The following is a 57,671-nucleotide window of genomic DNA, read 5'->3' on the forward strand; positions in this document are numbered from 1 at the left end:
AAAAAAGTGCAAAAGCCAATGCAAATGCGATTTGGGTAATTTTTTTCATAAATTATTGGTTTTATAGTTATTTTTTAACTCAAACATAACTAATTTACAACATAAAAACAACATTGAATTACGAAAAATCACTATATAATTATTTGAATACAAATCATTTATACTCAAAAAACATATTTTTTTGTAGGAATAGAAAAGTAAATTTCACACTTAACTTTCAACCATAAATACAAAAAAGTCTCTCTAAATTAAAACTTAAAGAGACTTTCAATATGTAAGAATTAAACTGGTTTATTTTTTAAATAAATCTCATACTTTATTTCAAAAAATCTTTAAGAGATTCTCCTGTTAGTACTTCCTTATCAAAAACAGTATTGTCATCTGCTAAAAAATAAACATCAAATTGTACACCTTCTTCAATTAATTGTCTTGGAATCTCATCTTTTTCAATCATCAATTTGATTAATTTAGGAAAAGAAACAACCGCAGCTGCTTTATTCGTTTCGTTTTGTTCTAAATTGGTTTCAAATCGCAACTCAATTTTATCATCATTGATATAACCTCTTGCTGTTGTAAGCGTTACATCATCTGCTCTAAAACTTGGTGCAATCGTTTTATTATATGTCACAACATATTCCTGAAGTTTCTGTTTGGTATTTTTACAGCTAGCAAGCAGCAATACCATCATTATTGCAAATGCAAATTGGCTTATTTTCTTGATCATAACTTTTCTATTTTAATTTTTGAAGTCTTAATAATGCCTCAAGATAGTAATAATCTGCGTAATTTATAGAACAATCGATCTCACTATTTGCAGGTTTATGTCCTGTGGAGTGCAATAAAAATGCTGAATTCACATTGTGGCTTTGGTAATCATTTGAAAGTGATGCAATCATTTTTTTAGCTTTCGCTAAATATTCAGCTTTCAAATTCTTGTCTTTGGCATAAGAACTTAACTCTAAAAGTGCTGAAGAAACAATTGCAGCAGCCGAAGCATCTCTTGGTTCATTTGGAATATTTGGCGCATTAAAATCCCAATACGGAATTAAATCTTCTGTCGTTAATTTATCCAAATAAACACGAGCTACTTTATGTGCAAAATCTAAAAACTTAACATCCTTAGTTTCTCTGTAAGTCATTGTAAAACCATAAATAGCCCAAGCTTGACCGCGTGCCCACATACTGTCGTCACTGTATCCTTGAGCCGTTCTTCCTTTAATCTTTTTTCCAGTTTCATAATCATAAATGATAACGTGATACGAAGTATTATCTGGTCTAAAATGATTGGCCATTGTCGTCTCGGCATGCTTTACAGCAATATTGTATAATTTTTTACTTCCTCCGTTTTTAGAAGCCCAAAACAACAATTCCAAATTCATCATGTTGTCAATAATAGTATTATGACCGCCCATTTTATTATGAGGCCATGATTGAATTGTTCCCACTTTAGGATTAAAAAGTGTCGCCAATATGTCAGCAGTTTTTAGAATGATTTCTTTGTATTCTGGATTTTTAGTCAATCGATATCCGTTTCCGAAACTATTAAAAATCTGAAACCCCAAATCGTGATCTCCTGCTTTGCTGACAGATAAAGGCGTTAAAAAACGACTGAATTTATCGGCTTCTTTTTCCCATTTTTTATCTTTGGTTGCTTCGTATAAAAACCATAGCTCTCCAGGCCAGAATCCGCTTGTCCAATCTTTGTAGCCAACAAATTTCCAATCTTTACTTCCGTTCGGAACTGTTCGCGGAGAAGTTCCGTCATTCGGAATCACTTTTAGCGTTTTTGAAGCTTGTTCAGCGCAATAATCCAATTGCTTTTTAATATTAAATGAATTCTCTTTTTGAGAATATCCCTGATTTCCTAAGAGAAATAAAGTGGTTAAAATGATAAAAAACTTTGACTTCATGTGGTTATTTTGATAGATAGTTAATTGAATTGATAAATTTATAAAATAAAGTAAATGCTTTTAGATCTTTGTATTTTTGTCTTACTAAATCTATACAATTAATATCATAAATTCGTTTTGAAAAAAGCCAGAACCTACTACTTTCTCACTTTTCTAAGTATTATTGCTCTCGGAATTCTTTCTAGAAAAATTGCATTTATCCCGTTATGGATTGGCGACTTTCTTTATGCAGTAATGATTTATTTTCTGGTTCGAATATTTCTTCCATTCAAAAAAGCATTTTCAATTTTTCTTCTTTCCTTATTTATTTGTTACTGCATTGAATTTCTTCAGCTCTATCAAGCAGAATGGATGATTGAATTAAGGAAAACTCTTTTTGGAAGATATGTTTTAGGTCAGGGATTTTTATGGTCCGATATTTTGGCTTACACTTTTGGAGCTTCTTTTGCTTTTATTCTAGAAAAAAGTATTCTAAATGTTTTCAATCAAAAGTCTGAGTGATTTTTTCAATATTTAAACTATTTGCCATTGCCATAAAAATTTGGTAATAAGTTCCCTTATTATCGTACAATTCATCGTGAGTTCCTTTTTCGACGCATTTCCCTTTTTCTAAAACAATAATATTAGAAGCATCAATAATTTGAGAAATACTGTGCGATATTATAATCACTGTTCGATCTTTTTTGATTGCATCCAGAGATTTTTTAATCTGTTCGGTTGCAATGGCATCTAAACTTGCTGTTGGCTCGTCCAGAAATATAATTGGAGGATTTTTAAGAAAAAGCCTTGCAATCGCAATTCGCTGCTGCTGACCACCCGAAAGCAAATGTGCATCAGAATCGTAACCTTTTGGGAGCTGTATCACCTGTTCGTGAATATAAGCTTGTTTTGCTGCTTCAACAACCTCTTCTTGAGAAGCTTCGGGATTTCCGTATAAAATATTCTCAGCAATTGTTCCTTTAAAAATATGATTCTTCTGCAAAACCAAACCAATGTTTTTACGTAGGAAATCGGTATTGTAATCTGTTAAATCAATTCCGTCTAAAAAGATTTGCCCTGATGATGGTAGATAAAATTTATCCAATAAATTGATAATCGTACTTTTTCCCGCACCGCTTAATCCTACCAATGCAGAGGTTTCGTTAGGTTTTACGGTAAAATTAATATCATAAAGCGCTTGCGTTCCGTTTGGATAAATAAAATCTACGTTTTTAACTTCAATTAACCCAACAATTTTTTCCGGAATATAATTGCCACTGGTTTCTACTTCCTGTTCTGATTCTAAAATATCGAAAAATCCTTCTGAATAAATCAAAGCATCGTTTACTTCATCATAAATTCTGTGCAACTGTCGAATTGGAGACGAAACATTATTAAAAAGCATGATATGAAACATAATCGCTCCAATGGTCATTTGATTATTCAAAACAAAATAAGCCGTCAAAATGATAATAATTACGACTCCAATTTGTTCTACAAAACTTTTAATACTTTCAAAAATAAAGCTGGTTTTTCTGGTTTCCAGCTGATTTTCGGTCATTTCAAACTGAATCTTTTCATGACGATCAGCTTCTGTTGATTCGCGGACAAAAGATTTAATCACCGTTATAGATTCGATTAAACTGATGATTCCGTTATTTTTAGTTTCGCGATAATTACGCATTCTTCTTCTAAAACCGCTTAGTTTTGTTGCCTGCAATTGACTGATATAAAAGTAAATCGGAATAATACATAAACTCACCAAACCAACATAAACATTAGCATAAAACATGATGACTAAAGCGACAAAGGCATTAGCAAACAAAGGCAGAATGTCTATAAAAAAGTTCTGAACCAATCTGGTTAAACTGCTAATTCCGGCATCAATTCTGGTTTGAAGTTTTCCGCTTTCATTTTCATCAGAGGTATAAAATTCCATTCTATAGCTCAGAATTTTTTCTACAATAGTTTGAGAAATATCGCGAGTAATGAAAATACGAAGTTTTTCTCCGTAAAATTTTTGTCCAAACTGCACAACTGAATTCACCAATTCTTTCGTTAACAACACTATACTAATGATTCCCAACAAATGAAATCCTTTAGACAATGGTTCGTGGGCTACCATTAGATTATTTATGGTATCTACAGTATATTTTAAGATTACAGCATTTACTTGTGCCGCAAAAGAACCTAAAAAAGTGAGCAGTAGAGTTGCAATTACCATTTTTCTATACGGTTTTACAAAAGGCAGAATCTTTTTATATAGTACCGATAATTGCATTTATTTTTAATTTTAAGCTTTATATCAAATATAAGAATTCTAAATTTGTGTTGAAAATCATTTAAAAACTTTACTTCTATGAAACTCGTTTTCGCTTCAAACAACAAAAATAAAATTGCCGAAATACAAAGCATGCTCCCAGAAAGCATTGAAATATTAAGTTTAGAAGATATTAATTGTTTAGAAGATATTCCTGAAACAGCCGACACCATTGAAGGAAATGCTATTTTGAAAGCAGATTATGTAACTCAAAAATATGGTTATGATTGTTTTGCAGATGATACTGGCTTAGAAGTACAGGCCCTAAATGGCGAACCAGGAGTTTATTCTGCCCGTTACGCTGGCGAACAGAAAAATGCCGATGACAACATGAATAAGCTTTTGAATGCATTAGAAAATAATGAAAATAGAAGCGCTCAGTTCAAGACCGTGATCACTTTAAATCTTGAAGGCAAACAATATTTATTTACAGGAATCGTTAAAGGAAATATCACTTCAGAAAAATTGGGAACAAATGGTTTTGGATATGATCCAATTTTTCAACCTGAAAATTATGATGAAACCTTTGCCCAACTGCCATTAGATACTAAAAACACTATTGGTCACCGCGGAAAAGCAGTCAAGCAACTGATTGATTTTCTGAACACCACAAAATAATTGTTTAAAATACAACATTTTAAGGCCTAAATTTTACATTTCACGACGTGTTTTTTAGGCAATTTCTCATTTTTGCTTAAAAAATAATTTTAATAAAAGTGTAACTTTTTGATAATCAATTCTTAACAAATACATAATTCTTAAAATTGCATTAGTTTATCTGAATAATTAACAGTAATTTTGCACCCTATTTTAAAACACATATGAATAAATTTGAACAATTAGGATTGAATGAATCGTTACTGAAGGCGATTTTAGATCTAGGATTTGAAAATCCGTCAGAGGTACAGGAAAAGGCGATTCCCCTATTATTGGAAAAAGACACGGATATGGTTGCGTTGGCTCAAACAGGGACAGGGAAAACGGCAGCTTTCGGTTTTCCGCTAATTCAAAAAATTGATGCTGACAACAGAAATACACAGGCATTAGTTTTATCGCCAACACGCGAGTTATGTTTACAGATTACTAACGAACTTAAAAACTACTCTAAATACGAAAAAGGTATTAATGTGGTAGCAGTTTACGGAGGAGCTAGTATAACAGAGCAAGCAAGAGAAGTAAAAAGAGGAGCACAAATCATTGTGGCTACTCCAGGTAGAATGCAAGACATGATTAACAGAGGTTTAGTAAACATTAAAAACATAGATTACTGCGTTTTGGATGAGGCTGACGAAATGTTAAACATGGGATTCTATGATGACATCGTATCTATTTTATCAGATACTCCAGATGAAAAAAGCACATGGTTGTTTTCTGCAACTATGCCACAAGAGGTTGCTAGAATTGCAAAACAATTTATGAGCGAACCTTTAGAAATTACTGTAGGAACTAAAAACTCTGGTTCATCTACAGTTTCTCACGAATTTTATTTAGTTAATGCTCGTGACCGTTACGAAGCTTTAAAACGTTTAGCTGATGCTAATCCAGATATTTTCTCTGTAGTTTTCTGTCGTACAAAAAGAGATACTCAGGCTATTGCTGAGAAGTTAATTGAGGATGGATATAGCGCTGCTGCGTTACACGGAGATTTATCTCAAGCACAACGTGATGGTGTAATGAAATCTTTCCGTGGAAGACAAATTCAGATGCTTGTTGCTACTGACGTTGCTGCACGTGGTATTGACGTTGACAACGTAACTCACGTTGTAAACTACCAATTACCTGATGAAATTGAAACTTACAACCACCGTTCTGGTCGTACAGGTAGAGCTGGAAAATTAGGTACTTCTATTGTAATTGTTACAAAAAGTGAATTACGTAAAATTTCTTCTATCGAGAGAATCATTAAACAAAAATTCGAAGAGAAATCTATTCCATCTGGAATTGAAATCTGCGAAATTCAATTATTACACTTAGCAAACAAGATTAAAGATACTGAGGTTGATCACGAAATTGACAACTATTTACCAGCAATCAACAATGTTCTTGAAGATTTATCTAAAGAAGAATTGATTAAGAAAATGGTTTCAGTAGAATTTAACCGTTTCATTGCTTACTACAAAAAGAACAGAGATATTTCTGTATCTGGTGGTGAAAGACGTGAAAGAGGTGATTCTGAGCCAAGAGAATTCAACAATAACGGAGCAGTTCGTTATTTCGTGAATATCGGTTCAAGAGACAACTTCGACTGGATGTCATTAAAAGATTACTTAAAAGAAACTTTAGACTTAGGTCGTGATGATATCTTTAAAGTAGATGTAAAAGAAGGATTCTCTTTCTTTAATACAGATCCACAGCATACTGACAAAGTAATGGACGTTTTAAACAACGTACAATTAGAAGGTCGTCGTATCAATGTTGAGATTTCTAAAAACGATGGTGGCGGAAGACGTGACCACAACAACCGTGGTGGAAGACGTGATTCTAACAGAAGAGATGGAAACTTCGCTCCAAGACGTGAAGGCGGATTCAGAAGTGATAGAAATTCTTCTAGAGACGGTGGATCTCGTGACGGAGGTTTCAGAAGCGACAGAAATTCATCTTCAAGAAGAGAAGGTGGTTTTAGAAGTTCTGCTCCAAGAAGCGAAAATGGCGGTTCAGACAGAACTCCAAGACGTTCAGAAAACTTCGGAGACAACTCAAGACCAAGAAGATCAAGAAAAGACTAATCATTTAAGATCTTAAAATACAAATCCCAAATTCCAATTTTGCATGGAATTTGGGATTTTTTCTTATATCTAATAATCTTCTCAGTGTCTTTGTTAATTTTCTTATAATTAAATTCCAAGACTATGAGATATTTAATCCCGATTTACTACTTTTAGTGCTTTAAATCAGGATATGAAATATTTCGCAGTTTTCTTTTTTACACTCCTAGCTAACTTTGGTTTTGCGCAAGATACGCAGTCAACAGTTCCTCAAAGAGTTTCAGGTTACATTCTTAACGACAACAGCAAACAACCTCTTGCAGGTGTAAACGTTATCAATACCAACAAAGTTCGTGGTGCAAAATCTGATGAAAAAGGGTATTTTGAAATTGACGTTCAAGTTAATGATACTTTGCACTTTTCTATTCTTGGTTTTCAATCTTTACGAATCAGAGTTACAAATGACTGGATTAAAAACAAAGTAACAAGAATTCAACTTACTGAAAAAGCAATCGCTTTGGAAGAAGTAGTTATTGCTCCGTTTACTTTAACAGGATACCTGGAAATTGACTCCAAATTAATTCCAACAAAAGAAAACTACCGTTATAGCATTTCCGGACTTACACAAGGTTACGAAGCGGGAGAATATGCACCAAACGCTTTCGGAAAGGTTTTAGGATCGATCTTTAACCCCGCCGATATGCTTTATAATTTCTTCGGAAAAAATGGTAAAGAGCTCAAGAAATTGAAAGAAATGAAGAAAGACGACACCGTTCGAACGCTTTTAGAATCTAAATACGATCGCGAAACAGTTGCCGTATTACTCGGAATAAGCAAAGACGAAATCCCAGAAATTATGCATCGTTGCAACTATTCTGATTCTTTCATTCAAACCGCAAATGATTTGCAAATTATGGATGCCATCAGTGCTTGTTACGAACAGTATAAAGTTTTAAAACGAAATTAATTTTACGATATACAAAAATCCCCAATTTTACACAAATTGGGGATTTTTTTTAGCATCAGTTTATGGTCACAGTTTTCAGTCTGTTAAAACTGAAAACTGTGACTGAAAACTATTTAACCGGTATATTAGAAAGAATTTCCAATACAAATTTCCAATATTTTTGAGCAGAAGAAATACTTGCTCTTTCGTCAGGAGAGTGTGCTCCATGAATTGTTGGACCAAAAGAAATCATATCCATATCTGGGTAATTTGTTCCTAAAATCCCACATTCCAGACCTGCGTGGCAAGCTACAACTTTTGGCTGTTCACCATTTTGTTTTTCGTAGATTTCTTTTAAAATTTCCAAAATTTCAGAATTTACATTTGGCGTCCATCCTGGATAAGAACCAGAAAGTTCTACCTCACAACCTACTAATTCAAAAGCAGAACGTAAAGAATTAGCCAAATCAAATTTAGAAGATTCTACAGAAGAACGCGTCAAGCATCCAACTAAGATTTCTCCGTCTTTAATTACAACACGAGCAATATTATTAGAAGTTTCAACCAAATCAGCCATGTCTGCACTCATTTTGTAAACTCCATTTTGAGCGGCGTAAATAGCTCTGATAATACCTTCTTGAACTCCTAAATCCATCACTTTTTCAGGCAAATCACCTTTTACAATTTCAATAGTTAAATTCGGCTCAGTTGTTTTGTATTCTGCTTTGATATCAGCAATGATTTCCTGCATATCATAAACATAAGCTTCATCAAACATTTGAGAAATAATTACTTTCGCAACACTTTCTCTCGGAATTGCATTTCTCAAACTTCCTCCATTTACTTCAACAATTTGTAAACCAAAGTTTTCAAATGCATCAAACAATAAACGGTTCATGATTTTATTAGCATTTCCTAAACCTTTATGAATATCCATTCCAGAATGCCCTCCATTTAAGCCTTTTACTGTAATCGTATATCCAACAGAACCTTCTGGAACTTCTTCTTCATGATACGTTCTAGTTGCTGTTACATCAATTCCACCAGCACATCCAATATCAATTTCGTCGTCTTCTTCCGTATCTAGATTCAATAAAATCTGACCTTGTAAAATTCCTCCTTTAAGGTTTAAAGCTCCAGTCATTCCCGTTTCTTCATCAACAGTGAACAAAGCCTCAATTGCTGGATGCGGAATATCTTTGCTTTCTAAAACAGCCATAATTGTAGCTACTCCTAAACCGTTATCAGCTCCAAGTGTCGTACCACGAGCACGAACCCAGTCGCCATCTACATACATATCGATTCCTTGCGAATCAAAATCAAAAACAGTATCTGCATTTTTTTGGTGCACCATATCTAAATGCCCTTGCATTACGATTGGTTTACGATTTTCCATCCCTGGAGTGGCAGGCTTTCTGATGATTACGTTTCTGATTTCGTCTTCAAAAGTCTCTAAACCTAAGCTGTTTCCAAAGTTTTTCATAAACTCAATTACACGCTCTTCTTTCTTAGACGGACGCGGCACTTCATTTAAATCTGCGAATTTATTCCAAAGTGCTTTTGGCTCCAGATTTCTTATTTCTTGACTCATTATATTTTGTTTGAATTATTTCGGATATTTTGAAGGATTTAATGATGTATTGAAAACAGATAATATGTAAATGGTTTTCAAGTTTTCATCAATAAAATAAAAAATGATAAAAGGAAATTTTTTAATAGGTAAGCCGTGATAATCCTTATATCTGATTTGGAAGAAAGGATTTTTAGTTAACCTTTCTATATTTTCATCGATTGTCTGATAAAAATATTCACCTAATCCAGTTTGCTTAGATTCATAATAATCAATAGCATCCTGAATATCACGAATTGCTCTCGGCTCAATAACAAGATCAAAAATCATTTTTCAGTTTTAAAAGAAAACTGTTTTTTTGCCTCATTCCAAGGAACAAAATTTTCTACTTTTGAAGTCAATCTTCTTTCGTCTAATAAATTTTTCATTTCGTCAGACACAGAAAAATCATTAATTACCGTTTCGTAATTAAATTTCTCTATAAGCTTCATAAAGAATGTTAATTCTTCATCTGGAATATTTAAAGTAATTTGTGTCATTTTCTCCCTATTCATGAACAACAAATTTACAAAAAATAACACAAAATAGTATTTAATTATTATTTTTATAAAAAACACATCATCAGTGAAAAAAAAATACATTTTACCTTTATTTCTTATAGTTCAAATTATTTTTTATAAAACCCTACCCTACTTTCCAGATTTTGTAGAAGGCTTTTACAGCAAAAATTTGTTCGTTCGGATTTCTAATTTTTCAAGAACGGTTTTGGGTAAAATTCCGTTTTCTATTGGGGATATTATTTATGCACTTTTACTGATTTCTATAATCAGCTGGTTTTGGAAAATCAGAAAAACATGGAAAACAGAATGGAAAGATCACCTCTTGACTATCTTAGGAAAAATCTCTGTTTTTTATTTTTTCTTCCATCTGCTTTGGGCTTTCAACTATTATCGCAAACCTCTTTTTGAAAAAATGGAAATCAAAAGAGAATATACCGATGCCGATCTTTTGGCTTTTACTAAAAGATTAATCGATAAAACGAATGAAGTTCAGTTTCAAATTACAAAAAATGATAGTGCTAAAGTTGTTTTTCCATATTCGCAAAAAGAATCGTTTCAAATGATTTTAAATGGTTATGATAATTTAGCCAAAGAACATCCTTATTTCAAATACAAAACGTTAAGCGTAAAAAATTCACTATTCAGCCTTCCTCTTACTTATATGGGTTTTGGAGGTTATTTGAATCCATTTACAAATGAAGCTCAGCTTAACGATTTGTTGCCAATGTATAATTTCCCTCTGACTACATCGCATGAAATGGCACATCAGATTGGCTTTGCAAGTGAAAGTGAATGTAATTTTATTGGCGTATTGGCTTCTGTTAAAAACGAAAACCTTTATTATCAATATTCCGGATATAGTTTTACTTTACGCTATTGTTTAGGAATCTGGAAATTTAAAAACGAAAAGATATTTGACCAGTTAAACAAAACTGTTCATGTTGGCATTCTGAAAAACTATCAGGAAAGTGAGAATTTCCGGAAAAAATATGACACTTTTATAGATGAAGGTTTTCATTTTCTGTGGGACAATTTCTTAAAAACAAACAATCAAAAAGACGGAATGGAAAGTTACAGTAAGTTCATCGATTTGATGATTAATTATTATAAAACGAGAAAATTTTGATCCAACTGTAACAAAAATGATTTCATAACTACTAACACTTATATGAGCGAAAATCTAGAACAGTCATTTGTTGCGCAATTGCAGGCAAATCAGAATATAATCCACAAAATTTGTAGATTATATACTGCTGGCGAAGATGCTCATAAAGATTTATTTCAAGAAATTACTATTCAACTTTGGAAAGCTTATCCAAAATTTAGAGGAGACAGTAAATTTTCTACCTGGACGTATCGCGTGGCTTTAAATACCGCAATTACGTTATACCGCAAAACCAAAAGGACTATTTCTACCGTAGATTATGAAAACCATCAGCATTTTGTAAAGGATGTCGATTACAATTACGAAGAAGAAGAACAGATAAAATTGATGTACAAAGCCGTTTACCAACTCAATGACATCGAAAAAGCATTAGTTTTTATGTATTTAGAAGACAAAGATTATCAAGAAATAGCTGAAACCCTAGGAATCAGCGAAGTGAATGCGCGCGTGAAAATGAACAGAATTAAGGGGAAACTTAAAAAAATACTAAATCCTTAAAAATTATTATGAAAGAACTGGATTTACTAAAAAAAGACTGGCAAAAGAACTCAGGTTCTTTTCAACAAATTTCTGAAACTGAAATCTATAAGATGATTCACAGAAAATCATCTTCTATTGTAAAATGGATTTTAATTATCAGTATTTTGGAGATTTCGTTTTGGACTTTTTCAAATATATTTATTAATACCGATGATGTGTTACGAAAAATGAATCATCCGGAAATCGTAACGGCTTTAAACTTTTTAACCTATTTCAATTACATTGTAGTTTTAATATTTGTTTTCATTTTCTATAAAAATTACAAAACAATTTCGACCACGATAGCAACCAAATCTTTAATGAGCGCTATTTTAAAGACGAGAAAAACTGTACAATATTATGTTTGGTACAATTTAGGAATGATTGTAATAACAGCCATTTTGAGCTTCTTTATCGCTTTTGTTTACAATCCAGATATGGAATTTCTTAGAGATAAATTAGCTATGAACGGAAAAGCCATGTTTGTTACTATAGGCATTTTATTTCTGGTAATTTTAGGCTTCTTTGGATTGTTCTGGTGTTTCTACAGAGTGATTTACGGAACTCTTTTAAGAAGATTGTATGCGAATTATAAAGAGCTGAAAAAGATAGATTTTTAGTTAAGGTGCTTTTTTTGAGACACAAAGGTACAGAGACTCAAAGGCTCAAAGGTTTTCAACTTGAAACAAAAAGCTTAATACTCCCACTGTCTCAATCTGTTCAATTCTTCTTGTGCTTTGATTTCTTCAGCCGGAATCACTTTTAAGAATGATGGATGTTGTTCAATCGCGTATTCTACTTTTTCTACGATTTCGTCAATTGTATCATTTTCATAATCAATATCAAGAGGTTCTTTAATGATAAAGGATTGAAGAATACCTTTCTTTTTCATTCGAAGTCCTTTCTTATCGAAAGATCTTCTAAAACCGTCAATTACTATCGGAATTACAATTGGTTTATGCTGTTTAATGATATGAGCGGTTCCTTTACGAACAGGTTTAAAAGATTTTGTAGTTCCTTGCGGAAAAGTAATTACCCATCCGTCTGCTAGGGCTATTTTGATATTTTCAGTATCGTTTGGATTTACTTCGCGTTTTTCGGTAACGTCGACACCTTTTGCTCGCCAGGTTCTTTCAACAGTAATTGCACCCACATAAGCTAAAATTCTCGGCAATAATCCGGCTTGCATGGTTTCTTTTGCAGCAACATAATAAATATTCATTTTTGGCTGCCACAAATATCCGATGTTCTTAATAGTGTCCTGACGTCCGCTTAAACTTGCGTTAAACACATGAAACATCGCCACAACATCTGCAAAATAAGTTTGGTGATTCGAAATAAACAAAACATTAGTATCTGGAAGTGTTTTAATAATTTCAGATCCTTCAATCTGCAATTCGTTAAAACCTCTATATCTTCTGTGCGTCATAGCACCCAAGACACGGATTAACCATTTCTTGATGAATAATATATGCCCAAAAGGATTTCGTTTAAACAATCCCATAACTACTTTTTCTTGATTTTTTGTTAGTTCGCAAACATACAAAAATTATTCTTTCAGCAACACTTTTAAACTTTTTCCACAATTAACAGTTATTCAAATGAATATCAAATTGTTAAATAATCATTTCTAAATTTCATTAGCAAAAGTCACCTTCAACACATCTCTCAATTCACTCAAAATCATTGCTGTTGCTCCCCAAACTACATGATTTTGAATATTAAATGCTGGAACCAGAATATTAGCACCATAAGAAGTTGACAATCTGGCTTCAATAATTATTTCGTCATTCAAAAAAACCGATAATGGAAGTTCAATAATTCCAGCAACTTCTCTAATATCGGGATAAAAAGAAAGTTCTTCTTTTGCAATTCCTAAAAACGGATGCACCAAGAAATTACTTGGTGGAATATACATAGGAGAAAATTTTTTAATGATTTCTATTTTCTCTCTTTCAATTCCTATTTCTTCATGAGTCTCTCTAAGAGCCGTATTTTCAAAATTAAAATCATCCTTCTCAATCTTACCTCCTGGAAAAGCGATTTGTGCTGAGTGAACCCCTTCGTAGGTATTTCGAACAATCAAAACTAGATGTGTTTTTTCTTGTTTGGGATAAAACAACATCATAACTCCTGCCATTCTAGGATTTAATGCGTCTATATCAAGATTTTTTAAACCTTCAATACGTTCTTTTGGAGCCATTTTCAAATGTGATTCTACTGCTGGCAGTTTTACTGGAATTATATTGGGAACATATTTCAAAAAATCTTGAAAATTCATAATCAAACCTTATTTTTGTACTTTCAAATAAAACATAAATATACTCCAGAAAACGCAGTACCACAAGTTTTCTGGAATTAAAGCCTTAAAAAATGTACAGCAGAGAAGAATCACAAAGAATTAAAAGAGAATTTTGGGTAGCTTTTGCCGAAAAGTATCCAAGAAAATGGGTTCTTTATGATACTAAAATCAAAGATTTTTCTTTTAAGTTTTTTGTTGACAATAAAAAAGCACAGGTTTTAATTGACATTGAACAAAGAAGCGATGAAAAACGGATTGCTTATTTTGAAAAATTAGAAGCATTAAAAAATATCCTAGAAGAAGAATTTATCAAAGATTTGGTTTTCGAAAAAAACTACACTCTCGAAAGCGGCAAAACCATAAGCAGAATCTGGGTTGAAAAACTTGGTGTCGGTTTTAGCAACAGAAATAACTGGGACACAATTTTTGATTTCTTCAATGAAAAAATGCATGCACTGGAAATGTTCTATTTAGAATATGATGAGTTTATTAAGGATATAGATGTTTTGTAAAAGGTCCTGAGATACTAAGGCGCTAAGGTCCCGAGTTACTATCCTGAGTTACTAAGATTCTAAACTCTTTTATATAGCAAACCCGACAGGTTTAAAAAACTGTCGGGTTTATTATTTTATTTAAGTGTCAATTTATAGCTCTTAGCACCTTAGAACCCCGGCTCGTTTATTTACACTGTAAAAATATTGTAAACTATAATATGATCGTCGTAATTAATATAAAGCTGTTTACGGAAATCCTGTTTTTTACGTGTTATAATAGAAAGTTTACATTCTCGACCATCGTTATCTTTACACATGAAAGAATAAACAATATCAGTGTCATTTTCTTCTCGTTCAATATAATTTAAAATATTAAAAAGCTGAATTTCTTGTGAATACACCACAATTCTATGTTTATTGGTATCTAAAACGACGGAAAGATTTACCAAATCTAAATTGGACCATTCGCCCCATTTCCCTCTCTGATTTTTTTCTAAAACACTAAATCCAGATGTTTTAAAGTGATAAGTCTGACTCTGAACTTGTTGCAATCCAAAAGTTAAAAACAGTAGTATTATGTAGGTGCGTAGGGAATTCATAAATTATTTCTTGCTGTATTTAAAATTCAAATGTAGCCTTTTCTTTGATTGCGGCTTCAAATTCGGAGATCATTTGTTTGACAATTTTTTCGACCGGCAAAATTTCATGAATCAATCCTGCAATTTGGCCGATCTCTAATTCGCCTTCTTCCAAATCTCCTTCAAACATTCCTTTTTTGGCTCTTGCTCTTCCTAAAAGTTGTAGTAAATCTTCTTTAGATGGACATTTTTCATATAAAGCCTGAATATCATTAAAAAATTTGTTTTTTACCAATCTAACAGGCGCTAACTCCTTCAATGTCAACTGAGTTCCTCCTTCTTTAGTATTAACTATCGTTTCTTTAAAATTATTGTGTGCAGAAGATTCTAGAGAAGCTGCAAAACGACTTCCAACTTGAACTCCATCAGCACCAAGAATCATTGCGGCAAGCATTCCTCTTCCTGTCGCAATTCCACCAGCGGCAATTAACGGAATCTGAATTTTTTCTTTGACCATCGGAATCAAAGTCAGTGTAGTGGTTTCTTCTCGTCCGTTATGTCCTCCTGCTTCAAAACCTTCAGCTACAACAGCGTCAACGCCTGCTTCCTGTGCTTTTAAAGCAAAAACAGAACTGCTCACAACATGCACAACCGTAATTCCTTTTTCTTTTAAAAATGAAGTCCATGTTTTAGGATTTCCTGCAGAAGTAAAAACTATTTTTACGCCTTCTTCGACAACAATATTCATAATCTCCTCAATATTCGGATACAACATCGGAATATTAACACCAAAAGGTTTATCGGTTGCTTTTTTGCATTTTTGAATGTGTTCTCTTAAAACTTCCGGATACATAGAACCTGCTCCAATAAGTCCTAAACCTCCAGCATTACTAACCGCCGAAGCTAATTTGTAACCACTGTTCCAGATCATTCCGCCTTGAACGATTGGATATTTTACATTGAAAAGTTGCGTGATTTTATTCATTAAGAAAATTATTGCTTGATTATCTTTCCTGTTTTGTGCAGATTATCAGCATCAAAACTATAAAAATACAATCCGCTTTGAAGTGATTGTAAAGAAAGAATTGGATTCGAATTGTTTATTTTTTCTTCTATTAATTTCTGACCTAATACTGAATAAATAGTTACAGAAGCGGTATTACTTTGATTTAGAAAAGAAAAAGTAACGGTATTTTTTACCGGATTTGGATAAACTGAAAAAGCGGTTTCTGCTATAAAATCATCAACGCTCAATGTCTTTCCAAAATTCGGAATTCCGTAACCATAATTATTGTCAGGATTTGAATATCGATCAGCAGAAGCGATAATCATCTGCCTGATTTCTTTATTTGTTTTTGTTGGAAAAGCCTGCCACAAAGAAGCTGCCATTCCAGCCATAATCGGGCACGAAAAAGAAGTTCCGCTTGCAGTTACAATATTTCCATTCGGATCAGAAACTACTGCTGCCACTCCTTGCGCCATAACTTCTGGTTTTATCCTTCCGTCATAAGTCGGTCCAATTGAACTAGAGCCCGCTTTTACTTTAGATGCAGTAACAGAACCAATGGCTAAAACTGAAACAGCATCGGCAGGAGATCCAATATGTTTTTCTACTTGAGTACCTTCATTTCCTGCTGAAGCTAAAACTAAAATTCCTTTATTAAAAGCAGTTTCAGCGCCACGCGAAATAAAAGTAGTAATTCCGTTCATATCACTGTAAGTATGATTGTACCTAATTTCGTCACGATAAAGGAAATATCCCAGCGAAGTCGTGATAATATCTACTCCCAAAGCATCTGCTTTCTCAGCAGCCTCTACCCAAAGTGATTCTTCAAGCGGATTTTCTTCTGCATCAATTTCAGTAATAAAAAGATAATAGGAAGCATTTGGAGCAGTTCCTATCAAAGCATTTTCTTTGTACCCTCCCATTGTAGAAAGCACTTTCGTCCCATGATCTCCTCCAGCATAGAAATTAGCATTTCGTGTAGTGTAATCGTAACCACCCAAAATTTTATTATTATTTCTAAGATTTTCAAACGGCTGAGCAGTATTTACACCTGGAAATCCAGCATCTAAAACGGCAATAATTTTACCTTCCCCAGTATAATTCTGCTGATGCAAAACCTGTCCATTCAACATTTCAATTTGATTAGCAGAACTACCGTAAGCATAATCAACAGCAGTTTGTGATTGTTTTTTCGTCTGACTAATTGCAGCTTCTGAAACCTTTTTCCCAGTAGTATTTAAAGTTCTATCTGCAAATTCTACTTTTTGAACAAAAGCTAAGGTTTTTAAGGCATTAATATTGGCTTGAGTTCCACGAATATGAAGCGCATTCAGCCATTTAGACTGCGCCATAACCGAAATTCCCGTACTCGATTTGATTTGATTTACAAATGAAATTTCCAAAGGAGCATCTGTAATATCCAAAGCGATCTTTTGATTGGTTCTTCGATCCAAAGCTCTTTGAGAAAGCTCTACTAGTGGATTATCAAAAAAAGTTTGTGCATTAGGTTTAGCATTAAAATAAACCCAAGCCTCTTGTTGTCCAAAAACTGTAAACGAAAGAAGTAATAAAAGAAAAGTAAAGTTATATCTCATAGCATACTTTTATGGAATCTCTTCCAAATAAAGTATAAAGCTAAGAAATTACTCCCGAACCAACTAATTCATTTCCTAAATACCAAGCAACAAATTGTCCTTCTGTAATAGCAGACTGTGGTTCTTCAAATTCCACATACATTCCGTGCTCAAATTGGTGCAACACCGCTTTCTGCAACGGCTGGCGGTAACGAATTCTAGCCATCACTTCCATTGTTTCACCAGCTTTTAATGTTAGATCTTCTCTAATCCAATGCACTTCAGATTCTCCAACAAAAAGTGCTTTTTTGAATAATCCTGGGTGCTGGCTTGATAAACCTGTATAAATCGTATTTGTTTCAACATCTGTAGCAATTACAAACAAAGGATCTGTTGTTCCTCCTACATTCAATCCTTTTCTTTGTCCAACTGTAAAATAATGAGCGCCTTGATGTTTTCCAACCACTTTTCCCATTGTTGGAATATATTCTAGTTTCTGAGATTCTAATTTCAATTCTTCTTCTACAGAAATTCCAGCTGGTTTTTCAACAACGTAAATTGGATCGTTTTTATCAACCTGAACAATTTTACCTTCTTTTGGTTGTAATTTTTGTTGCAAAAATTCTGGAAGACGAACTTTTCCAATAAAACACAAACCTTGAGAATCTTTCTTTTCTGCAGTAACCAATTCCATTTCAGCGGCAATTTCGCGAACTTCTGGTTTTGTTAAAGCTCCAATAGGAAACAAAGCTTTTGACAATTGCTCTTGAGACAATTGACATAAAAAGTAAGACTGATCTTTGTTGACATCATTTCCAGCAATCAATTGATAAACTGTTTTTCCGTCAACTTCAATTTCGCTTTTTTGACAATAATGCCCTGTTGCCACATAATCTGCTCCAAGACTTAAGGCGATTTTCATAAAAACATCAAATTTGATTTCGCGGTTACAAAGCACATCAGGATTTGGAGTTCTTCCTTTTTCGTATTCGTTAAACATATAGTCCACGATTTTTTCTTTGTATTCTTCGCTTAAATCAACGGTCTGAAACGGTATTCCGAGTTTTTCAGCAACAAGCAAAGCGTCGTTACTGTCTTCCAGCCACGGACATTCGTTTGAAATAGTAACCGAATCATCGTGCCAATTCTTCATAAAAAGGCCAATTACTTCGTATCCTTGCTGCTGCAATAAATAAGCTGCAACACTAGAATCTACTCCACCTGAAAGTCCAACAACTACTCGTTTCATTTTAAAAAGATTAAATTTTTAAGGTTGCAAAGGTACGTCAAATAATAGAAAATTTCACAATGGTTTGCATTAGTTTAAGTAATCCTGCGGTAGATAAAACTTATTGCTTTTTTAAGTACATTTAATTCTCTATTTTTTAAATATGAAAAAATACTTTTACAGCTTATTATTCCTTTTCGTCTTAACAAGTTTAAGCGCACAGCGTTTTTCGGCTTCACTTGCAAATTATGAAGCTTACAAAGCGTTTAAAGGAAAACCTTTGTCTGATAAATTTTCGAACATCGAATCGGTAAAAGTGATTTACGATTTGCGAAAACAAAAAATGTATTACTTCAACAGCAGTCTTATTTTATTGCATTTTGATTTTGCCACAAATTATCTAGGATACACTCCCGATTTAGAATTTTTCAATCTAAGAAACTACAGTAATACCGAAAAAGACAGAGATTTTCTACTTGGGAATTTAAATCACATTAAAGGAACAGACAAGTGGATTTTTGAACTTGCTGCTTCTGATCATATGCCGATTCCGCTCATTGAAAAATTCTTCAACTTAGTTAAAAACTCCACTTTTATCGGGCAAAAGCTAAAATTTTATTTGAATAATCCAGAAATAATGGACTGGCATCAACAACAGAAATTTAAAATTCCGTGCGTGAAATCAGATTATATTTTTGGTGAAATTAAATATCAAGAAGTTGTTCGTGGGAATAATGTCGGAATTTTAAAAAAATACAAAATCAAAGATTTAGAGACGATAAAACCTGATCCTGATGAAATTATTATTTTGGACGGAACGCCCGATATTCTTCCAAATGTGAGAGGAATTATCGTGAATGAACTCCAAACACCTTTAAGTCATTTGGTTCTTTTAGGAAAAAACAGAAAGATTCCGATTATGGCTTACACAGAAATCGAAAAAGACAACAATATCAAAAAACTGCTTTCTAAAAAAGTCGAACTTAAAATACAAGTAGATACTTTTTTCATTAAAGAAACAACTAAAAAAATCCAAGTAAAAACAGTTGGCAAAAAGAAAAAACTAACAATCGACAACAGCATAACCGAATTAGTCAATTTATCTCAAATTCCTAAAAAAGGAGTTAATTATATTGGTTCAAAAGCTCAAAATATGGCGTATTTAATCGCGATTTCAAAAGAAATTCCGTTTAAAACTCCAGAAGATGCGCATGCGATTCCGTTTTATTTTTACACCAAACACATTCAAAAGGAATCTATTTCTCCGTTAATTACGGAACTTTTAGCTTTTCCAAAGAAAGATTCAACGGTTTGGATTAATAAGCAGTTGAAAAAAATCAGAGATGCTATTAAAAAAGAACCTATTGATCCAGAATTAATTTCAAAACTAAATCTAGCTTTTAAAGATGCTAAATTCAAAAATTTCAGATTTCGATCTTCTACCAATGCCGAAGATTTAGATGATTTTAATGGCGCCGGATTGTACGATTCTAAAACAGGAATTTTAGGAGATTCTATCAAAACTTTTGAAAAAGCAATCAAACAAGTTTGGGCAAGCGTTTGGAATGAAGCTTCGTATAACGAAAGAGAGCTTTTTGGAATCGATCAGCAAAATATTGCTATGGGTGTTTTAGTACATCGATCTTTTCCTGATGAATTAGCAAATGGCGTTATCATTACCAAAAATCTTTTTAGATTTAATTTCCCTGGAATAACAGTCAATATTCAAAAAGGTGAAAACTCAGTTGTAAAACCAGAAAAAGGCGAAATCTGTGAGCAATTTGTCGCCTATCATTTTAATGACGGAAAAGACGATAAAGATTTTGATATTGATTATACTTCCAATTCTAATCTAAATAATAACGAACCTTTATTGAGTCGAAAAGAAATGAGCAACATATTTAATGTCAGCAGAAAAATTGAAGAAAAAATGTATCGTTATTGGCGTAAAAACCAATTTCATCCTGTTGATATTGAGTTTAAAATGGTTGGCGAAAAAAGAGAATTATACATCAAACAAGTTCGACCGTTTAACGATTAATAGAAAACCAACAAATCGATTTCATTTGCAGTGGTATTGATTAAAACAATCCTGAAATCAAATTCGTCAATTTTAATTTTCTCCTGAATTGATTTTCTAATCCATTCTTGATTTAAAGAAAAATTATCGTCAAGCGGAATTTTAACATCTACAGAATTCAGATATTTTGAAGCTTTTTTGTTGACAATGATTGAAGCTGCAATGTAAAATCCGATGATAATGATTTGAAAAAACAGCAACAATTCAATCTTTTCAAACGGATACATAATATCTAAAATAGACAACGTAATTGTTGCAAAAAGAAAGATAATAGCGTTTACCGTAAAAGATTGTGTCCTAAATCGAAGTATGGAAAAAATAGCAAATAATCCAAAACCAATTCCAACACCGATCTCAATTTTCGTAAAAAGATAACAGAGCGAAAAAGTACAAAGTCCAACAATGACCATTAACGGATTTATAGTGGCATTATCTTTTCTGTTGGAGAAAAAATACAGCAACAAAATCGAAAAAAACAAAAGTAGAAATCGTCCTAAAAGCTCGTTTAAATCCATTGACAAGAAGAATTAGTTTATCAAATGTAAACAATTTTATTCTTCATCAATTTTATTTTTAACGACGTAAATTTGATGCTTTTAATAATTACTTTTTAGGAGCTGGACCTTTTTCAGAAGCTTTATTCGTGTTTTTAGGATCACTCATATTGACTTCTTTTACCAATTTTCCTTTTTGATAAAACTGCCAGATTCCTGCTTTTTTGCCGTTCACAAATTTACCTTTAGAAGCAACCGATTTATCTGATTCATAAAAAACAGCATCTCCGTTGTATTCGTTATTTTTAAAAGTAGATTCTTCCAAAAGCGTTCCGTCTTGACCCAGTTTTTTATAAGGTCCTTCTTTTAAACCATTTTTATACATCATCTCTTCTGCCACTTTTGCATTTGGATAATAAATAGTTCGCAATCCTTCTAATTTTCCTGCTTTGTAATTTTCAACCGTCATTAAAACTTTAGAAGCTTTATGGTAATATTTCCATTCTCCCTCACGAGATTTTCCAATTTCTTTTCCTTCGCTTACAATGTTTTTATTCTGATCATAAAAAATAGTATACGAACTACCATCGTTAGCACTAAAATCTCTAGTTGCAATTATATCTCCTTTTTTAGTGTCATCAAAAAACTTAAATAAGCCAGTTTCTTTTCCGTGATTAAAAGTTCCTTCGTAACGAGGTCTTTTAGATTCGGTGTAAACACCTTTCCAAAGTCCGTCTTTTTTTCCTGATGCATCGACTTTATTATTGTCTGTCTGTGCGTTAGAAATAAGTGATGACAAGAATAATATAGCAAGTATGATTTTTTTAGCGATCATAGAAATAGTTTTGTTTTTAAGCTTAACGAAAATCTAAATTATAAATTATATTGGTATAAAAAAATCCCGATTTAATCGGGATTCTTTTTATTGAAAATTATTTCTTTTTCTTATTCTGCCCTTGAGCTTTTGCAGCTTCCTGCTGTTCCATCACTTCTTGAAGACGTTGTTGAAACTTGCTTGGCTTTTTAGGTTCTCTTTGTTTGTTTTCCTGAATCTGAGCGTGAATTTTATCACTGTCAACAATGTAATTTTTGATAACAAACATAATTCCGATTGTAATTAAGTTCGAGATAAAGTTGTACAAACTCAATCCAGCACCATAACTATTGAAGAAAATTAACATCATTAATGGAGAAACATAAATCATGATTTTCATCATTTTTGCCATATCTGGCATACCTTCTTGCTGAGGCGCTGCCATTTGCTGATCTCCAGATGTCATTTTCATGTAGAAGAAAATCGCGATTGCTGCCAAAATTGGGAACAAACTGATGTGATCTCCGTACATTGGAATATTGAATGGTAATTTTACAACAGAGTCAAAAGATGATAAATCGTCTGCCCAAAGGAAACTTTTTTGTCTTAATTCGAAAGCTGCAGGGAAAAACTGGAAAGATGCATACATAAAAGGCAACTGAATCAATGCCGGGATACATCCTGCCATCGGGTTTACACCTGCTTTGTTGTACAGTTTCATTGTTTCCTGTTGTTTCTTCATTGGGTCTTTTTTGAATTTCTCTCCCAACTCTGCAATATCAGGTCTTAAAACTTTCATTTTAGCCTGAGACAAGAACGACTTATACGTAATTGGCGACATAGCCAATTTGATGATAATCGTAAAAATGATAATCGCAATTCCTAAAGACAATCCAATTGTTGAACTTAAGAATCCGAATAATGGAATAAAGATTAATTTATTAATCCATCCGAAAATTCCCCATCCTAAAGGAATGATTTTATCGAAATTTTTATCGTAAGCTTTTAGTGTTTTGTAATCTACAGGACCCATATACAAACTCATTTTGTAATCGATCTCTCCGTTTGAAAACGCTAAAGGCAAATTGGCTCTAAATTGTTTTGTAAAAACAGTATCAATTTTTTCATCTTTAACTAAATCATCAGATTGTAGTTTTGAAGTTTCAAAAGGTTTTTCTGTAGATAAAATTGTAGCAAAGAAGTGTTGTTTAAAAGCCACATAGCTCACTTTCGTAGGCGTTTCTTCTTTTCCTTGTCCGTGAGAACTTACGTTGTTATATTTTGACTCTTCGTATTTGTAATCAACTTGAGCAAAACGATTTTCATAAGAAACACTTTTCTCGTTTCTGTATGTTTTTAAATCCCATTCTAAATTTAATGGTTTAGCAGAATTTAAAACTTTGTTTAATCCTTGAGAACGAATATCAAAACCAACTAAATAATCGTTTGGTTTAAGGATATATTTATACTCTAAAAATTCATTTGCACCCGCTTTTAAACGCATAGACAAAACCTGGTCTGCACCAATTTTTTCTAATGTTGGTTCGAAATACAAATCTTTAGAATTTAATGTTCTATTATCTGTAGTAAGAAGCTGTAAATTTAAATTTGAGTTGTTGTTTTTGATTAACTCAACTAATTGACCAGAACCTTTTTTAAATTTTTCGAATTCTTTTAAAGTAGCTTCAACAATGTAACCACCTTTGTTTGCGATTTTAAGCTTAAGCTTTTCGTTTTCAATTGTAGTAAAAGTTTCTTTTGCAGAAGGAAGCGTTGCAGAATAAGCAAATCCTCCTAAAGTTTTTTGCAATTGAGCCAATTGTAATGTATCTCCAGGAGTTGCAGTAACAGCTGGTAATGATGCAGTTTTAGCTTTATCGGCTTTTGCTTGTGCTTCTTGTTTAGCAACTAATTCTTTCTTGGCTTTTTGAGCTGCAATTTCTTTCTCAGAAGGTTGATTTTGATAAAAAATCCAAATCAAGATTCCGAATATCAATACAAAACCAATGATCGAATTGAGGTCTAATTTTTTTTCTTCCATTATTTTAAAAAAAGTTATTCGTTTGAGGATATTAGTTATTTGTTTAATTTAAATGTTACACCTCTTAGAATGAATTATTATTTTTTATGCGCATTTACTGCAGCAGCCACAAAGTTTACAAAAATCGGGTGCGGATTTGCAACTGTACTTTTGTATTCTGGGTGGTATTGCACACCAATAAAAAATGGGTGGTTTTCTAGCTCAACGATCTCAACTAAACCTGTGTCAGGATTTACTCCAGAAGCTTTTAAGCCAGCTTTTTGCAATTCATCTGCATATTTATTATTGTACTCATAACGGTGACGGTGACGCTCCGAAATAGTTTTTTCTCCGTAAATTTTGTACGCTAAAGTGTTTGGTTTAATATCACATTTCCAAGCACCTAAACGCATCGTTCCTCCTTTATCGGTTACATTTTTCTGCTCTTCCATTAAATTCACAACCGGATGAGGCGTTTTCTCATTCATCTCAGTAGAATTCGCTTCAGCGTAACCTAAAATATTTCTAGAATATTCAATAACAGACATCTGCATTCCTAAACAAATTCCGAAAAACGGAATATTGTTTTCACGTACAAAACGAACTGCTTCGATTTTTCCTTCAATACCTCTTTCACCAAAACCTGGAGCAACTAAAACTCCGTCAAGAGAACCTAATTTTTCTTCCACATTATCAGCATTGATATGCTCTGAGTGAATAGAAATTACATTTACTTTCGTTTCGTTTGCAGCACCTGCATGAATGAACGCCTCTAAAATAGATTTGTAACAATCCTGCATTTCTACATATTTTCCAACCAAACCAATGTTTACTGTTTGTTTTGGACTTTTTAATCTTTTTAAGAAAGTATTCCAAGTTTTAAGATCTGGAGATGCTTTTTTAGGAAGATCTAATTTCTTTAAAGCTACAACGTCTAATCCTTCTTCAAGCATTAAATTTGGAACTTCATATATCGTAGAAGCATCAATTGACTGAATAACCGCTTCTTTCTTAACATTACAGAATAAAGCTAATTTCTGGCGTAATTCCTGAGACAATTCGTGCTCCGTTCTACAAACCAAAATATCGGCTTTAATACCACTTTCCATCAAAGTTTTAACAGAGTGCTGTGTTGGTTTTGTTTTTAATTCACCTGCAGCAGCCAAATATGGAACTAAAGTCAAATGAATCACAATTCCGTTGTTTTCTCCTAACTCCCAAACCAACTGACGAACAGATTCTATATAAGGTAAAGATTCGATATCACCAACAGTACCACCAATTTCAGTAATAACAATATCATAATCGCCAGATTTACCTAGCAATTGCATTCTGTCTTTGATTTCGTTTGTGATATGAGGAACAACCTGAACCGTTTTCCCTAAAAACTCTCCTCTTCTTTCTTTTTCAATAACCGAAAGATAAACTCTTCCTGTAGTAACGTTATTAGCCTGAGAAGTAGGAACGTTTAAGAAACGCTCATAGTGTCCTAAGTCTAAATCAGTTTCAGCTCCATCATCTGTCACATAACATTCTCCGTGCTCATACGGGTTTAGTGTCCCCGGATCTACGTTAATGTATGGATCAAATTTCTGAATTGTAGTACGGTATCCTCTTCCTTGTAACAATTTTGCCAAAGATGCCGCGATAATCCCTTTTCCTAATGAAGAGGTCACACCTCCTGTAACAAAAATATATTTTGTTTGATTCATTCTGTTGTTTGTTTGTAAGTAGTTGTGTAAAAAACTTGGCAAAAGTACAAATTTAATTAGACAATTTGCTAATTAGAAAATTAGAAAATGTATGAATTAGAAAATTTAAGAAATAGATAAGTGATAATTAAAAAACAATGAATTAAATTCACTTTAAAACAACATTTTAATAGTATCTCTCTAAACATTTTCTAATTTTCTAATTTTCCCATTATATAATTATTTTAAGGTTTTGGATATTGTTTCTTAATATTTCGAATCAATTCTTCTAAGCCATTTAGCTTCAATTCATAAATAAGCTGTAACTGCTGTCCCAATTCTCCTTTAGGAAAACCTTTATTATGATACCAAACGACATAATATTCTGGAAGATCGATTAAATATTTCCCTTCATATTTCCCGAAAGGCATTTTGGTGTGTGCTAATTTTATAAGTTGTTTTTTGTCTTGATCCATAGTTTAGAAGAAAAAAGAAAAAAGAAAAAAGAAGCAAGAAGAAAGATCTAGCCTTCTTCTTGCTTCAATTATATGCAAAGCTATTATTTTTTGCCACAGATTAAAAGGATTAAAATGATTTTCTAATCTGTGTGTTTTTTTTGCCGCGAATTTCACGAATTTTCACTAATTATTTTTTTTATAATTGTTGCGAATATAAAAAACTTAGAACCTCAGAATCTTAGAACCTTAGCATCTTGAAAAAAAAGAAGCAAGAAAAAAGAACTTATTCAATTCTCTTTTCCTGCTTAAAAATATTGCTTAAGATTACAGATTCACATAAAAGCCAAAGATTTACACAAAGATTAGAAACCTTTGAACCTTTGCCCCTCAGCACCTTAGAACCTTTTTAGTAATGCCATCTCACGAAAGCCTCCATTGCCGCATAAGTTGCCAAACCTAATTGGTGGTACAATTCAGCTGTTTCGCGGTTTCTGTCTTCAGCTCTTTGCCAGAACTCTCTTGCGTCTGTTCCTTGGAAAACAACTCCATCTTTTTGAGATTGGTGTTTGAAAATTCCGTGACGTTTTGCCAAAACCTGATCTGGACTCATTGGAACTGCCATTTCAACTTCGTCAATTCCCCATTCCTGCCAAGCTCCACGGTACAACCATAACCAACAGTCGTTCATGAATTCTTTTGGTTTTAAAACTTTTACCGCTTCAAAAATAGCATCCAAACAAACTTTGTGCGTTCCGTGTGGATCTGCTAAATCTCCAGCTGCATAAATTTGGTGTGGCTTAATTTTCTCAATTAAATCAACAGTCAACTGAATATCTTCTGGTCCGATAGGTTTTTTCTCAATTGTTCCTGTTTCGTAGAAAGGTAATTCCATAAAGTGAATTTGAGAATCTGGAAGACCAACAAAATAACTTGTAGCTCTCGCCTCTCCTTTTCTAATCAAACCTTTAATGTAACGAACTTCAGGAATATCTATTTCGCTATTCTTTTTATTCTGCAAGAAAGCCTCTGCTTTTTTATAAATATTATCTGCTTCTTCACTTTTGATTCCGAATTTCTCGTTGTAATCAATTACGAATCTTGCAAAACGCAATGCTTCATCATCTGCAACCGCAATGTTTCCAGAAGTCTGGTAAGCAACATGCACTTCATGTCCCTGCTCTTGCAAACGCATAAAAGTTCCACCCATACTAATAATATCATCATCTGGATGCGGAGAGAAAATCAATACACGTTTTTTAGCTGGTTCAGCTCTTTCTGGACGATTTGAATCGTCTGAATTTGGTTTTCCACCTGGCCAACCTGTAATTGTATTTTGTAATTTATTGAAAATATTAATATTAATATCATAAGCCGGACCTGAATCTGCCAACAAATCACTCATACCATTTTCGATATAATCCGCATCTGTAAGCATCAAAATTGGTTTTTTAAGATCTAATGCCAATCCTAAAACCGCTTTACGAGTTAATTTATCTGTCCAAACAATTTTCTCAACCAACCAAGGTTTATTAACTCTAGTCAATTTTGAAGAAGCTTCTTTATCTAAAATAAAAACTGCATTGTTGTGTTCTTGCAAAAACGAAGCAGGAACTCTATTTGTAACTTCATCTTCTACAGATTTTTTTACAATATTTGCTTTTCCTTCTCCCCAAGCTAATAAAATCACTCTTTTTGCCTCCATGATTTTTTTAACTCCAAGCGTAATTGCAGTTCTTGGCGTATTATTCAAACCAAAGAAATCTTTGCTTGCTGCAACTCTTGTAATGTGATCTAAAGCTACCAAACGAGTTTTAGAGTTTTGAAGTGAACCAGATTCGTTAAAACCAATATGTCCGTTACCTCCAATTCCAAGAATCTGCAAATCGATTCCGCCTAAAGCTTCAATTTTAGCTTCGTATTCGTGGCAATAATCTGCAATTTGCTCTTTTGTCAAAAGTCCGTCTGGAACGTGTGCGTTTTCTGGTAAAATATCGACATGATCAAACAAAAGTTCTTTCATGAAACGAACGTAGCTATTGATTGAATTTGGTTCCATTGGATAGTATTCATCCAAGTTAAAACTGATTACGTTTTTAAAACTCAAACCTTCTTCTTTATGCAAACGCACTAATTCAGCATACAATCCTTTTGGAGAAGAACCAGTTGCCAAACCTAAAATACAAGGCTTTCCTTCTTTTTGTTTTTCTTTGATTAAAGCTGCAATTTCCTGCGCTACTTCTTTCGAAGCTTCTGTTGAGTTTTCAAAAACAACTGTATTGATGTTTTCGAATCGTTTTTCGAAACCTGTTGCTTTGTCGATTTTACTTTTTAACATGATATATTATTTTTATTTTTTGTTCAACTTTTCCATTTCCTGTATTTATGCCCTTTTACAGCATAAAACAAAATCATTATATAAGACGGTACTAATATTAAATAAGCTAATTGATTACCACTTCTAGAAACATCTTGCAGATTTTTTGCAACGTTTGCAGAATTGACACTTTCTGTAATCATTCCGTAAAAAAGTGGAAAAACTGCTCCACCAATAATTCCCATAATCAAAATAGCGCTTCCAATCTTGGTATAACCACCTAAATCCTGCAAAGCCATTGGCCAAATTGCCGGCCAGCACAATGCATTTGCCAAACCTAAAAGGGCTACTAAAAGAATTACAACGGGCATATTTTGAATTCCAGCGAATGCAATTGTTATTTTTGGCGAAATCAAAACAATAGTCAAAACCAATATTAAACCCAATAATCCTGAGACTTTTAGAGCGGTAACCTGAGAAACATATTTTGGAATTAAAACGATTCCCAAGATATATCCAACAACCATTGCAGACATAGTGAATGAAGTTAGTTTAAGATAGAAATTTCCTTCTTCTCCATAAACTCCTAACTGTTTTCCAAAACCTCCAATTGAATCGCCTGCTAAAACTTCGGCAGATAAATACAACATCAAAGTAATTACTCCCAAAACCAATTGTGGATGTCTAAATGCGTTTTTGATTTGTTTGAAAATATTCAAATTCGATACATTTCCTTCTTCATCTAAATCAATTTCTGGAAGAGGAGAAAATTTCACCAACAAAGCTAAAACCGTAATAATCAATCCCATATAAAGATACGGTCTTTGCAATTGCAATGCAAGAGAATTTAGCGCATTTGTTTTTGCAACTTCATCCATCAAAGCAATTTTATCTGCTGTAAAGTCCTGCATATTAGACAAAACCAAAACCGTCAATACGATTGGCGCTACGAATCCAGCTAGTTTATTTGCAATTCCTAAAACACTGATTCTTGCTGCGGCACTTTCTCTTGGACCAATTACGACAACATACGGATTTGAAGCCGTTTGCAAAACAGCCAAACCAGTTCCCATTATAAATAATGCTACTAAAAAGAAAAGAAATGTTCTGCTTGAAGCTGCAGGATAAAACATAAATGCTCCAGCAGCGATAATTAACAAACCTAAAGAAATTCCGTTCTTATAGCCCACTTTTTCAATTATATAAGAAGATGGAACTGCCATAACGAAATAGGCAATGTAAAATGCAAAAGTCACAAAATATGCTTGAGAAGAAGTTAATTCGCAAGCCAATTCAAAAAACGGAATTAAAGGTCCGTTCAACCAAGTTACAAATCCTAGAATAAAAAACAATAAAGTTAAAATCACCATCGGAACAACGGTGTTCTTTTTTTCTAACTGTAATGTACTTTGAATGTTTGTCATAATTTTTGGGTTGATTAGTTATAGATTTATTTCATTCAAAATCTAAATTAGAATCAACGCTTTTATTACTCAATGCGTAATTTATGCAAATATCTGCATTTTTTTTGCAAAACAAAAGTAGTACATAAAATTTCCTTAATTTCTAATTTAGATATGAAAATTTTGTTAATTTTTGCTATTCCAGTTTAAATCAGGGTAATATTTTGCTAAATACGCTTTTACATCAGCAATATCTTCTTTAGCAGTTAAGTCTGGAACATGCTCTGAAAACGGAATTCCGAGCGTAGTTTGCGGATTTTCCTTAACCGAGTTTAAAAGTACCGTCGGAAGCTCCTTTTCATCACGTTCTGGATGAACGGGACAATTCTTAAGATGCTTATATAATGTCTGACCATTAAATTTAAAAGCATTCATACTTACGCGAATCTTTCCTTCCGCATCTTTATATTGTTCTAAAACATCTTCTGAAGGTTTTTCTAAAATATCCAAAAGCTGATTGTTCTGATCTAATTTTACAATTGCAAATCGCGAAATGCGTTCCAACGGAAAATCCATTGCATCACGATCATAACTTATAAAAGCGTTCGGGCTTTCAGTTTCTCTCAACGCACGCAACGCTTCAGCCGAATACAAATTATCGCTATTACAAACCGAATAAAACTGCGAATTTAATTCTGGATATTGTTCTACAGCCTGAAACAAAGCATCTGCAGTCCCAAAAGGTTTTATTCTTCCTTCTGGAATATATTGAATTGCAAACGAAATATTAAGTCCATGAAAATCATTATTTTTCATTTTACTTCCGTAAAACTCTTTAAACAATTCTCCTTGCTCACCTATTATAATATAGATGTTTTTATAACCCGCTTTTTTGGCATTCCATAAAAGATAATCCAAAAGAGGCCTTCCGCTTGCGCCAACACCAATTAAACCTTTACTTCTTTCGTTCGCCTGTGCAATTTCTTCTGGAGATAAATTATCTATAACCGCTTCTTTTTTCATACGCGAAGAAGCTCCGCCGGCTAGAATCACTAAATTGTCGTGCATTTTATTTTAAATTTCAGTATTATCAATAATTCGTACTCCTGGATCTACATTTACTGCGTAAGCTTCTTCTGCTCCAGCATCTAAAATCGCCTTAATAACCTCATCTTCATTTTTCGGATCAGCAATAACAACAATGCTTCCACCGCCGCCAGAACCGACTATTTTTGCTCCGTATGCACCTGCTTTCAATGCCGCATTCACCATTTCGTCAATTCTTGGAACCGTAATTTTTAGCAAATCGCGTAAAACTTCATGATGACCATTCATTAAAGCTCCAATTTTTTTAAGATCCAAAACAGGTTTTTCAAATTCTTTTAAAGCTTCTTTTGTATAATGGTAATTTATAATTGCCGCTTCAAAAAACGGAATCAAACGATCTGGAAGACAATTTCTATAATGATCTAAATCTTTCAATTCAGAAGTATGCAAATCAAAATCTGGATAATTTTGTTTTACAATATCGATTGCCATTAAAGCATTCCCTTTCAATTCTCCCAACAAACCGATAGTTTCTTTTGGAACACCCGAAACCCCAGTAATCAAACCTTTTAGCTCTGTTCCGATTACATCAAAAGAAAAAGGCTTTTTGGTATTGATGTAAACGATATTTCCAACACCAATACTAAAATGATCCATCATCCCACCTGGCTCCCCATGTTCTAATACTTCTGATTCATATCCTAATTTTGAAAGAAAATCAGGCGTCACTTCATGATCAATCCCAAAAGCCTCTATCAGAAATCGAATCCAAGCCATTAATAACGCAGAAGAACTTGACGTTCCGGAATTTATCGGAATATCTCCTGTAATAGTTATCGTATAACCTTTCGTAGGTACACAGCCGTATCTACGTAAAACACGTAAAGAAGAAGCAAAGTAATCTCTAGATTCTAATTTTTCGAATGCAGCATGAATATCAATAACCCGAATCTCATCTATATCAATCATATTGAGAACGAAAGTATCGGTTTGATTTTCTTTTGCAATTAATTTAATATTTCGATCTATAGCACAGGCTATAACAGGCAATCCTAAATAATCTTGATGATCTCCAAAAAGACAGGTTCTCCCTGGCGCAGAAGCAGTAATTTTTCTCATTAAAAATAAGATATTAAAACACTAAAAGACAATGCCTTAAAGTATATTCTGATTAGTAAATTTAATTTGATTTTGGATTTTGATTGTACGAAACTAGAGATTATATTTTTATAAAACAAGAAAAACACAAAAAATGTGCTCGAACACACTAAAATAATGTTCTCGAGCACACTTTGTGATTATTTCGATTTTTTTGTATTTATTTATTCAAAGTTTCTATATTTGCTAATATGGATAAAAAGTACACAATTAAGGATATAGCACAAATGGCAGGAGTTTCAAAAGGAACTGTAGATCGTGTGCTTCACAATAGAGGAAAGGTCTCTCCTGCTGCACTGGAAAAAATCAATGAAGTCTTAAACGTTATTGATTACGAACCTAACTTAATTGCAAGAAATTTAAAAAGTACTAAAATCTATCGTATTTGCGTATTATTACCGGATCCCGCTTTCGATTCCTACTGGCTTCCTTGTGTAAATGGAATTCAGGACGCCATAACTGAATTTAAAGCTTATAGTGTTGTTATAGAAACACATTATTTTAATCCAGAAAGCACCAAATCTTTTCTAAAGACAAACGAGGCTATTATTACACAATCACCAGATGCTGTTTTGTTGACTCCTCTTTTTCACAAAGAAACCATAGAAGTCATAAAACAATATGACGAATTGGGAATTATGGTTAACACTTTTAATAATCAGGTCGAATCTTCTTCTATCAAAAGTTTTGTTGGTCAGGATTTATACAAAAGTGGCCGAGTAGCCGCCAGTCTGATGAATTTAATCCTGCCTAAGGGTCAAATTGCTGTTATCCACATAGATGAGAGCCTTAAAAATGCAGTTCATATGCAGGAAAAAGAAAAAGGCTTTAGAAATTATTTTGAAGAAAAAAATCTTTCCGATTTTTCTTTGCTTACTTTAAAATTAAAATACTCTAACATTGAAACAAAATTCAATGCTTTTTTAGACGAACATCCTGATTTAAATGGTATCTTCATCACAACCTCCAAAGCTTATCAGATTGCCTCTGTACTTTCAACTATTGAAAACAGAAAAATCACTTTGATTGGTTATGATTTAATTGAAAAAAATGTAAGCTTTTTAAATCAAGGACTCGTTCATTTTTTAATTCACCAAAACCAAAAAAGACAGGCATACCTTGGAGTAAGTACTTTAGTAGAACATTTTTTATTTAGAAAAGATATCCCAGAAACTATTCTACTTCCGATCGATATTATAAATGTTGAAAATGCCTCTTTTTACGCTTCCTGATTTTTTAAACAGAGAAATAAACAACAAAAAAAGAAAGCTTTTTAGAATATCTCGCAGATAAAATCTTTTTAATCTGCGAGAAACAAAACACTTTAGCAACCTTTATTTATTGTACCAAAACAAACTTTCCAAAAGATGAAGCTATATGAAAATTAGGTTCTTTTGTATTTGGATTTACCCACGAAATCCAAGTTGGTTCATAATTTCCGTTTTTATCTGTAGAAAATTTTGCCCTATAAACACCCGTCTCGATAGTATTATTATGAATCAAATCTAGCTTTTCTAGCGATTCAATACTAATTATTCCAGCAACTGTAAAAGAAACCTCATCCGTAGAAGATTCTAATTTTATATGCTTTTCAGGCCACTTCCATTCGTAATCGAAAACTTTTTCAGGAAGTGCATGAAAATCCAATAATCTTGTTGAAGGATCAATTTCCAGGCAATAATACGGATCTAGTTTGTCATTACTTCTAAAAAACAACTCCACTCGATCCGAATTACAAATACTTTCCACACTATCATCTTTCTCATCTATATAAACATCAGTATCAAAAACCCGAAATTTAAAATAGAAATTCTTTTTATCCCATAGTGCACGAAATTCAATTTTTAAAACTGGATTATTATTCCACGGAGATGAAAAATCAGTCAAACAATGTGCTTTTTCCCAGAAAACAGGATTCAAAATTTTGCACTCATTTTTTTGATTTTCATCAATTAAAGTCACATGATATTCTTTCACAATACTAATTCTTAAAATTTGTCAATTTCTGATTTTGGAAAAACTAAAAAACCACCTCGAATCCGAATGCAGATTTAATTTTTTTTTTGAATTAGCCAAGATAGCTTAAAATTCAATAAAAAAGGCTAGCATACCACAAAATTAAATCGAAAATTCAACAGCAAAAGCGACAAGAAAAGACTAGTTAATTTTTACATTTTTGAATTAGTAATTGCGAAATTCACAAGTTTTTTCAAAATGAGCTTTTATTATTCAAAAAACACTTGTTTTTCAAAACTTCATTCCTCCTAAATTATTTTAAAAATATCACATCTTTTTAAGCTAAAAAAAACGTTTCATATAATTTTATGTGCTCGAGAACATAAATTTTGTGTGTTCGAGCACATTTTTTGTGTTTTTTCTTGTTTTATAAAAATATAATCTCTAGTTTCGTCAGAGATTAATCTTAAAACTAAGTTAATTAGGTAAAAAAACAGGTGATTTTAAAGCTTTTAAAAGAGAGAAGAAAAGGGCAAATGAGCTGTATTCGGGCTAAAAAATAAAACCTCGATTTTGCCGGAAAACCAATTCAGTTAAAACTCATGAAAAAGAAAAAATGAAATTCCGAATTAAAAAAGAAATCTAAAACCTACAAACAAGGAAAAAACAATTAAACATTAACCAAAACCAATTTTCAGTATGAAATTATTAACCCAAAAAAAACCAAGAGATTTTCGGATTAAGAATTTATCCCGCACAGAAATCAAACTAACCGTTTTGTCTTTATTAGTTTTTACATTTCAAGCTTCAGCTGCTTCATCAATAAATAGTTCTGATAAAAACTACAAAACAGTATTTTTTGAAAAAATTGTAAAAGGAAAAGTTACAGACAAAGACGGTCTGCCTCTTCCAGGTGCTAATGTTGTGGTAAAAGGAACTACAAAAGGTGTTCAGACAGATGTAGATGGAAGCTTCGCAATTACTGTTGCTGATAATGTTACTAAACTTGTAGTTACTTACATTGGTATGGAAGATCAAGAAGTAACGATTGGAAATGCTCCTCTCAAAATTGTCATGAAAGAAGCTGGACAAAAATTAGAAGAGGTTGTTATTGGATATGGAAAAGCAAGAAAAAAAGACCTTACAGGTTCTGTAGCCTCTGTTGGAAAAGACAATTTAAACTTAGGTGGTACTGTAGCCAATGTTGGACAAGCTTTACAAGGACGTGCTTCGGGAGTACAGGTACAACAAAACAGTTATGCGCCGGGAACTACTCCTACTATAGTCGTGAGAGGTGGAAATTCAATAACAACCTCAAATGCGCCGTTGTATGTTGTAGATGGTTTTATTACCAGTACTGGAGCATCAATCAGTCCAAATGATATTGAAAGTATCCAGATTCTTAAAGATGCTGCTTCTACTGCAATTTATGGTTCAAGAGGAGGAAATGGAGTTATCATGATTACTACTAAAAAAGGAAAATCAGGAAAAATGCAGATTGAGGGCGAAATTTCAGATGGTTTTCAAAACATTATTCAAGAGCCATCACTACTAACTGGTCAGCAATATGCCTCTATACAAAATGCTATAGCTACTGAAAACGGAAGACCTGCCGTATTTCCTTCTAGCTTTCCAATTGCTAACACAAACTGGTTCAAAGCCGCAACACGTCCAGGTGAAGTACTAAACAGAACCTTAACTTTTAGTGGAAGCGATAAAACATCAAAATTCTTTCTATCAGGGAATTATTTAAAACAAAAGGGAGCAATAGAAAATACTGATTTCACAAGATATAGTGTTCGTATTGGAACAGAGAAAAAATTTACCGAGAAAGTAACTGTAGGCGCTAATGTATATGGTGCTGCAAGTGAAGGACACAACAGCGATTTTGGTGATAATATCTTATCTCCTATGTTTTCTATTCAGACAGCACCACCAGCAATTCCTATTTACAACCCAGATGGTTCGTACTATAAATATCAAGGAAAAGATAATGCCTTGGCTCTTTTATTAGAACCAACTGACCATACTATCAACAGACTCGTTAATGGGAATATGTTTGTAGATTATGAAGTTATAAAAGGCTTGACTTATCATTTTGGAGCTGGTGCAGAATGGCAGGAAAACATTCAGGGAAAATATACCCCACGAACTCTGGTTGCAGGAGCTGCATTAAATGGTACAGGATCTGAAGAAAACAAAACTTATTTTAGATGGAGTACAGAACAATATTTAACCTATAAATTTAATATCAAAGAGCAGCATTCTTTTACAGCAATGATTGGAACATCTAATCAAAAAGATACTTATGAAAGAATGAAAGCATCAGGTTCTGGTTTCTCAAATGATATTCTGACCTATTACAAACTAGAAAGTGCCGCAGTTTATTTAAAACCTGAAACTCAAAAACAAGAAACGAAACTTACTTCTTATTTTGGAAGGCTGGGATATGCTTTTGATGACAAATATCTGGCTTCATTTACAATTAGACGTGATGGTTCTTCTCGTTTTGGTCCAAATAACAAATATGGTACATTCCCTTCTGGAGCTATTGCCTGGAGAATGTCTAAAGAAGCATTTATTGAAAAGTTAGATGTTTTTTCTGAACTAAAATTAAGAGTAAGTTACGGAATTACTGGTAATGACGGAATTGCAGATTATTTATACATGTCAAATCTTTCTCCTTGGAACACTGCTATTTCAGATGGTTCTTTTGTAGGAGGTACTGAACCTAACAATTTATCAAATCCTGACCTAAAATGGGAGCAGCAAGCACAAACCAATATCGGTTTAGATATGGGGTTCTTTAATGACAGACTTACTGCTACAATTGACGTTTACAAAAAGAGAACAACAGACGCTCTTTTGGATGTCCCTGTTGGAGGATGGTGGGGATTTTCGACTCAAACACTTAACTCAGGCGTAGTGGACAATAAAGGTATAGAACTTGGCATTACCAGTGAAAACTTTAGAAATGATAAATTTTACTGGAGAACATCTCTAAATCTTGCATACAACAAACAAGAAGTTGTTTCACTTGCTGATAATGTTAAGCTCATCAGTGTTAATACTTCTAACCCAAGCGGTACTGTTTCTGGTCGTGAATTTACAAGACTTGAACCTGGAAAAGAGATGGGATTATTATACGGATTTAAATATGCCGGAGTAATAAAAACAGGGGAAACTTATGCTCCGCAACCCCTATCTAAACCAGGTGATCCAAAATATGAAGATCTAGATGGTGATGGAATGATTACAGCAAAAGACAGAACTTATTTAGGAAATTCAACTCCTCATTATATTGTTGGTTTTAATAATGATTTTAGATTCGGAAATTTTGATATAAATCTCTTTTTCCAGGGAGCACTTGATTATTCTGTTTACAATATGACCAGAATGGTTGGAGAATCAAGTACAAGTACAGATGCTCTAAATCGTTGGGTAGCTGGTACAAATGAAAACACCGATATTCCGAGAGATGGTTATTATAAATCTTCATATGGAAGCTATGTAAACTCAAAATTTGTCGAAGATGCATCTTATTTGCGTCTTAAAAATTTATCTATTGGATATTCTATACCAGAAAGTATTTTAAAACCAACAAAATTTATTGACAATATTAGATTATACGCCACAGGTCAAAATTTACTGACCATTACAAAATATTCTGGAAATGATCCTGAAATAAATGGACATACCAATACTGCCAGAGCACAAAATCTTGGTGGAGGAATTGATTTCAACTCATTCCCAGCTTCCAGAACATTTATACTAGGGATCAAAATAGCAATTCATTAATAGCTTTTTCACTAACATTAAATTTATCAAAATGAAAAAATATACAATACTATTGCTTTTACTTACTGCAGGTTTGCAATATTCCTGCAATGAGGATCTGGATCCTACAGTATACAGCAGTTTAACCACTACAAACGGATATCAAACCAAATCAGATGCTATAGCTTCTGTCAATTCTATTTATGGAAGATTAAAAGGCCCTGCTGTGGGAGATAATTTTTCCTATTGGGCAACCCGACATTTTGCATTAACAGATATCGCAACAGATTTAGGTCACTGCCAATACGGAGGTGATCCTGGACAATTATCTCTAGGAACCTGGAGTTCTACAAATGGTTTGCTATTGGAAGACTGGAATGCCATGTATAAATTAATCGCAAATGCCAATACAGCTATTTATTACATCGGAAAAATGTCTTCAATTTCAGAAATTGAAAAAGCACAGTTTATTGCTGAAGCCAAATTTCTAAGAGCATCTGCTTATATGGATTTGACTGACTCTTGGGGTCCAGTTATTTTAATGACAGAAGAAAATTTAGCAAATCCAAAATATTTAGAACAAACACCACCAACTCCAGTAGAAGAAATTGATGCTTTTCTTGTAAAAAATTTGACTGAAGCTGCTGCTGTTTTACCAGTTAACTATAAAGCAAATGCTATTTACAGCAGTAATGATGTTGGTCGTGCTACAAAAGGAGCCGCACTTACTCTATTGGCAAAACTTTACTTGCGTAGCCATGATTGGCAAAAAGTAGTTACACTTACGCAACAAGTAATAGATTTAAACGAATACCATCTTTATCCTTCTTATTTAGGTCTATTCAAAGAAAGTAACAAATGGTGTAGCGAAAACATCTTTTCATCTTTGAGTGATGCCAATACAAACGGAACCGAATTACTTAACCATTTTGGGCCAGTTGACCACCCAATTGTTCAAAACAGATGGCAGTATTATACTGTAAATTGGGATTTCTACAACACTTTTGGCAACGAAGATGACAGAAAAAAATGTTTTTTCCCAGAATTTATGGGAACAGACGGTTTATTACACAAACAAGCTCCTTCATTAGGAGCTGAGCCACCAGCTGGTGAATTTTATATGCCTGACGTTTCTACAAGAAAATATGCCGATGACGAAACAACAACTTATTATGATGGTCATAGTGTAAACATTTTACGTTATGCCGATGTTTTGTTGAGCAGAGCCGAAGCATTAAACGAAATCAGTGGGCCGACTTCAGAAGCAATAGATCTGATTAATCAAGTAAAAGCAAGATCGCATGCAAAACTTCTTGTTTTGGCAAATTATAATCAGTCAACTCTGAGAGATGCTATTTTGCAGGAAAGAGGATGGGAACTTTTTTATGAGGGAAAACGTCGTGCAGATTTAATCAGAATGAATAAATATGACGTTTTAGTAAATGCATATCATTTAAGAGTTGGTGAAGCAGCCTTAATTAAAATGCCACAAAATAAATATTATACCTATCCACAAAGTCAGGTAGATCTTAACCCAAAATTAAGCAACGCCGACAGACAATAAAAATACCTAATCGGGAATAGACAGTAAAAATGTCTGTCTATTCCTGATTTTACACCAAAAAAGTACTTTCTATTTCATAAAGAAGCTTTTCAGATGATAAAAAAAATAATAGCAAAAGGAAGTTTTATTTTAGCCTTGTTTACAATAGTAAGTTGTTCTAAAAACCAAATTATCTCCAATATCAATATTGGAATTCATGGCAACAACGAATTGAAAATTCAAATCGATGTTACTACGAATGACCAAGCTCAGGTATACGCAGAATATTGGTCGGACAAGGAAGGATTAAAAAGTAAAGTAACTACACCTATTTCAAAATCAGGAATTAAACATTCACTGGTTCTTTGCAATATTAGACCAGAAACCAGTTATAGTTATCAATTATTTACTGTATTCAATGGCGATAAAGTACCAAGTAAAGTTTATAATTTTAAATCAAGAAAATTACCAGAATGGCTTCAAAAACAATTCAAAGCCAATTGTCCAAAACCTGAATTATTACCTGAAAATTTCAAAAAAGGTTTTATGCTTTTAGCCAAAAGAGAAACCCCAGGAACGGCTTATATTGTTGACTACAAAGGAAATTTAAGATGGTATCATACCGTTGAAGGAACAGGATTTAAAGTCGCTCATTTCACAAAAGAAAAAACAATCATCTCTATCTTAGGAACAAACGACGAACCAACAAGCTATGGAAGTGAGATTCTGGAAATCAATCTTCAAGGCGATACTTTAACTCATATTAAAAAAGGAGAAGGTGATTTAAAACAAACCATTCATCACGAAATCATTAAAAAATCGGCTAACGAAATTGTCACTTTAACAGTTGATCAAAAGATAATGGATTTAACTTCTATCGGCGGAAAAAAACAAGACACGATTAATGGAGACGGGATTTTAATTTTAGATAAAAAAGGAAAGCAACTTTGGAAATGGAGTGTTTTTGATGATTTAGATCCTTTAAAAGATAAAGATTTATTGAAAACTAAAAAAGACTGGACACATGCCAATAGTCTAAATTATGATAGAGATGGAAACTTCTTAATTTCTTTCTATAATAACGGTCAAATTTGGAAAATTGATTCTAAAACCGGAAAAGTCATCTGGAAATTAGGAAAAGGCGGAAACATGAAAATGGCGCCAGAAACTAATTTTTCTCAAGCCCATGCCGCACACATCGATCAAGAAGGAAGCTTGCTCTTTTTTGATAATGGTGTAGATAAAAAACAATCTTCTGTTTTTGCTTTAAAAGTAGACGAAAAAAACAATACAGTAAAGCTAGATTATCAGATTAAATTACCAAAAGACATTTACAACGACAGAATGGGAAGCGCTTATATGATTGATAAAGACGCCATATTATGCTGCTGTTCTAAAAGACATATTACCGTTTTAACGAATAAAAAAGGAGTGCTTTTATGGGCTTTAGAATCTGAGATTCCGCCATATCGAACACAGTTTATTGAAGAAGGAGAAATGAAACCTTTTCTTCTCAACTAAAAATAATCTTCCTGCAAGGTTTTCAAAACCTTGTAGGTCTAATATAAAACCGATACCTACAAGGTTTTGAAACCTTGCAGGAAAAAGACAAGATTAAAAATTTTACATTATGAAAAAACTAATTCTTATCGGACTTTTTTCAGCAATGCCAATTGTTGTTTTCAATTCGTGCACGAAATCAAATTCTCAAACTTTAGCTTTAAAAACAGTTGAAGAGAAAGAAGATGAAGAAAATTATATCACCATTGATACTTCGAAAATTCCAGACGATCAATTTGGAGAATCGGTTCGTTACGGAAGAGAATTAATGATGAAAACGGCTTATTATATTGGTCCAAACGGAATCAACGGAAAATATTTGGGCAATAAAATGAACTGCACCAACTGCCATCAAGACGCGGGAACAAAACCTCATGCGTTCAATTTAATGTCTTCACACGATAATTATCCACAATATCGCGGACGCGAAAACAAAGTGCTTACACTAGCAGAAAGAGTTAATAACTGCATTATGCGTCCGCATTCTGGAAAACCGCTTCCGTTGGATAGCAAAGAAATGGTTGCCTTTTTATCTTACTTTAAATGGATTAGCAAATTTGTTCCAAAAGATGGTAATTTTAAAGGAGCGAAAAATTTAGAAATCGAATTTCCAGATGTTGCTGCAAGTCCCGAAAGAGGAAAAGTATTATTTGCTGAAAACTGTGCAAGATGTCACGGAAATAATGGCGAAGGAGTTTACAATGCAGACAAATCAGGCTACACTTATCCTCCGCTTTGGGGGCAATACGGTTATCAGCCAGGTTCAAGTATGCATCGCGTAATCAAACAAGCACAATGGTTAAAAAGTAATATGCCATATGACAAAGTTCAATTAGGAAAACCATACCTTACAGACAAAGAAGCTCTTGATATCGCTGCTTATGTAAATGATGACGCAGTACATACAAGACCAAATCCAAAAACACTTGATTATCCTGACAAAACTGGTAAGCCAATTGATTATGCTCACAGCCCGTTCAATGATAATTTTTCAGAAGAACAGCACAAATATGGTCCTTACAAACCAATTATCGCCTACTGGAAAAAGAATGGTTTGAAACCTGTTTACTAAACTCAAAAAATCCTATTTAACCTGATTATACAATACAATGAAACTAAACCTAAAAAACAGAGCACTTTTAAGTAGAATAATGATAACGTGTCTTTTCACAATCAGTATTTCGCTTACTGCACAAATAAAATATTCAGATGGAAACAACAGTTGGAATCCAAACCAATTAGGAAACCATCGTGCTGTAATTGCATTTTCTGGTTCGGGAAATGTTGCCAAAACAACTATAGAATGGCGAAGAAGAGATACAAATCCGGAACTAAAAAAGATTATCGTTCAAGATGCGTCTGGAAAAGAAATTCAAAACATCAAAACCGAAAATATCAATAGAGAAAACGGAACTATTTTCTTTGAACCTATTTCAGGTAAAGGAACATATTACGTTTATTATATGCCATATATTGACGAAGGAACTGCCAATTATCCAAAAGGAATTTATGCAAAACCAGAAAACAAGGCAGATGCGCAATGGCTTTCTAAAATTAAATCAAATACAGTAGATAATTGTTCTGTTTCAGAAATTCAAAGTATTGACGCATTCAATAGTTTTTACCCAATGGAAGTTATTGCAACGGCTTCAGAAACTAAAGATTTGTTGGCAAAAAACAGCGGAAACTCTTTCTTAGTTTTTCCAGAGGACAGATTGCATTCAATCAAATTAAAATCAGATTTACCACAAAGATGGATTCAAAAAGGTGTCCAAAATAGTTTTACTGATACTGCCATGAAAGGTGAATATTTAGCTTTTCAATTAGGAGTTTATGCGCTTGAAGATTTACAGAATGTAAAAGTGACTTTTTCAGATTTAAAAAGTGGTGGAAATACAATTGAGGCTAAAAATATAGCTTGTATCAACACAGACGGAACTAAATACGATGGTAATCCTTTCACAAATACAGTTTCTGTTTCAAAAGGAAAAATTCAGGCAATGTGGTGTGGCATTGATGTTCCTCAAAATGCAACTGCAGGAACTTATACAGGAAAAGCAATTGTTACTGCTGACGGAAAATCAAAAGAAATCAATCTCCAAATAACAGTTTCAAACGAAGTAACCAAAAACGGCGGAATTGACAGTCCAGAAAAAATGACGCGTTTAAAATGGTTAAACTCAACTTTAGCGCAAGAAAACACCGTTATTGCTCCTTATACTCCACTAGCAGTAAACAATACTGAAATCTCTTTATTAGGAAGAAAACTGACTTTAGCACCAAACGGATTCCCTGCTCAAATCCAGACTTATTTTACTCCTGAAATGACTTCTGTAGGAACAAAAGCAAATGATGTTTTAAGTGCTCCAATTGATTTTCATTTTGTTGATGCCTCTGGAAAAGAAACACAATGGAAAAACAATGGTGTACAATTCACTAAAAAAGAAGCTGGAACGGTTTCTTGGGAAAGCACTTCGACTTCAAAATCGGTTCAAATGGATGTAAATGCTTCTGTTGAATTTGACGGTTTTGTTCATTATACAGTAAAAGTTACTGCTCTTGAAGATGTTTCTTTTAATGATATTAATTTTCAAATGCCAATGCAGCCAGCATCTGCAAAATACATGATGGGATTAGGTCAAAAAGGAGGTGATCGTCCTGCAACTTTCGACTGGAAATGGGATGTTGCGCATAAAAATCAAGACGGCGCTTGGATTGGAGCCGTAAACTCTGGATTACAGTTTTCTTTAAGAGACGAAAAATACAGCCGCCCTTTAAATACTAATTTCTATTTACAAAAACCTTTATTACTTCCAACTTCATGGGGTAACGAAAATAAGGGCGGCATTAGCATTACACCAAACCAAAAATCGGTTGTAGTAAATGCATATAGCGGCGCTAGAACAATGAAAAAAGGTGATGTTTTATATTACAACTTCAACTTGTTGATTACGCCTTTTCATACTATCAATACCGATTTCCAATGGGATACGAAGTTTTATCACAAATACAGCCCAATCGATTCTATTGCTAAAACTGGTGCAACGGTAATCAATATTCACCATGCAAATGCGATCAATCCCTATATCAATTATCCTTTTATCGAATTTAAAAAGATGAAAACTTATATCGATGAAGCGCATGAAAAAGGTTTAAAAGTAAAAATCTATAATACGGTTAGAGAAGTTTCAAACAAAGCTTATGAGACTTTCGCTTTAAGAAGTTTAGGTCACGAAATCTATTCTCCAGGAAAAGGAGGCGGATTCTCTTGGTTGCAAGAACATGTTGGCGAAGATTATATTGCAGCTTGGTTTGTGCCAGAAATTAAAGATGCTGCAATCGTAAACAGCGGAATGAACCGTTGGCACAATTACTACGTAGAAGGAATGAATTGGCTAACGCAAAATGTTGGTATTGACGGAATTTATTTAGACGATGTTGCTTTCGACAGAATCACAATGAAACGTATCAAACGTGTGCTTACAAAAGACGGTCATCCTGGAATTATCGATTTGCACAGTGCCAACCAATACAACAAAAGCGACGGATTTAACAACAGCGCCAATTTATACATGGAGCATTTCCCATACATCAATAAATTATGGTTTGGAGAATATTTTGATTATGAAAAAAATCAGCCTGACTTTTTCTTGACGGAAGTAAGCGGAATTCCATTCGGATTAATGGGAGAAATGCTTCAAGATGGTGGAAATCCATGGAGAGGAATGGTTTACGGAATGACAAACAGATTGCCTTGGAGCGATGGTGCAGACCCAAGACAAATCTGGAAATTATGGGATTCTTTCGGAATTAAAGGTTCTGAAATGATTGGATATTGGAGCGAAAACTGCCCTGTAAAAACCAACAACGATAAAGTTCTAGCAACTGTCTACAAAAAGAATGGAAAGACTTTAATTTCAATAGCAAGCTGGGCAGATGCGGATACAAAAGTAAAACTGACAATCGACTGGAAAAAACTGGGAATCAATCCTTCAAAAGCAACAATTACAGCTCCAGAAGTTCTTAAGTTTCAGCCTGCACAAACTTTTAACGCAAATGATGAAATTCCAGTTTCAAAAGGAAAAGGCTGGTTGTTGATTGTGAAGTAATTAAAGATTACAACAATTACATCGTGCCATTTGTCATTTCGACGAAGGAGAAATCACACTAGAAACTCCGCATAGAAAATCGTCAATCTTTGTCGATTTACGAGTGTGATTTTTCCTTCGTCGAAATGACAAAAATGCGGGAAAACAACCTTAAGCTATCCAACTAATTATAACCACAAAAAACAGCTTCTCTATATGAAAATTAAACCTTTCTTATCGATTCTACTTTTTGGAAGCCTCTTTGTCTCTGCACAAAATAAACCAACCGTAAAAGAATACAAAAAAGTATTTACCACATACCCGTTTTCAGATCCCGATCCGATTCCGAAACCGGATACTAAATTCTATCCGTATTTCCGTTTTGACGGTTTTACAGACAAACCCATTCAAAAAGAATGGAAAGTAATCGAAATTGAAAATGATTATATCAAATTGATGATCTTGCCAGAAATTGGCGGAAAAGTTTGGTCGGCTATCGAAAAATCAACTGGAAAAGACATTGTTTATAATAATCATGTTGTAAAATTTAGGGACATCGCCATGCGCGGACCGTGGACAAGTGGCGGCGTTGAAGGTAATTACGGAATTATCGGTCACACACCAAATTGCGCTACTCCCGTCGATTATAAAATCATAAATCGAGAAGACGGAAGCATCAGTTGCATTATTGGAGTTTTAGATTTATTAACGAGAACATCTTGGAAATTAGACATTAATCTCCCAAAAGACAAAGCTTATTTTACCACAAATTCGTTTTGGTCCAACACAACCGAATTTGAACAACCTTATTATACTTGGATGAATACTGGAATAAAAGCAGCTGAAAATCTGCAATTTATTTATCCGGGACAAACTTATATTGGTCATAACGGAGAATACAATTCTTGGCCAATTGACAAGGAAAACGGCAAAGATTTGTCTTTCTATAAAAACAACAATTTTGGAGGTTATAAATCGTATCACGTATTCGGAAAATACGATGATTTCTTCGGTGGATATTACCACGACGAAGATTTCGGAATGGGAAGATACGGCAATCATGATGACAAACCGGGTAAGAAAATCTGGATTTGGGGACTGTCTCAGCAAGGCATGATTTGGGAAAAATTATTAACAGATACTGACGGACAATATGTAGAAGTGCAAAGCGGAAGATTGTTTAATCAGGCAAGCGAAGGCAGTAATCTTACGCCTTTCAAACAGCGCTCTTTTGCGCCTTATCAAACCGATACTTGGACAGAATATTGGTTTCCTGTAAAACAGATCAAAGGTTTTGTAAAAGCTAATAATTACGGTTCTGTAAATATTAAAAACGAAAATGGCTGGTTGAAAATCTATTTTTCTCCACTTCAAAAATTAAACGACAAAATCGAAGTTTTTGAAAACGACAAAAAAGTATATTCTAAAGATATTGCCTTAAATACGATGCAAACTTTCAAAGATTCCATTCAGATAAAAGTCGATTCGAATAAATTGAAATTTGTTTTGGGCGGAAATAAATTGGTTTGGAATTCTGCTCCAGAAGACGGGAACATTAATCGCCCTGTCGAAATTCCAAAAGATTTCGATCATAATTCTGTTTACGGATTGTATTTACAGGGCAAAAATTACATCAGTTTTAAAGATTATATTCTTGCTGAAGAAAAACTAAATGCGTGTCTAAAATTAGATGCTCACTACGCTCCTGCTCTTTCTGCATTGTCTTCTTTGCAAATCAGAAAATTAGATTATAAAAACGCTGTAAATTCAGCAAGCAAAGCTTTATCAATTGATACTTACGATCCTGCTGCGAATTATTTTTACGCTTTAGCGAATTTTCATTTAGGAAATATTACCGACGCAAAAGACGGTTTTGATATAGCTGCCGCAAGTGTAGAATTCAGAAGTCCTGCTTATACTGCTTTAAGCAAAATTTATTTAGCTGAAAATAATTTGCCAAAAGCTGTTGAATATGCTGAAAAAAGTTTAGTAAACAATCAATATAATACAGAAAGCTTACAAGTTTTAGCGGTTTTATATCGTCTTCAAAACAACTCTGAAAAAGCAAATTCGGTTTTAAAAACACTTACAACTCTTGATCCGCTGAATCATTTTGCTGATTTTGAAAAATACCTTTGGAACAATTCAAGCGATTCAAAAAATGCTTTTACTTCTGCAATTCGAAACGAAATGCCAGAGCAAACTTTCCTTGAATTAGGAATTTGGTATAGTAATATAAGTCGAAAAGAAGAGGCGATAAAAGTGTTTTCGATTGCTGAGCCAAGCGCCGAAATTATTTATTGGAAAGCATTCTTAGAAAATAAACCAGTTGATATCAGTAAAATTAAACCCGGAACGAGTTTCCCTTTTAGAAATGAAACTGCTGAAATCCTAAAATCATTAATTAAAACAAATGATCAATACCAATTAAAATATCATTTAGGTTTAATTGAATGGAATCGTAATTCACTTTCTGAATCAAAAGAACTGTTTTCGCAATGTGGTACAAAACCAATTGATCCTGCTTTTTACGGAGCAAAAGCTTCTTTATTTAAAGATGATGCGGCAATCGTTTTGGCAAGTTTGCAGCAAGCTATAAAATTAGATCCGCAAGGTTGGAGGTACCATAAAATGTTGGCCGAACATTATATCGCTCAAAAACAATTTGATAAAGCATTAGCAACAGCTGAATCTTTCTATAAAAAACACCAAGACAATTATTTGATTGGAATGCTTTACGCTAAAACTTTATTACTGAACAAAAAATACCGCGAAGCAGATGTCTTTTTAACCAAACTGCAAATTCTTCCTTTCGAAGGTGCGATTGCTGGAAGACAACTCTATCATGAAGCCAAACTAATGCAGGCTTTGGCAGAAATGAAAAACAAAAATTATAAAAAAGCATTACAATTTATTGCCGATGCCAAACTGTTTCCAGAGAATCTAGGTGTTGGAAAATCGTACGACGAAAATATCGACGAAAGGTTAGAAAACTGGCTAGATTATCAATGTTATTCTAGTCTTGGAAACAAAGAAATGGCTTCAAAATCTTTGGATAAAATTGTCGCTTTTCATCCAGTAGTGGATAATACGGTAATGAACTTTTTACCAGCAAATCAATTGGTTTCTGCTTGGGCGATTGAAAAAACATCTTCTGCTCAGGAAGCCGAAAAATGGTTAAAAAATCAAGCCTCTTTATATCCGACAAATAAAATCGTTCAGTGGAGTTTATTGGCTTACACTAAAAAACAATCGAATATTTTAAGCGAAGATGAAAAAGATGGTGAAGTCAGAATTATCGAAAAATTGTAAAGAACTTTCTAAAACAATAAAAATGAAAAAGCATTTTTTAAAATATACTTTTTTGGGTCTTGTCCTTTTAGCAACTCCAAAAATAGAAGCACAAAACAAAGCAGATGAATTATCTATTTATCGTGCTACTCCTACGAAAACGCATGATTTAGTTCATACCAAATTGGAAGTTTCTTTCGATTACGGAAAGCGTTATTTGTACGGAAAAGAATGGATTACTTTAAAACCTCATTTTTACGAAAGCGATTCACTGAAGCTTGATGCAAAAGGAATGGAGTTTAAAGAAATTAGTATTTTTGAGGGTAAAAAAAATATTCCTTTACAATACAAATATGATAATGAAGAGCTTTCTATTGCTTTAAACAGAAAATATAAAAACACCGAAAAATATACGATTTTCATTAATTATACAGCAAAACCAGAAGAACTAAAAAGTAAAGCGGGAGAATCTATTGTTGATTCTAAAGGTTTGTATTTTGTAAATCCTGACGGAAAAGCCGACAAACCAACTCAAATTTGGACGCAAGGCGAAACAGAAGCTTCTTCTTGCTGGTTTCCAACAATTGACAAGCCAAATCAGAAAACAACTTCTGAAATTGCTATGACTGTCGATGCAAAATACACGACTTTATCAAACGGAAAATTGGCTTCTCAAAAAGTCAATAAAGACGGAACCAGAACCGATGTTTGGAAAATGGAACAGCCCAATGCACCTTATTTATTTATGATGGCGGTTGGCGATTTCAAAATCTACAAAGACTCTTACAACGGAAAAGAGGTCAGTTATTATTTGGAGCCAAAATATGCGCCATACGCCAAACAAATTTTTGGAAAAACGCCTGACATGATAAATTTCTACAGCAAAATGTTGGGTGTAGAATATCCGTGGGCAAAATATTCGCAGATTGTGGTAACCGACTTTTTTGGTGGCGCAATGGAAAATACTTCAGCAACTGTTCATGGCGGATATGTACAAAAAACGGCAAGAGAATTATTAGACAATAACGAAGAAAGCACTGTAGCACATGAACTTTTCCATCAATGGTTTGGAGATTTGGCAACTGCTGAATCCTGGTCAAATTTAACGATGAACGAATCTTTTGCTACTTTTGGAGAAGTACTTTGGCATGGTCACGATGCTGGACAAGATGCCGAAGACAGATCACGCTATGAAAAACTTCAAAATTATCTTCGTTCGCAAAAAAATGGAAACAGCGAGATTCTAGCACGCTTTCATTATAAAAAAGCAGATGATATGTTTGACAACATTAGCTATTCTAAGGGTTCAATTATTTTATATGCATTGAAAAACCAAATGGGTGACGAAGCCTTTTTTAAATCTTTAAACCAATATCTAACCACAAATGCGTACAAATCGGGAGAACCGCATCAGTTGCGTTTAGCGATGGAAGAAGTTACAGGAAAAGATTGGTTGCCTTACTTCAATCAATGGTATTTTAACGCTGGAAGTCCAATTCTGGATGTGACTTACAAATACGATAATGGAAAAATTATCATTACAGTAAATCAATCTCAGGATAGTGCAGTGCAAACATTTACACTACCATTAAAAGTTGATTTTTACACAAACGGTACTAAAATAAGAAAGGATATTTTAATCAATAAAAGAGAGCAAAGCTTCACTTTTAACCTTCCTTCAAAACCTGATTTTATAGATCTCGATCCAGATAAAATATTAGTTGGGGAAATTAATGTAGATAAAAAAACTGCGGCTGATTATCTTTTTCAATATAAAAATGCATCATCTTATTATAACCGAATTGAAGCTATAAAATTTGCTTCTAAAGACAGAAGTCAGGAATCTCAGCTTATTTTATTGGAAGGTTTAAAAGATCAACAGGAAGACTTAAGAGTACTAAGCATCAAAGCAATCGATTTGAATGAAAAGCAAACCAAAGATCTGGTTTTAAAAACGCTTCTTGATATTGCAAAAAATGATAAAAAGACAATTGCAAGAGCAAATGCCATTATAAAATTAGCTTCTACAGGTGATCTTTCTTATAAAAGTTTAATGGAAGAAAGTACAAAAGAACAATCATACAACGTAATTGCTGCTGGAATTACAGGATTAACAAAATATACACCAACTGAAGCTGACAAAGCATTAGCATCATTAGACGACGATACAAAAAAACATGTAACGCCATTAATGAAAAGGTTTAGTAGTCAAAAATAATTATTAAAATCCTTGGATTGTTTTGTTTTTGAAAACCTCTCTAATTTGGTTCATTAGAGAGGTTATTTTTAATCTGAAATTGAACAAAATTTAATTTAAACACATAGAAACATAGATTTTATTGCTTCTGTTTAAGATTACTGAAAAAAGCATGCTTTAACACATAGTTCTATGCGAATTGAAATTAGTGAAACGCCTTTTTTTAAGTTTACAATAACTATGTTTCTATGTGTTAAAAATTCACGTAACGAATTAAAACAGCTACTGTATTGCCATTAAACAACAAATAACTTACCTATGAAAACTACCTCTTTTAAATTCTTAATAGTCCTTTTTCTTTTGTTCGGATGGACAATTGCTTCTGCACAAATGATTAAGACCAAAACGCCTTCACGTCCAAAAGGACAGCAAGACGTTCTGCGAATGGCAGCAGAGCCAATTCCTACTGTTCGTGTTGCTTTCATCGGATTGGGTATGCGCGGTCCCGGTGCTGTTGAGCGTATGACACATATTCCGGGTGTTGAAATTGTGGCGCTGTGCGATATGACTCAAGAAAACACAGCAAAATCAAATGAAATTTTGACGAAAGCTGGTTTTCCAAAAGCACAAGAATTTTACGGTGATGAAAATGCTTGGAGAAAAGTTACTGCACTTCCAAACGTAGATTTAGTTTATGTCGCAACAGATTGGAAACATCATGCTATAATAGGAGTTCAAGCCATGAAAGACGGAAAACACGTTGCCATAGAAGTTCCAGGAGCTCTAACAATGAAAGAAATTTGGGAATTGATCGACACTTCTGAAAAAACGAGAAAACACTGTATGCAATTAGAAAATTGTGTTTACGATTTCTTCGAATTGACAACATTAAACATGGCTCAGCAAGGTTTGTTTGGAGAAATCCTTCATGCTGAAGGTTCTTACATTCATGGTTTACAGCCATTTTGGGGAGAATACTGGAACAATTGGAGAATGGATTACAACATTAAACACCGTGGAGATATTTACGCAACTCACGGAATGGGACCAGCTTGCCAAGCTTTAAATATTCACCGTGGCGACAAAATGAATTTCTTAGTTTCTATGGATACAAAAGCGGTTGGAAATCCTGCTTATATCAAAGAAAAGTCTGGTCAGGAAATTAAAGATTTTAGAAACGGAGATCACACCATGACCATGATTCGTACTGAAAACGGAAAAACAATTCAGATTCAACATGACGTTACTTCTCCTCGTCCGTACAGCAGAATGTATCAGTTAAGTGGTACAAAAGGTTTTGCAAATAAATATCCATTAGAAGGTTATGCGCTTGATGGAAAAGAATTGAGTGACGATGTAAAACCAAATCACGAAAAACTAAGCGCGCATTCTTTTGTTCCTGAAGAAGTTAAAAAAGCTTTGATGGAAAAATACAAACATCCAATTGCAAAAGGAATTGAAGAACAAGCTAAAAAAGTAGGTGGCCACGGCGGAATGGATTTTATTATGGATTATCGCTTAATTCACTGTCTCCAAAAAGGACTTCCATTGGATATGGACGTTTACGATTTAGCAGAATGGTCTTGCCTTGGTCCATTAACAGAAATTTCGTTAGACAATAATTCAGCTCCCGTAGAAATACCAGATTTTACACGTGGAGGATGGAATAAGTTGAAAAAATTAGAATTCTCAGAATAAATATTGGTTAGTTAGCAAGGGACAAGAGGGCAAAGTAGATGTTGCTCTCTTGTCTGTTTTTAAGCCTTTAATAAAACAAAAAAGCCATCCGATATTTTCAGATGGCTTTTATTATTTGGATAAAAAAATTAGTTCCAGTTGAAAGTAATTTTCTTTTCTATTTCACTGCTTAAACTTAAGAATACTGGACAAGTCATTGCAGCACGTTCCAAGATTGTTCTGCTTTTTTCGTCGGCAACGCCTTGCATTTCAAAAACGATTTCAATTGCTCCGATTCTTCTTGGCTCTGCATTCATAATTTTGGTTACTCCGGCTGTTGAACCAACAAAATCTACTTCCATATCACGAGCTTTAATACCCATAATGGTCATCATACAGCTTGCTAAAGCGTTTGCCACAGTATCTGTTGGTGAGAAAGCCTCACCTTTTCCGTTATTATCTAATGGTGCGTCAGAAATGATTTCACTTCCTGATTGCACGTGAATTGATTTTGTTCTTAAATCGCCTAAATAGGTTACTTTTGATGTCATTAATTTGCTACTTTTAAAGTTAAGTCACTATCGTAATATAAGATGTACACCCCTTTATTAGCGTGTCCACCATCTTCTTTTCTGTAATATTGAAATTTATTATCTACTTGTTGTGTAGTCATCATATCGGCAGTCTCTTGAAATGTTTTTCCTTGTACCAAACGCATCATCGTATCAAAAGTTACATCAAATCCTCTTGTTGCATAAGTTGTTGGATTGGCTTTGTTTTTCAAACGGTACTGTTTTTCATAAATTAAAACCGATTGCTCATCACTTTCACGAGTCACAGAAGGATACATTAATTTTAATTTCACCAAATTATCAAAATTGATTTCGTCTGTATCTAATGTGCTGTTCGGTTCTAAAATCACCAATTGTACCTGGCAGGTTTTCTGCGAATCAATCATTGCTTTTATTGTCGCTTTAACCATTGCTGTGTTTCCTGTTTCCATTACCACATAATTCATTCGATTTGGAATTAATAAGCTTTTTAAACTAGCCACATCCAAACCACCTGTTTCTGTCAAAGATGCAAATGCAACTCCTCTCTGATTTTGTTTGATATAGTTGATAATCGATTCTTTCTTCTTATCTACAACCGCTACTATATTTCCGTTTTTAGAACGCATATAATCAAAAACAGAATTTCTGATCACATCACTTGCCGGAATAGATTGGTATAAATTCTCAATTGGATTTGCACTATCTTTTGACAATGGAGAGATAACTGGAACATTATACAAACGAAGTGTATTTGCCGTTGCTTCAGCATTATTTTGATAAAATGGTCCAATTACAGCATCTGCATCCTGAAGTTTTGAAATCAAGCTTGAAACATTAGAAGTCGTTTTGGTTTCCTGCGAATCATAAATAGCAACATCAATTGGCAATTTCAAAGTTTTAGCTGAGTCAATTGCCATCATAGCTCCCGAATAAAAATCTAAAGTCATGTTTAAGAACTTATCATTCTTTATTCTGTTTGACGTTCCCGCTGTATCGCTTTGTACTTTAGCTAAATTAAAAGGAAGCAGTAAAACCACTTTTTTACGCTCGTTTGTTTTCTTTTTAGTCAGCGCCACAACCTCAGAGTCATTTTCTTCTGATTTCACTTTATCAATAATCTTGATTCCGCCACCAGTATTCTCAACAGGTTTACTAGAATCAGTTGTTTTATCAGGTACTTGTGCTGCAATAATTGGTGCAGGAGCAATATATCCTGCAGGAACTTTCAAAACCATTCCTTCTTTGACTCCTTCAGAAAGTGATGGATTTAGTGCTAATAATTCTTCTTGCGACAAATGAAAAACTCTTCCTAAACTATAAAAAGTTTCTTTTGGTTTTACCTGATACTCCATGTAAGAAACTGCTTTTTTAGCTGTTTCTGCTGGTTTCTTAGTTTCAACCGCTTTTGCTGTTTCTGTTGGAACATGATCTGTTTTTGGAGCTGTTCCTTTAATAGTCAATCTATAACCAACTGGCAAATTGGCAACAATATCTGGATTACGTTTTTCTAATTCTGCAACAGTCATATTGTACTGTTTTGCAATACCAAATTTTGTCTCTTTTGGCTGTACATCGTGATATACGTATTTTTCTGCACCTTTTTCTTTTACAGGTTTTGCAGCAGTTTTAGGAGCTGATCCTTTTGCAGGAATTACCAATTTTTGTCCGATTTGAACGCCGGTTTTTTCTAAGAAAGGATTTGCCGCTTTTAAAGCTTCATCCGAAATTCCGTATTTTTTCTCGATGCTGTAAAATGTTTCTTTTGGCTGTACTTCATGAATCACTTCTTTTCCAGAAGCAGTTGCCGTTTTGGTTTCAGCAACTTCTTTTTTAGCTTCTCCCGTTTTCGTCGGAATCAGCAACACAGCGTTAGCAGTCAGACCATTTCTCGCATCTGGATTCAGCTGGTAAATATCATAAGGCGTAACCTTAAATTTCTGTGCAATCTGATTAATAGTTTCTCCACTGGACACTTTATACTTAACCACTTTTTCCTGAGAAAAAGCGTTTGAAGAGATAAAGAATACAAAAGATAATAGTGTTAAATAATATTTCATAATATGGCTTAAAATCATTTTAATTTCTATTCAAAAGCAATTTACAAATTTTCCTGAAAGCAAAATTCGCGCCGTTTGTTTACTCTCTCAAAATTACCTCAAATCGATTTCGACTTTGGCAATTATGATTTCTTTATATAACTCATCTTCTTCTTTTTTCTTGCATTGATAAAGCACTTCTTCCATGTTTTCGAATTTATCGCTGTAAACATAGTACGAAAGGCTGTTAATATTGAAAAAGAAACTAGCGTTAAAATCACCAGAATCAATGAGTTTCATAATAAACTTATCTCGCTCAACTGCGTCTGTAAATATACCCAAAACTAAGTAATACCCATTGGAAACTTCTCTAAGATTATCATAAACTTCCACTTTTACTGTTTTGTCGGCTCTTAACGGATTGTCTTTCAATTCCTGTTTCATTTCTTCCAAAGAAATTATTTTTGAATTTTCGGCCGTATTATTTTTTTTCTGCTTTTTAACAGCTTCATCCTGGTATTTTTTCAGTTTGACCAAAGCCAATTTATCGTCAAATTTTCTAGCTTCCATACTATAATAAGAAGCTTTACTGATATGTCTTTTTACTTCTATTTTTTTCTGAATATCTAAAGAATCAATCTTTGCAATCAATATCTGATTTTGTGCATCACCTTGCTCCTGCTCGATTTTATAACGTTTAATTTCATCTAGAGAAAGTCTTTGTTGAATTGAAGTGACATTACCGTTTTTCTCGCTTTCGCGGATTTTCTTCTTATACTCCTGATTTTCCTCAACTGCGATTTTCTCTACCTTATTCATCAAACCGGCATAAACTTTTCTGTTTTCTGCCAATTCTTTTTTCAGTTGAGAAGACAATTCGTTTGTTTTGTTGATTCCTTCAGAAGATTGTTTTTCCAGTCTTTTAGATTCTTCAACATTCAGAATATCCATTCGTTTTAATTCTTTCAAATCGTTGTTCATCGAATTCACCAACGAATCTAACTTTGTCATTAAAATATCTTGAACATTTTTATTGGCTTCTAAAACCAAACGAAGTTTTTCAACCGAATTTTCTTTAGAACCATTCATATCGTTCAGATTTACTTTCAAATCATTAATTTTTATAATTTTCTGATTCATTTCTTTCTGAACTATAAGACGATCTTTTAAATCATCAATCTCGACCGTTTTGGCTTTTGTTTTTTCGACAACCACTTGTTTTTCGGCCAAAGCCAACATCAATTCTTCGTTTTCGTTTGTTGGTTTTATTGCTGCGGTATTGATAGCTAATTTGTTTCCGACAATTAGTCCGTTTACGATTTCTGGATTTTGAGATTCTAACTGGTCAATTGAAATTCCGTATTTCTTAGCAATCGAAAACTTGGTTTCTTTTGGTTCTACAACATGAAAAATCGTTTCCTGATTAATCACACGAACTCTTCCGTCTAAAGTTTTTCTTTTGTTTGGAATTAAAATCGTCTGACCGATCTGTAATCCATTTTGAAGAATGTCTTTGTTTAAATTTTCTAAATCCTGAACCGAAACATTATATTGTCTGGCAATACTAAACAAAGATTCTTTAGCCACAACCTGATGTGTTGCTTTTGAAGAAATCGCAGTTTCTGATTTATTTGAAGTATCTGAATTTTGAGGAATTATTAATTCTTGACCAATCTGAAGTCCGTTAGCCAAAATTTCCTGATTAGCATTTTGAATGGCTTCTACCGAAATGTGGTATTGTTTAGCCAAACCGAAAAGTGTTTCTTTGGGCTCAACGATATGAGTTTGTTGCTTTGAAGTTGCATTTTCTGAAGAATGAACTGGAATCTTTATAATTTGATTATCCTTGATTCCGTTTTTCGATTCAGGATTAAGCTGGTAAATCTCATCTATAGAAACCTTATATTTTTGGGCAATAAAATAAGCAGTTTCTCCCTTTTGAATCTTGTGCTCGATAATTGAATCTTGCGCAGTTATTTTGTTAAAAGACAAAACAAAGACAAGAGAAATCGTTAAAAGTTCTCTCATAAATAGTAGGTTATAAAAAATTAAGGCCTTACAAATGTAAGACCTTAATTTTAAAATATGCTACTATTCCCACTCAATTGTTGCTGGTGGTTTTGAACTAATATCGTAAACAACACGATTCACACCTTTTACTTTATTGATAATGTCATTTGACACTTTCATCAAGAAATCGTAAGGTAAATGAACCCAGTCAGCAGTCATACCATCTGTTGATTCTACAGCTCTAAGCGCTACTACTTTTTCGTAAGTACGCTCGTCACCCATAACACCAACAGAGTTTACAGGAAGCAAAATTGCTCCAGCCTGCCAAACTTTATCGTATAATCCCCAAGATTTTAATCCTTCGATGAAAACAGAATCTACATCTTGCAAAATTCTCACTTTCTCTGGAGTAATATCTCCTAAAATTCTAATTGATAATCCAGGTCCTGGGAAAGGGTGTCTTCCTAATAATTCTGGATCTATTCCTAATGAAGCTCCAACTCGTCGCACTTCGTCTTTGAAAAGCATTCTAAGTGGTTCAACAATTTTTAATTTCATGTAATCTGGTAATCCACCCACGTTGTGGTGCGATTTAATTGTAGCAGATGGACCTTTTACCGAAACAGATTCGATAACGTCTGGGTAAA

44 protein-coding genes (1 of these 44 running past the window's edge) are annotated in these 57,671 nt (G+C 33.5%); 18 read left to right on the plus strand and 26 right to left on the minus strand.

The genetic code is table 11. From position 1 onward, the window contains the following. Positions 1 to 316: 316 nt before the first annotated feature. Positions 317 to 724: a hypothetical protein gene (locus VGE71_RS07425; protein ID WP_331137758.1), complete on the minus strand. Its 408-nt coding sequence runs from the start codon at positions 722 to 724 to the stop codon at positions 317 to 319. Positions 725 to 731: 7 nt separating this feature from the next. Next, a complete protein-coding gene (locus VGE71_RS07430) occupies positions 732 to 1,910 on the minus strand; it encodes a glycoside hydrolase family 88 protein (protein ID WP_331137759.1) in 1,179 nt (392 codons plus the stop codon). Between the two features lie 117 nt (positions 1,911 to 2,027). Between VGE71_RS07430 and VGE71_RS07435 the strand changes: the two genes are divergently transcribed. Further along, a complete protein-coding gene (locus tag VGE71_RS07435; RefSeq protein ID WP_331137760.1) occupies positions 2,028 to 2,411 on the plus strand; it encodes a DUF2809 domain-containing protein in 384 nt (127 codons plus the stop codon). Here the strand turns inward: VGE71_RS07435 and VGE71_RS07440 are convergent. Next, positions 2,392 to 4,170 (minus strand): ABC transporter ATP-binding protein, encoded by a 1,779-nt coding sequence (locus VGE71_RS07440; protein ID WP_331137761.1) that lies wholly within the window; start codon positions 4,168 to 4,170, stop codon positions 2,392 to 2,394. The two genes, VGE71_RS07435 and VGE71_RS07440, sit on opposite strands and share 20 nt — an antisense overlap. Positions 4,171 to 4,248: 78 nt before the next feature. On the opposite strand from VGE71_RS07440, the gene VGE71_RS07445 reads away from it, so the two are divergent. The 3 genes from VGE71_RS07445 to VGE71_RS07455 all read left to right on the plus strand — a co-directional run bounded on the left by VGE71_RS07445 (position 4,249) and on the right by VGE71_RS07455 (position 7,881). Then, a complete protein-coding gene (locus VGE71_RS07445) occupies positions 4,249 to 4,827 on the plus strand; it encodes a non-canonical purine NTP diphosphatase (RefSeq protein ID WP_331137762.1) in 579 nt (192 codons plus the stop codon). A gap of 203 nt (positions 4,828 to 5,030) precedes the next feature. Further along, complete coding sequence (locus tag VGE71_RS07450) at positions 5,031 to 6,935, plus strand: DEAD/DEAH box helicase (protein ID WP_331137763.1); 1,905 nt, start codon at positions 5,031 to 5,033, stop codon at positions 6,933 to 6,935. A 172-nt stretch (positions 6,936 to 7,107) separates the two neighbouring features. Then, positions 7,108 to 7,881, plus strand: a complete 774-nt coding sequence (locus VGE71_RS07455) for a carboxypeptidase-like regulatory domain-containing protein (protein ID WP_331137764.1) — start codon at positions 7,108 to 7,110, stop codon at positions 7,879 to 7,881. Between the two features lie 109 nt (positions 7,882 to 7,990). Here the strand turns inward: VGE71_RS07455 and VGE71_RS07460 are convergent, their stop codons facing one another. From VGE71_RS07460 to VGE71_RS07470, 3 genes are read right to left on the minus strand one after another with little or no spacing between them, the layout of a single operon-like run. Then, positions 7,991 to 9,451: an aminoacyl-histidine dipeptidase gene (locus tag VGE71_RS07460; RefSeq protein ID WP_331137765.1), complete on the minus strand. Its 1,461-nt coding sequence runs from the start codon at positions 9,449 to 9,451 to the stop codon at positions 7,991 to 7,993. Between the two features lie 15 nt (positions 9,452 to 9,466). Further along, a complete protein-coding gene (locus tag VGE71_RS07465) occupies positions 9,467 to 9,760 on the minus strand; it encodes a type II toxin-antitoxin system RelE/ParE family toxin (protein ID WP_331137766.1) in 294 nt (97 codons plus the stop codon). Then, the gene (locus tag VGE71_RS07470; protein WP_331137767.1) at positions 9,757 to 9,984 is read right to left on the minus strand and encodes a hypothetical protein; all 228 of its coding nucleotides are present in this window, start codon (positions 9,982 to 9,984) and stop codon (positions 9,757 to 9,759) included. Before VGE71_RS07470 ends, VGE71_RS07465 begins: the two co-directional genes overlap by 4 nt. A gap of 70 nt (positions 9,985 to 10,054) precedes the next feature. On the opposite strand from VGE71_RS07470, the gene VGE71_RS07475 reads away from it, so the two are divergent. From VGE71_RS07475 to VGE71_RS07485, 3 genes are read left to right on the plus strand one after another with little or no spacing between them, the layout of a single operon-like run. Further along, positions 10,055 to 11,116 (plus strand): DUF3810 domain-containing protein, encoded by a 1,062-nt coding sequence (locus VGE71_RS07475; RefSeq protein ID WP_331137768.1) that lies wholly within the window; start codon positions 10,055 to 10,057, stop codon positions 11,114 to 11,116. Positions 11,117 to 11,158: 42 nt separating this feature from the next. Next, the gene (locus tag VGE71_RS07480; RefSeq protein ID WP_008462500.1) at positions 11,159 to 11,653 is read left to right on the plus strand and encodes an RNA polymerase sigma factor; all 495 of its coding nucleotides are present in this window, start codon (positions 11,159 to 11,161) and stop codon (positions 11,651 to 11,653) included. Positions 11,654 to 11,661: 8 nt separating this feature from the next. Beyond that, positions 11,662 to 12,294, plus strand: a complete 633-nt coding sequence (locus VGE71_RS07485) for a hypothetical protein (protein ID WP_331137769.1) — start codon at positions 11,662 to 11,664, stop codon at positions 12,292 to 12,294. Between the two features lie 74 nt (positions 12,295 to 12,368). Here VGE71_RS07485 and VGE71_RS07490 read toward each other — a convergent pair whose 3' ends face one another. After that, positions 12,369 to 13,178, minus strand: a complete 810-nt coding sequence (locus VGE71_RS07490) for a lysophospholipid acyltransferase family protein (RefSeq protein ID WP_331137770.1) — start codon at positions 13,176 to 13,178, stop codon at positions 12,369 to 12,371. 126 nt (positions 13,179 to 13,304) lie between these two features. Continuing rightward, a complete protein-coding gene (locus tag VGE71_RS07495; RefSeq protein ID WP_331137771.1) occupies positions 13,305 to 13,955 on the minus strand; it encodes a CoA pyrophosphatase in 651 nt (216 codons plus the stop codon). A gap of 92 nt (positions 13,956 to 14,047) precedes the next feature. Here VGE71_RS07495 and VGE71_RS07500 point away from each other — a divergent pair, with 92 nt between their 5' ends. After that, on the plus strand, positions 14,048 to 14,488 hold the full coding sequence (locus tag VGE71_RS07500) for a DUF4268 domain-containing protein (RefSeq protein WP_144214693.1): 441 nt from the start codon (positions 14,048 to 14,050) through the stop codon (positions 14,486 to 14,488). A 170-nt stretch (positions 14,489 to 14,658) separates the two neighbouring features. On the opposite strand, the gene VGE71_RS07505 is transcribed toward VGE71_RS07500, so the two are convergent. Genes VGE71_RS07505 through mnmA form a run of 4 tightly spaced genes read right to left on the minus strand, consistent with a single transcriptional unit; the run spans position 14,659 to position 18,877 of the window. Further along, positions 14,659 to 15,069, minus strand: coding sequence for a hypothetical protein (locus tag VGE71_RS07505; protein WP_331137772.1), 411 nt, complete (start codon positions 15,067 to 15,069; stop codon positions 14,659 to 14,661). 19 nt (positions 15,070 to 15,088) lie between these two features. Then, positions 15,089 to 16,033, minus strand: a complete 945-nt coding sequence (locus VGE71_RS07510; protein ID WP_331137773.1) for an NAD(P)H-dependent flavin oxidoreductase — start codon at positions 16,031 to 16,033, stop codon at positions 15,089 to 15,091. Between the two features lie 8 nt (positions 16,034 to 16,041). Beyond that, entirely contained in the window at positions 16,042 to 17,649 is a 1,608-nt protein-coding gene (locus VGE71_RS07515) for a S8 family serine peptidase (RefSeq protein WP_331137774.1), read from the minus strand. A gap of 40 nt (positions 17,650 to 17,689) precedes the next feature. Beyond that, positions 17,690 to 18,877 carry a tRNA 2-thiouridine(34) synthase MnmA gene (mnmA, locus tag VGE71_RS07520; protein ID WP_331137775.1) on the minus strand — a complete coding sequence of 396 codons (1,188 nt, stop codon included), beginning with the start codon at positions 18,875 to 18,877 and terminating at the stop codon, positions 17,690 to 17,692. 142 nt (positions 18,878 to 19,019) lie between these two features. Between mnmA and VGE71_RS07525 the strand changes: the two genes are divergently transcribed. Beyond that, positions 19,020 to 20,897, plus strand: a complete 1,878-nt coding sequence (locus VGE71_RS07525; protein WP_331137776.1) for a PEP/pyruvate-binding domain-containing protein — start codon at positions 19,020 to 19,022, stop codon at positions 20,895 to 20,897. On the opposite strand, the gene VGE71_RS07530 is transcribed toward VGE71_RS07525, so the two are convergent. The 9 genes from VGE71_RS07530 to VGE71_RS07570 all read right to left on the minus strand — a co-directional run bounded on the left by VGE71_RS07530 (position 20,894) and on the right by VGE71_RS07570 (position 32,296). Further along, positions 20,894 to 21,451: a DUF4956 domain-containing protein gene (locus VGE71_RS07530; protein ID WP_331137777.1), complete on the minus strand. Its 558-nt coding sequence runs from the start codon at positions 21,449 to 21,451 to the stop codon at positions 20,894 to 20,896. The two genes, VGE71_RS07525 and VGE71_RS07530, sit on opposite strands and share 4 nt — an antisense overlap. A gap of 88 nt (positions 21,452 to 21,539) precedes the next feature. Beyond that, a complete protein-coding gene (locus VGE71_RS07535; RefSeq protein ID WP_331137778.1) occupies positions 21,540 to 22,265 on the minus strand; it encodes a hypothetical protein in 726 nt (241 codons plus the stop codon). A 97-nt stretch (positions 22,266 to 22,362) separates the two neighbouring features. Continuing rightward, positions 22,363 to 24,285, minus strand: a complete 1,923-nt coding sequence (gene yidC, locus VGE71_RS07540) for a membrane protein insertase YidC (RefSeq protein WP_331137779.1) — start codon at positions 24,283 to 24,285, stop codon at positions 22,363 to 22,365. Between the two features lie 77 nt (positions 24,286 to 24,362). Then, a complete protein-coding gene (locus VGE71_RS07545) occupies positions 24,363 to 25,976 on the minus strand; it encodes a CTP synthase (protein ID WP_331137780.1) in 1,614 nt (537 codons plus the stop codon). Between the two features lie 224 nt (positions 25,977 to 26,200). Continuing rightward, a complete protein-coding gene (locus VGE71_RS07550) occupies positions 26,201 to 26,431 on the minus strand; it encodes a DUF3820 family protein (RefSeq protein ID WP_008462478.1) in 231 nt (76 codons plus the stop codon). Between the two features lie 388 nt (positions 26,432 to 26,819). After that, the gene (nagB, locus tag VGE71_RS07555) at positions 26,820 to 28,748 is read right to left on the minus strand and encodes a glucosamine-6-phosphate deaminase (RefSeq protein WP_331137781.1); all 1,929 of its coding nucleotides are present in this window, start codon (positions 28,746 to 28,748) and stop codon (positions 26,820 to 26,822) included. A gap of 23 nt (positions 28,749 to 28,771) precedes the next feature. Beyond that, positions 28,772 to 30,151 (minus strand): sugar MFS transporter, encoded by a 1,380-nt coding sequence (locus VGE71_RS07560; protein WP_331137782.1) that lies wholly within the window; start codon positions 30,149 to 30,151, stop codon positions 28,772 to 28,774. Positions 30,152 to 30,316: 165 nt separating this feature from the next. After that, the gene (locus tag VGE71_RS07565; RefSeq protein WP_331137783.1) at positions 30,317 to 31,198 is read right to left on the minus strand and encodes a sugar phosphate nucleotidyltransferase; all 882 of its coding nucleotides are present in this window, start codon (positions 31,196 to 31,198) and stop codon (positions 30,317 to 30,319) included. Between the two features lie 6 nt (positions 31,199 to 31,204). Beyond that, on the minus strand, positions 31,205 to 32,296 hold the full coding sequence (locus tag VGE71_RS07570; RefSeq protein WP_331137784.1) for a galactokinase family protein: 1,092 nt from the start codon (positions 32,294 to 32,296) through the stop codon (positions 31,205 to 31,207). A 230-nt stretch (positions 32,297 to 32,526) separates the two neighbouring features. On the opposite strand from VGE71_RS07570, the gene VGE71_RS07575 reads away from it, so the two are divergent. Continuing rightward, the gene (locus VGE71_RS07575) at positions 32,527 to 33,567 is read left to right on the plus strand and encodes a LacI family DNA-binding transcriptional regulator (RefSeq protein ID WP_331137785.1); all 1,041 of its coding nucleotides are present in this window, start codon (positions 32,527 to 32,529) and stop codon (positions 33,565 to 33,567) included. Positions 33,568 to 33,673: 106 nt separating this feature from the next. Here VGE71_RS07575 and VGE71_RS07580 read toward each other — a convergent pair whose 3' ends face one another. Beyond that, positions 33,674 to 34,312: a carbohydrate-binding family 9-like protein gene (locus VGE71_RS07580; RefSeq protein ID WP_331137786.1), complete on the minus strand. Its 639-nt coding sequence runs from the start codon at positions 34,310 to 34,312 to the stop codon at positions 33,674 to 33,676. 678 nt (positions 34,313 to 34,990) lie between these two features. On the opposite strand from VGE71_RS07580, the gene VGE71_RS07585 reads away from it, so the two are divergent. The 8 genes from VGE71_RS07585 to VGE71_RS07620 all read left to right on the plus strand — a co-directional run bounded on the left by VGE71_RS07585 (position 34,991) and on the right by VGE71_RS07620 (position 52,445). Further along, positions 34,991 to 38,089 carry a TonB-dependent receptor gene (locus VGE71_RS07585; protein ID WP_331137787.1) on the plus strand — a complete coding sequence of 1,033 codons (3,099 nt, stop codon included), beginning with the start codon at positions 34,991 to 34,993 and terminating at the stop codon, positions 38,087 to 38,089. A gap of 31 nt (positions 38,090 to 38,120) precedes the next feature. Then, positions 38,121 to 39,632, plus strand: a complete 1,512-nt coding sequence (locus tag VGE71_RS07590; RefSeq protein WP_331137788.1) for a RagB/SusD family nutrient uptake outer membrane protein — start codon at positions 38,121 to 38,123, stop codon at positions 39,630 to 39,632. 93 nt (positions 39,633 to 39,725) lie between these two features. Next, entirely contained in the window at positions 39,726 to 41,132 is a 1,407-nt protein-coding gene (locus VGE71_RS07595; protein WP_331137789.1) for an aryl-sulfate sulfotransferase, read from the plus strand. A 109-nt stretch (positions 41,133 to 41,241) separates the two neighbouring features. Continuing rightward, positions 41,242 to 42,243: a c-type cytochrome gene (locus VGE71_RS07600; protein WP_331137790.1), complete on the plus strand. Its 1,002-nt coding sequence runs from the start codon at positions 41,242 to 41,244 to the stop codon at positions 42,241 to 42,243. Positions 42,244 to 42,280: 37 nt separating this feature from the next. Beyond that, positions 42,281 to 45,280 (plus strand): glycoside hydrolase domain-containing protein, encoded by a 3,000-nt coding sequence (locus VGE71_RS07605; protein ID WP_331137791.1) that lies wholly within the window; start codon positions 42,281 to 42,283, stop codon positions 45,278 to 45,280. A 195-nt stretch (positions 45,281 to 45,475) separates the two neighbouring features. Beyond that, positions 45,476 to 48,571, plus strand: coding sequence for a DUF5107 domain-containing protein (locus VGE71_RS07610; RefSeq protein ID WP_331137792.1), 3,096 nt, complete (start codon positions 45,476 to 45,478; stop codon positions 48,569 to 48,571). Between the two features lie 22 nt (positions 48,572 to 48,593). After that, entirely contained in the window at positions 48,594 to 50,768 is a 2,175-nt protein-coding gene (locus VGE71_RS07615) for a M1 family metallopeptidase (RefSeq protein WP_331137793.1), read from the plus strand. Between the two features lie 297 nt (positions 50,769 to 51,065). Beyond that, positions 51,066 to 52,445, plus strand: coding sequence for a Gfo/Idh/MocA family protein (locus VGE71_RS07620; RefSeq protein ID WP_331137794.1), 1,380 nt, complete (start codon positions 51,066 to 51,068; stop codon positions 52,443 to 52,445). 128 nt (positions 52,446 to 52,573) lie between these two features. Here the strand turns inward: VGE71_RS07620 and VGE71_RS07625 are convergent, their stop codons facing one another. The 4 genes from VGE71_RS07625 to guaA all read right to left on the minus strand — a co-directional run. Continuing rightward, on the minus strand, positions 52,574 to 52,975 hold the full coding sequence (locus tag VGE71_RS07625) for an OsmC family protein (protein ID WP_331137795.1): 402 nt from the start codon (positions 52,973 to 52,975) through the stop codon (positions 52,574 to 52,576). Next, positions 52,975 to 55,035, minus strand: coding sequence for a PBP1 and LysM peptidoglycan-binding domain-containing protein (locus VGE71_RS07630; RefSeq protein ID WP_331137796.1), 2,061 nt, complete (start codon positions 55,033 to 55,035; stop codon positions 52,975 to 52,977). The genes VGE71_RS07625 and VGE71_RS07630 overlap by 1 nt, the downstream gene beginning before the upstream one ends. Positions 55,036 to 55,128: 93 nt before the next feature. After that, positions 55,129 to 57,042: a lytic transglycosylase gene (locus VGE71_RS07635; RefSeq protein ID WP_331137797.1), complete on the minus strand. Its 1,914-nt coding sequence runs from the start codon at positions 57,040 to 57,042 to the stop codon at positions 55,129 to 55,131. Positions 57,043 to 57,105: 63 nt separating this feature from the next. Further along, positions 57,106 to 57,671, minus strand: partial view of a glutamine-hydrolyzing GMP synthase gene (gene guaA, locus VGE71_RS07640; RefSeq protein ID WP_144214717.1) — the final stretch only. 964 nt of this gene lie beyond the right edge of the window; the window shows 566 of its 1,530 coding nt (coding positions 965-1,530); its start codon lies off the right edge, out of view — the gene reads right to left on this strand; it ends in the stop codon at positions 57,106 to 57,108.

Source organism: Flavobacterium sp., from assembly GCF_036405015.1.
In the GTDB taxonomy this organism is placed as follows: domain Bacteria; phylum Bacteroidota; class Bacteroidia; order Flavobacteriales; family Flavobacteriaceae; genus Flavobacterium.

Bases quoted from the DNA above. Each gene is read 5' to 3' on its own strand.
- VGE71_RS07570 (WP_331137784.1), bottom strand. From the start codon at position 32,296: ATGAGAAAAATTACTGCTTCTGCGCCAGGGAGAACCTGTCTTTTTGGA.
- VGE71_RS07440 (WP_331137761.1), bottom strand. From the start codon at position 4,170: ATGCAATTATCGGTACTATATAAAAAGATTCTGCCTTTTGTAAAACCG.
- VGE71_RS07595 (WP_331137789.1), top strand. From the start codon at position 39,726: ATGATAAAAAAAATAATAGCAAAAGGAAGTTTTATTTTAGCCTTGTTT.
- VGE71_RS07495 (WP_331137771.1), bottom strand. From the start codon at position 13,955: ATGAATTTTCAAGATTTTTTGAAATATGTTCCCAATATAATTCCAGTA.
- VGE71_RS07450 (WP_331137763.1), top strand. From the start codon at position 5,031: ATGAATAAATTTGAACAATTAGGATTGAATGAATCGTTACTGAAGGCG.
- VGE71_RS07630 (WP_331137796.1), bottom strand. From the start codon at position 55,035: ATGAAATATTATTTAACACTATTATCTTTTGTATTCTTTATCTCTTCA.
- VGE71_RS07590 (WP_331137788.1), top strand. From the start codon at position 38,121: ATGAAAAAATATACAATACTATTGCTTTTACTTACTGCAGGTTTGCAA.
- VGE71_RS07575 (WP_331137785.1), top strand. From the start codon at position 32,527: ATGGATAAAAAGTACACAATTAAGGATATAGCACAAATGGCAGGAGTT.
- VGE71_RS07425 (WP_331137758.1), bottom strand. From the start codon at position 724: ATGATCAAGAAAATAAGCCAATTTGCATTTGCAATAATGATGGTATTG.
- VGE71_RS07460 (WP_331137765.1), bottom strand. From the start codon at position 9,451: ATGAGTCAAGAAATAAGAAATCTGGAGCCAAAAGCACTTTGGAATAAA.
- VGE71_RS07535 (WP_331137778.1), bottom strand. From the start codon at position 22,265: ATGATCGCTAAAAAAATCATACTTGCTATATTATTCTTGTCATCACTT.
- VGE71_RS07445 (WP_331137762.1), top strand. From the start codon at position 4,249: ATGAAACTCGTTTTCGCTTCAAACAACAAAAATAAAATTGCCGAAATA.
- VGE71_RS07565 (WP_331137783.1), bottom strand. From the start codon at position 31,198: ATGCACGACAATTTAGTGATTCTAGCCGGCGGAGCTTCTTCGCGTATG.
- VGE71_RS07585 (WP_331137787.1), top strand. From the start codon at position 34,991: ATGAAATTATTAACCCAAAAAAAACCAAGAGATTTTCGGATTAAGAAT.
- VGE71_RS07615 (WP_331137793.1), top strand. From the start codon at position 48,594: ATGAAAAAGCATTTTTTAAAATATACTTTTTTGGGTCTTGTCCTTTTA.
- VGE71_RS07490 (WP_331137770.1), bottom strand. From the start codon at position 13,178: ATGGGATTGTTTAAACGAAATCCTTTTGGGCATATATTATTCATCAAG.
- VGE71_RS07550 (WP_008462478.1), bottom strand. From the start codon at position 26,431: ATGGATCAAGACAAAAAACAACTTATAAAATTAGCACACACCAAAATG.
- mnmA (WP_331137775.1), bottom strand. From the start codon at position 18,877: ATGAAACGAGTAGTTGTTGGACTTTCAGGTGGAGTAGATTCTAGTGTT.
- VGE71_RS07625 (WP_331137795.1), bottom strand. From the start codon at position 52,975: ATGACATCAAAAGTAACCTATTTAGGCGATTTAAGAACAAAATCAATT.
- VGE71_RS07560 (WP_331137782.1), bottom strand. From the start codon at position 30,151: ATGACAAACATTCAAAGTACATTACAGTTAGAAAAAAAGAACACCGTT.
- VGE71_RS07635 (WP_331137797.1), bottom strand. From the start codon at position 57,042: ATGAGAGAACTTTTAACGATTTCTCTTGTCTTTGTTTTGTCTTTTAAC.
- nagB (WP_331137781.1), bottom strand. From the start codon at position 28,748: ATGTTAAAAAGTAAAATCGACAAAGCAACAGGTTTCGAAAAACGATTC.
- VGE71_RS07500 (WP_144214693.1), top strand. From the start codon at position 14,048: ATGTACAGCAGAGAAGAATCACAAAGAATTAAAAGAGAATTTTGGGTA.
- VGE71_RS07515 (WP_331137774.1), bottom strand. From the start codon at position 17,649: ATGAGATATAACTTTACTTTTCTTTTATTACTTCTTTCGTTTACAGTT.
- VGE71_RS07430 (WP_331137759.1), bottom strand. From the start codon at position 1,910: ATGAAGTCAAAGTTTTTTATCATTTTAACCACTTTATTTCTCTTAGGA.
- VGE71_RS07605 (WP_331137791.1), top strand. From the start codon at position 42,281: ATGAAACTAAACCTAAAAAACAGAGCACTTTTAAGTAGAATAATGATA.
- VGE71_RS07620 (WP_331137794.1), top strand. From the start codon at position 51,066: ATGAAAACTACCTCTTTTAAATTCTTAATAGTCCTTTTTCTTTTGTTC.
- VGE71_RS07485 (WP_331137769.1), top strand. From the start codon at position 11,662: ATGAAAGAACTGGATTTACTAAAAAAAGACTGGCAAAAGAACTCAGGT.
- VGE71_RS07530 (WP_331137777.1), bottom strand. From the start codon at position 21,451: ATGGATTTAAACGAGCTTTTAGGACGATTTCTACTTTTGTTTTTTTCG.
- VGE71_RS07505 (WP_331137772.1), bottom strand. From the start codon at position 15,069: ATGAATTCCCTACGCACCTACATAATACTACTGTTTTTAACTTTTGGA.
- VGE71_RS07610 (WP_331137792.1), top strand. From the start codon at position 45,476: ATGAAAATTAAACCTTTCTTATCGATTCTACTTTTTGGAAGCCTCTTT.
- VGE71_RS07470 (WP_331137767.1), bottom strand. From the start codon at position 9,984: ATGAATAGGGAGAAAATGACACAAATTACTTTAAATATTCCAGATGAA.
- VGE71_RS07480 (WP_008462500.1), top strand. From the start codon at position 11,159: ATGAGCGAAAATCTAGAACAGTCATTTGTTGCGCAATTGCAGGCAAAT.
- VGE71_RS07545 (WP_331137780.1), bottom strand. From the start codon at position 25,976: ATGAATCAAACAAAATATATTTTTGTTACAGGAGGTGTGACCTCTTCA.
- VGE71_RS07600 (WP_331137790.1), top strand. From the start codon at position 41,242: ATGAAAAAACTAATTCTTATCGGACTTTTTTCAGCAATGCCAATTGTT.
- VGE71_RS07455 (WP_331137764.1), top strand. From the start codon at position 7,108: ATGAAATATTTCGCAGTTTTCTTTTTTACACTCCTAGCTAACTTTGGT.
- VGE71_RS07525 (WP_331137776.1), top strand. From the start codon at position 19,020: ATGAAAAAATACTTTTACAGCTTATTATTCCTTTTCGTCTTAACAAGT.
- VGE71_RS07465 (WP_331137766.1), bottom strand. From the start codon at position 9,760: ATGATTTTTGATCTTGTTATTGAGCCGAGAGCAATTCGTGATATTCAG.
- VGE71_RS07510 (WP_331137773.1), bottom strand. From the start codon at position 16,033: ATGAATAAAATCACGCAACTTTTCAATGTAAAATATCCAATCGTTCAA.
- yidC (WP_331137779.1), bottom strand. From the start codon at position 24,285: ATGGAAGAAAAAAAATTAGACCTCAATTCGATCATTGGTTTTGTATTG.